The sequence below is a fragment of the Piscibacillus salipiscarius genome (assembly GCF_042685285.1).
GTDB lineage: Bacteria > Bacillota > Bacilli > Bacillales > Alkalibacillaceae > Piscibacillus > Piscibacillus salipiscarius.
The window spans coordinates 1-48,691 of record NZ_JBHUMZ010000003.1; the positions used below are offsets into that span (position 1 = coordinate 1).

48 protein-coding genes are annotated in these 48,691 nt (G+C 35.2%); 25 read left to right on the plus strand and 23 right to left on the minus strand.

The genetic code is table 11. From position 1 onward, the window contains the following. Nucleotides 1-231: 231 nt before the first annotated feature. Entirely contained in the window at nucleotides 232-1,419 is a 1,188-nt protein-coding gene (locus ACFSW4_RS00090) for a M14 family zinc carboxypeptidase (RefSeq protein WP_377326649.1), read from the minus strand. A 161-nt stretch (nucleotides 1,420-1,580) separates the two neighbouring features. Between ACFSW4_RS00090 and ACFSW4_RS00095 the strand changes: the two genes are divergently transcribed. The 4 genes from ACFSW4_RS00095 to ACFSW4_RS00110 all read left to right on the plus strand — a co-directional run bounded on the left by ACFSW4_RS00095 (nucleotide 1,581) and on the right by ACFSW4_RS00110 (nucleotide 8,624). Further along, the gene (locus ACFSW4_RS00095; RefSeq protein WP_054754620.1) at nucleotides 1,581-1,817 is read left to right on the plus strand and encodes an indolepyruvate ferredoxin oxidoreductase subunit alpha; all 237 of its coding nucleotides are present in this window, start codon (nucleotides 1,581-1,583) and stop codon (nucleotides 1,815-1,817) included. Nucleotides 1,818-1,956: 139 nt separating this feature from the next. Next, on the plus strand, nucleotides 1,957-3,024 hold the full coding sequence (locus ACFSW4_RS00100) for a GGDEF domain-containing protein (protein WP_377326651.1): 1,068 nt from the start codon (nucleotides 1,957-1,959) through the stop codon (nucleotides 3,022-3,024). Beyond that, nucleotides 3,024-6,572: a dynamin family protein gene (locus tag ACFSW4_RS00105; protein ID WP_377326653.1), complete on the plus strand. Its 3,549-nt coding sequence runs from the start codon at nucleotides 3,024-3,026 to the stop codon at nucleotides 6,570-6,572. Before ACFSW4_RS00100 ends, ACFSW4_RS00105 begins: the two co-directional genes overlap by 1 nt. 72 nt (nucleotides 6,573-6,644) lie before the next feature. Next, nucleotides 6,645-8,624, plus strand: coding sequence for a S9 family peptidase (locus ACFSW4_RS00110; RefSeq protein ID WP_377326655.1), 1,980 nt, complete (start codon nucleotides 6,645-6,647; stop codon nucleotides 8,622-8,624). A 208-nt stretch (nucleotides 8,625-8,832) separates the two neighbouring features. Here ACFSW4_RS00110 and msrA read toward each other — a convergent pair whose 3' ends face one another. Both msrA and ACFSW4_RS00120 read right to left on the minus strand, forming a co-directional pair. Beyond that, a complete protein-coding gene (gene msrA / locus ACFSW4_RS00115; RefSeq protein ID WP_377326657.1) occupies nucleotides 8,833-9,360 on the minus strand; it encodes a peptide-methionine (S)-S-oxide reductase MsrA in 528 nt (175 codons plus the stop codon). A gap of 91 nt (nucleotides 9,361-9,451) precedes the next feature. Then, nucleotides 9,452-9,598: a lmo0937 family membrane protein gene (locus ACFSW4_RS00120; protein WP_279401871.1), complete on the minus strand. Its 147-nt coding sequence runs from the start codon at nucleotides 9,596-9,598 to the stop codon at nucleotides 9,452-9,454. A gap of 105 nt (nucleotides 9,599-9,703) precedes the next feature. Between ACFSW4_RS00120 and ACFSW4_RS00125 the strand changes: the two genes are divergently transcribed. Both ACFSW4_RS00125 and ACFSW4_RS00130 read left to right on the plus strand, forming a co-directional pair. Next, complete coding sequence (locus tag ACFSW4_RS00125) at nucleotides 9,704-10,030, plus strand: SCP2 sterol-binding domain-containing protein (protein ID WP_054754613.1); 327 nt, start codon at nucleotides 9,704-9,706, stop codon at nucleotides 10,028-10,030. A 34-nt stretch (nucleotides 10,031-10,064) separates the two neighbouring features. Continuing rightward, entirely contained in the window at nucleotides 10,065-12,104 is a 2,040-nt protein-coding gene (locus ACFSW4_RS00130) for a penicillin-binding transpeptidase domain-containing protein (protein ID WP_377326659.1), read from the plus strand. Nucleotides 12,105-12,212: 108 nt separating this feature from the next. Here the strand turns inward: ACFSW4_RS00130 and ACFSW4_RS00135 are convergent, their stop codons facing one another. From ACFSW4_RS00135 to ACFSW4_RS00150, 4 genes are all read right to left on the minus strand, one after another. Next, on the minus strand, nucleotides 12,213-13,148 hold the full coding sequence (locus ACFSW4_RS00135) for a glycerophosphodiester phosphodiesterase (RefSeq protein WP_279401870.1): 936 nt from the start codon (nucleotides 13,146-13,148) through the stop codon (nucleotides 12,213-12,215). 96 nt (nucleotides 13,149-13,244) lie between these two features. After that, nucleotides 13,245-14,150 carry a superoxide dismutase gene (locus ACFSW4_RS00140; RefSeq protein ID WP_377326661.1) on the minus strand — a complete coding sequence of 302 codons (906 nt, stop codon included), beginning with the start codon at nucleotides 14,148-14,150 and terminating at the stop codon, nucleotides 13,245-13,247. A gap of 59 nt (nucleotides 14,151-14,209) precedes the next feature. Next, complete coding sequence (locus ACFSW4_RS00145; protein ID WP_377326663.1) at nucleotides 14,210-14,587, minus strand: carboxymuconolactone decarboxylase family protein; 378 nt, start codon at nucleotides 14,585-14,587, stop codon at nucleotides 14,210-14,212. A gap of 106 nt (nucleotides 14,588-14,693) precedes the next feature. Next, a complete protein-coding gene (locus ACFSW4_RS00150) occupies nucleotides 14,694-15,734 on the minus strand; it encodes a potassium channel family protein (RefSeq protein ID WP_377326665.1) in 1,041 nt (346 codons plus the stop codon). 168 nt (nucleotides 15,735-15,902) lie between these two features. Between ACFSW4_RS00150 and ACFSW4_RS00155 the strand changes: the two genes are divergently transcribed. The 3 genes from ACFSW4_RS00155 (at nucleotide 15,903) to ACFSW4_RS00165 (ending at nucleotide 17,915) form a co-directional block, all read left to right on the plus strand. Beyond that, complete coding sequence (locus ACFSW4_RS00155) at nucleotides 15,903-16,109, plus strand: CDGSH iron-sulfur domain-containing protein (RefSeq protein WP_377326667.1); 207 nt, start codon at nucleotides 15,903-15,905, stop codon at nucleotides 16,107-16,109. A gap of 137 nt (nucleotides 16,110-16,246) precedes the next feature. Then, nucleotides 16,247-17,416, plus strand: coding sequence for a D-alanyl-D-alanine carboxypeptidase family protein (locus ACFSW4_RS00160; protein WP_377326669.1), 1,170 nt, complete (start codon nucleotides 16,247-16,249; stop codon nucleotides 17,414-17,416). A gap of 130 nt (nucleotides 17,417-17,546) precedes the next feature. Beyond that, a complete protein-coding gene (locus tag ACFSW4_RS00165) occupies nucleotides 17,547-17,915 on the plus strand; it encodes a DUF1360 domain-containing protein (RefSeq protein ID WP_054754605.1) in 369 nt (122 codons plus the stop codon). A gap of 27 nt (nucleotides 17,916-17,942) precedes the next feature. Here the strand turns inward: ACFSW4_RS00165 and ACFSW4_RS00170 are convergent, their stop codons facing one another. Next, nucleotides 17,943-18,437 carry a YndM family protein gene (locus tag ACFSW4_RS00170; RefSeq protein ID WP_377326671.1) on the minus strand — a complete coding sequence of 165 codons (495 nt, stop codon included), beginning with the start codon at nucleotides 18,435-18,437 and terminating at the stop codon, nucleotides 17,943-17,945. 249 nt (nucleotides 18,438-18,686) lie between these two features. On the opposite strand from ACFSW4_RS00170, the gene ACFSW4_RS00175 reads away from it, so the two are divergent. Both ACFSW4_RS00175 and ACFSW4_RS00180 read left to right on the plus strand, forming a co-directional pair. Next, nucleotides 18,687-19,310 (plus strand): hypothetical protein, encoded by a 624-nt coding sequence (locus tag ACFSW4_RS00175; protein ID WP_377326673.1) that lies wholly within the window; start codon nucleotides 18,687-18,689, stop codon nucleotides 19,308-19,310. 12 nt (nucleotides 19,311-19,322) lie between these two features. Further along, complete coding sequence (locus tag ACFSW4_RS00180) at nucleotides 19,323-20,153, plus strand: DUF3307 domain-containing protein (protein WP_054754603.1); 831 nt, start codon at nucleotides 19,323-19,325, stop codon at nucleotides 20,151-20,153. A 24-nt stretch (nucleotides 20,154-20,177) separates the two neighbouring features. Here ACFSW4_RS00180 and ACFSW4_RS00185 read toward each other — a convergent pair whose 3' ends face one another. After that, nucleotides 20,178-20,627, minus strand: coding sequence for a hypothetical protein (locus ACFSW4_RS00185; RefSeq protein WP_054754602.1), 450 nt, complete (start codon nucleotides 20,625-20,627; stop codon nucleotides 20,178-20,180). A gap of 16 nt (nucleotides 20,628-20,643) precedes the next feature. Continuing rightward, entirely contained in the window at nucleotides 20,644-20,904 is a 261-nt protein-coding gene (locus ACFSW4_RS00190; protein ID WP_279401868.1) for a DUF1292 domain-containing protein, read from the minus strand. 149 nt (nucleotides 20,905-21,053) lie between these two features. Between ACFSW4_RS00190 and ACFSW4_RS00195 the strand changes: the two genes are divergently transcribed. The 10 genes from ACFSW4_RS00195 (at nucleotide 21,054) to ACFSW4_RS00240 (ending at nucleotide 29,695) form a co-directional block, all read left to right on the plus strand. Continuing rightward, nucleotides 21,054-21,500: an NUDIX hydrolase gene (locus ACFSW4_RS00195; protein ID WP_054754601.1), complete on the plus strand. Its 447-nt coding sequence runs from the start codon at nucleotides 21,054-21,056 to the stop codon at nucleotides 21,498-21,500. Beyond that, the gene (locus ACFSW4_RS00200; RefSeq protein WP_377326676.1) at nucleotides 21,497-22,492 is read left to right on the plus strand and encodes an LLM class flavin-dependent oxidoreductase; all 996 of its coding nucleotides are present in this window, start codon (nucleotides 21,497-21,499) and stop codon (nucleotides 22,490-22,492) included. The genes ACFSW4_RS00195 and ACFSW4_RS00200 overlap by 4 nt, the downstream gene beginning before the upstream one ends. A gap of 137 nt (nucleotides 22,493-22,629) precedes the next feature. Further along, a complete protein-coding gene (locus ACFSW4_RS00205) occupies nucleotides 22,630-22,974 on the plus strand; it encodes a hypothetical protein (RefSeq protein WP_054754600.1) in 345 nt (114 codons plus the stop codon). A 137-nt stretch (nucleotides 22,975-23,111) separates the two neighbouring features. Continuing rightward, nucleotides 23,112-24,155, plus strand: coding sequence for a DUF3231 family protein (locus ACFSW4_RS00210; protein ID WP_377326678.1), 1,044 nt, complete (start codon nucleotides 23,112-23,114; stop codon nucleotides 24,153-24,155). 8 nt (nucleotides 24,156-24,163) lie between these two features. Further along, a complete protein-coding gene (locus ACFSW4_RS00215) occupies nucleotides 24,164-24,649 on the plus strand; it encodes a hypothetical protein (RefSeq protein ID WP_377326680.1) in 486 nt (161 codons plus the stop codon). Between the two features lie 108 nt (nucleotides 24,650-24,757). Beyond that, entirely contained in the window at nucleotides 24,758-25,090 is a 333-nt protein-coding gene (locus tag ACFSW4_RS00220) for a thioredoxin family protein (protein WP_054754599.1), read from the plus strand. A 455-nt stretch (nucleotides 25,091-25,545) separates the two neighbouring features. Next, nucleotides 25,546-26,364 carry a multinuclear nonheme iron-dependent oxidase gene (locus ACFSW4_RS00225; RefSeq protein ID WP_054754598.1) on the plus strand — a complete coding sequence of 273 codons (819 nt, stop codon included), beginning with the start codon at nucleotides 25,546-25,548 and terminating at the stop codon, nucleotides 26,362-26,364. Between the two features lie 371 nt (nucleotides 26,365-26,735). Continuing rightward, on the plus strand, nucleotides 26,736-26,900 hold the full coding sequence (locus tag ACFSW4_RS00230) for a hypothetical protein (RefSeq protein WP_279401863.1): 165 nt from the start codon (nucleotides 26,736-26,738) through the stop codon (nucleotides 26,898-26,900). A 157-nt stretch (nucleotides 26,901-27,057) separates the two neighbouring features. Beyond that, nucleotides 27,058-27,522, plus strand: a complete 465-nt coding sequence (locus ACFSW4_RS00235) for an LAGLIDADG family homing endonuclease (protein WP_377326682.1) — start codon at nucleotides 27,058-27,060, stop codon at nucleotides 27,520-27,522. Between the two features lie 226 nt (nucleotides 27,523-27,748). Next, nucleotides 27,749-29,695, plus strand: coding sequence for an AMP-binding protein (locus ACFSW4_RS00240; RefSeq protein ID WP_377326684.1), 1,947 nt, complete (start codon nucleotides 27,749-27,751; stop codon nucleotides 29,693-29,695). Between the two features lie 83 nt (nucleotides 29,696-29,778). Here the strand turns inward: ACFSW4_RS00240 and ACFSW4_RS00245 are convergent, their stop codons facing one another. From ACFSW4_RS00245 to ACFSW4_RS00305, 13 genes are all read right to left on the minus strand, one after another. Further along, on the minus strand, nucleotides 29,779-29,988 hold the full coding sequence (locus tag ACFSW4_RS00245; RefSeq protein WP_377326686.1) for a hypothetical protein: 210 nt from the start codon (nucleotides 29,986-29,988) through the stop codon (nucleotides 29,779-29,781). 153 nt (nucleotides 29,989-30,141) lie between these two features. Beyond that, on the minus strand, nucleotides 30,142-31,791 hold the full coding sequence (locus ACFSW4_RS00250; RefSeq protein ID WP_377326688.1) for an FAD-binding dehydrogenase: 1,650 nt from the start codon (nucleotides 31,789-31,791) through the stop codon (nucleotides 30,142-30,144). A gap of 60 nt (nucleotides 31,792-31,851) precedes the next feature. After that, nucleotides 31,852-33,381, minus strand: a complete 1,530-nt coding sequence (locus ACFSW4_RS00255; RefSeq protein WP_377326690.1) for an acyl-CoA carboxylase subunit beta — start codon at nucleotides 33,379-33,381, stop codon at nucleotides 31,852-31,854. A gap of 19 nt (nucleotides 33,382-33,400) precedes the next feature. Continuing rightward, complete coding sequence (locus ACFSW4_RS00260; protein ID WP_377326692.1) at nucleotides 33,401-34,180, minus strand: enoyl-CoA hydratase-related protein; 780 nt, start codon at nucleotides 34,178-34,180, stop codon at nucleotides 33,401-33,403. Nucleotides 34,181-34,192: 12 nt separating this feature from the next. Further along, a complete protein-coding gene (locus ACFSW4_RS00265) occupies nucleotides 34,193-35,101 on the minus strand; it encodes a hydroxymethylglutaryl-CoA lyase (RefSeq protein ID WP_377326694.1) in 909 nt (302 codons plus the stop codon). A 24-nt stretch (nucleotides 35,102-35,125) separates the two neighbouring features. After that, nucleotides 35,126-35,338 (minus strand): acetyl-CoA carboxylase biotin carboxyl carrier protein subunit, encoded by a 213-nt coding sequence (locus tag ACFSW4_RS00270; RefSeq protein WP_054754596.1) that lies wholly within the window; start codon nucleotides 35,336-35,338, stop codon nucleotides 35,126-35,128. A 12-nt stretch (nucleotides 35,339-35,350) separates the two neighbouring features. Beyond that, entirely contained in the window at nucleotides 35,351-36,697 is a 1,347-nt protein-coding gene (locus ACFSW4_RS00275) for an acetyl-CoA carboxylase biotin carboxylase subunit (protein ID WP_377326696.1), read from the minus strand. A gap of 10 nt (nucleotides 36,698-36,707) precedes the next feature. Next, nucleotides 36,708-38,351 carry an AMP-binding protein gene (locus tag ACFSW4_RS00280; protein ID WP_377326698.1) on the minus strand — a complete coding sequence of 548 codons (1,644 nt, stop codon included), beginning with the start codon at nucleotides 38,349-38,351 and terminating at the stop codon, nucleotides 36,708-36,710. Between the two features lie 21 nt (nucleotides 38,352-38,372). Beyond that, nucleotides 38,373-39,515 carry an acyl-CoA dehydrogenase gene (locus tag ACFSW4_RS00285; RefSeq protein WP_377326700.1) on the minus strand — a complete coding sequence of 381 codons (1,143 nt, stop codon included), beginning with the start codon at nucleotides 39,513-39,515 and terminating at the stop codon, nucleotides 38,373-38,375. An 87-nt stretch (nucleotides 39,516-39,602) separates the two neighbouring features. Beyond that, on the minus strand, nucleotides 39,603-40,226 hold the full coding sequence (locus tag ACFSW4_RS00290) for a TetR/AcrR family transcriptional regulator (RefSeq protein WP_054754595.1): 624 nt from the start codon (nucleotides 40,224-40,226) through the stop codon (nucleotides 39,603-39,605). 134 nt (nucleotides 40,227-40,360) lie between these two features. Continuing rightward, nucleotides 40,361-42,814, minus strand: a complete 2,454-nt coding sequence (parC, locus tag ACFSW4_RS00295; RefSeq protein ID WP_377326702.1) for a DNA topoisomerase IV subunit A — start codon at nucleotides 42,812-42,814, stop codon at nucleotides 40,361-40,363. An 11-nt stretch (nucleotides 42,815-42,825) separates the two neighbouring features. After that, the gene (gene parE / locus ACFSW4_RS00300) at nucleotides 42,826-44,778 is read right to left on the minus strand and encodes a DNA topoisomerase IV subunit B (RefSeq protein WP_377326704.1); all 1,953 of its coding nucleotides are present in this window, start codon (nucleotides 44,776-44,778) and stop codon (nucleotides 42,826-42,828) included. 107 nt (nucleotides 44,779-44,885) lie between these two features. Then, nucleotides 44,886-45,299 carry a CoA-binding protein gene (locus ACFSW4_RS00305; RefSeq protein WP_054754594.1) on the minus strand — a complete coding sequence of 138 codons (414 nt, stop codon included), beginning with the start codon at nucleotides 45,297-45,299 and terminating at the stop codon, nucleotides 44,886-44,888. A 167-nt stretch (nucleotides 45,300-45,466) separates the two neighbouring features. Between ACFSW4_RS00305 and plsY the strand changes: the two genes are divergently transcribed. The 4 genes from plsY to yidD all read left to right on the plus strand — a co-directional run bounded on the left by plsY (nucleotide 45,467) and on the right by yidD (nucleotide 48,523). Further along, complete coding sequence (plsY, locus tag ACFSW4_RS00310) at nucleotides 45,467-46,048, plus strand: glycerol-3-phosphate 1-O-acyltransferase PlsY (RefSeq protein ID WP_054754593.1); 582 nt, start codon at nucleotides 45,467-45,469, stop codon at nucleotides 46,046-46,048. Nucleotides 46,049-46,112: 64 nt separating this feature from the next. Next, nucleotides 46,113-47,285, plus strand: a complete 1,173-nt coding sequence (locus tag ACFSW4_RS00315) for a CapA family protein (protein ID WP_054754592.1) — start codon at nucleotides 46,113-46,115, stop codon at nucleotides 47,283-47,285. Nucleotides 47,286-47,372: 87 nt separating this feature from the next. Further along, nucleotides 47,373-48,296 (plus strand): GTP cyclohydrolase FolE2, encoded by a 924-nt coding sequence (gene folE2 / locus ACFSW4_RS00320; protein WP_377326706.1) that lies wholly within the window; start codon nucleotides 47,373-47,375, stop codon nucleotides 48,294-48,296. Between the two features lie 5 nt (nucleotides 48,297-48,301). Further along, nucleotides 48,302-48,523 (plus strand): membrane protein insertion efficiency factor YidD, encoded by a 222-nt coding sequence (gene yidD, locus ACFSW4_RS00325; RefSeq protein WP_377326708.1) that lies wholly within the window; start codon nucleotides 48,302-48,304, stop codon nucleotides 48,521-48,523. Nucleotides 48,524-48,691 lie beyond the last annotated feature (168 nt).

The window sequence follows — 48,691 nt, forward strand, 5'->3', positions numbered from 1 at the left end:
TTAATTAATTACAATTAACAGTAGCGAAGCGTGCGCTTGTGTTCCTTATAATTACAGAAATGTCATTTAATCTTTATGGAAGTTAACTATAGTTTTTTAAAAAAATTTATAAGCTTACTATTGGCTGGTATGACAACATTTCCCGAGGGAGTCTACGCATTTTGACTAGGCAAATAACACTCAATATTCGGTTTTTATTTAACTATTTTTATTCTGTCCCAGCCTCTTTTTTCAAAAAAATAAATTTACAAGAAAAATTCCAAGTGTTTCTTCATATATTTCATCGAACTGGCTAAACGGTAAAGGGTTGGTCCCACGTCCAAGTTCAACTGTATATCCTGGCCGTCTATATTCTTGAATGTACCAGTCTTTAAATCCAGCATGACTATCTACATAACGAATAGGGATATAGCCACTAACCCTTCCATATTCATTTACAATTGTTTGAGCCTCACGTGGTTCTAAACCCTCATAACCCCAATAAATGACCTCACCTTGAGTGTGTAAGGCAAGAACGCGATCAAATCCTTTTTCTTCAACTAAGTTAGCCATTGTTTTAGCCTCAGGTTCTGATAACGGATAAGGACCAGGATAATTTCTTGGTGAAGGCTGCTGCCGTTTTCGATTGCTTTCAATTTCCCAATTAGCAGGATATTGATTATTTAAGTCTACTCCTCTGATATTAGCTTTCCAATTATTAAAATTTGTACTTTGATTATTAATGGATAGTACTAAATCGCGGATCGCTTCATCATCTGGTAATCCTTGGTTAATTAAATCAACACCATCTGGATTGACCATTGGAACAAGTGATAATGTGATTTGATCATAAAAAGCATTCATATTTACATCGCGAATAGGTTCACCTGATGAAAGAGATAATAAGTAATCATGTAGAAAACGCATGATAACTGATGTTGTAATGGATTCATTAGCATGGAAAGATCCATTAATATGAACATGTTTGTCGCCTTCACCAATTGAAACTTCATATATAGGTTTATTTTGAACAGATCGACCGATTTCTCTAAGCGATATAAATGGGTACTGATTTACCAACGTAAATAAATCATCTTCTAGACGTTCGGAAGTATAAAGTTGATCAAAGTTAAGAATGTCATTGTTAATTCTGACTGGTAAAGTGATGGTATCCCCAACCCTTAGTTGATAAGGGTCAATAGGGTTTGTTGCCAGAATCTGATCTAAAGGTATTTGATTATTTTGGCTAACACTCCAGAGCGTATCTCCACTTTGGATTTTGTAACTGTGGGTTTGATAATAAGGAACTTTGATCACCTGACCAATCCTTAGCATACTTGGGTTTGTGTATGGATTAGCGTTCAATAATTGCTGAAGAGGAACATTGAATATGCTTGATATTCTATAGTAGGTCATTCCAGGTTGAATGACTAAATCCATTTGAAATCCTCCTTAAGTATTTAAGATGGAACACTATTATAAGTATATTTGCACATTCACAAAAAAGTGCTTATAATTTTATTAGAATACATTGCACAGACGTGGTTTCTTATATACAATGTGTTAAGATAGTTTTAGAGAAAAATAAAGGAGTGGTTACTTTGGCATTTATTATTACATCACCTTGTAAGGATGAAAAAGCTGCAGAATGTGTTGAAGTCTGCCCGGTAGATTGTATCGAGGAAGGCAAGGACATGTTCTATATAGATCCAGATATTTGCATTGATTGTGGTGCATGTGAAGCGGTATGTCCAGTAGAAGCTATTTATCATGAAGATGAGCTTCCTGAGGAAGAACGCGAATATATCGAAATTAACCGTAAATTCTTCCAAGAATAACATAAGGTATTAAAAAGGCTGGATATAGTTATTCAGCCTTTTTTCTCTTTGAACACGTGTTTTTAAAATGTTCCTAATTTAACGTGACTCGCCAAAAGGCGGGTTTTATTAATGAAATAATTTCTAAGGGGTCTACAATATGAAACGATTATATCTAACTGATACACAAACGGAGCAATTCTTCTCATTATTAAGATGGCTGTTTTTAATCGTTTGTTCTGGCTTATTTTACTATGAACCAATTAGACAACAGCTTCAGCTGACTTTCGAGACATTTGACTATTTATTTATCACAGCATTTTCATATATGTTAATTACTCAAATTGCCTTATTTTTTACTTCTAAAAGAGAACGATTGCAACAATTTGTCTTAAAACTTGGAATTGTGATGGACTTTATTGTTATTTTTTGGCTGATCGCATTATCAGGTGGTATGAATAGTTGGTTTATCCCTGTCATTTATCTATTTCTTATGCATGCCACAATCTACTGGAGAACAAAAGGGTTGTTATGGTCTTTAATTTTTTCTGTTTTAGCCTACACAATGATTGGATTCTATCAAGCTAGTAATATAACGACTGATGTTATTTGGACTTACCTTTTTAATGTATCATTCTTTATTATTATTGGCTTATTTGCTGGAATATTAGCATTAAGGGAACGAAAACATTTAAAAGAAAAGGTTTCTTTTCACGACCAATCAATTAAAGATTATGTAACAGGCCTATATAATCACCGCTCATTCCAAAACACGTTGTCAAAACTAACTCAAAGTGAAAAACCAATTACATTAATTATGGCAGACATTGATAATTTTAAACAAATTAATGACCGATATGGACATACTATTGGCGATCAAGTATTATCAGCGTTTGGAAATACTTTAATCCATGAGTTAGATCCTATGGAGAGCTACTCTTTTCGCTATGGTGGAGAAGAGTTTGCGATTATTTTATTTGATCGACATAAAAGATCTATAGAACAACAAATTAATGAATGGAATAAATTATTTCAGCACGGGATTCAGCTCATTCCGGAATTAAAAGGTGAAAACATTACCATTAGTTATGGAGTCGCTTTTTCCGCAGAAGATGACGAAAAGGATGCATTATTAAAACGAGCTGATGACTATATGTATTTAGCTAAATCAAATGGGAAAAACCAAGTGATGTTTCAGGAATCATATGAACGTATAGGAGAATCATGATGATCACAACTGACAAAATAAAAACTTCATATAATTTTGATGTCTTATGGAACATATTCGAAAGAGAGCCGTATCAAAATATTAATCAAAAGTTATTAAAACTGTATAAGAAATGGCAAAAGAGGCAATTAACGATTGGGTTTACAGGGCATTTTTCTGCAGGAAAATCAACGTTAATTAATGCATTGTTAGAAGATGATATTCTCCCATCTAGTCCAATTCCAACTAGTGCGAACATTGTCGAAATACAATACGGAAATGCGGAATCAACCACCTATCATCTTCCTAACAATCTCCAGGCAAAAGAGGAAACGATTAATTTAGATCATGTTAAACAACTTGCACGTAACGGTGAGACGGTTGAATCGATCACCATCCAAAAACCTATCAATGTGTTGAAAAATGACATTAACTTAATGGATACACCTGGTATCGATTCCTCTGATGATGAAGAGTTCAAGAGAACGTTATCTAACACGTATCTAATTGATTTTTTTGTTTATGTAATGGATTATAATCACGTTCAATCAGAAGTGAATTTTAAATTTCTTAGAGAACTTGAAGATAACAGAGTACCATACGTAATGGTCGTTAATCAGGTCGATAAGCACAATGATGAAGAGCTACAATTCGACTCATTTAAACAGTCATTAAAGGAGAGTTGTCGTTCTTGGGGACTTAAGCCAAAACACATATTCTATACGTCTTTAATTAATGAGGGACATGAGCTTAATCAATTCGAAAACCTTCAACAATTTTTACAACAATTAATTGAAGATCAAGAGCGATTAATCGTTGATAAATTATCGTTTGAGTTAGAAAACTTAATGGAAGAATGGGCTAATCATAAACTTGATTTAAACCAAAATGAATACGATTCTGTAAATGAAAAACGAAATTCAATCAAACGTTTGTTTGAAGAAAAGAAATTAATCATTGAAGAAAAGGATCAGTTTCGTTCGAAGCTGAACCAAAAAATGAACGATTTGTTTCAAAACGCTTATATTATGACTTTTGAAACTCGTGAATCAGCAAAATTGTATTTAGAGTCCCTTCAGCCAAAGTTTAAAGTTGGAAGAATATTTTCTAGGAAAAAAACAGAAGAAGAAAAACAGAGAAGACAAAGTGAATTTTTGAAAGCTATTCAAGAGCGAGTCAAAACTGAAATGATTTGGCATATTCGCAGACTGCTATTGGACATAATGAGCGAAGAACAATTAGAAGACCAAGCACTAACAGAAAACATTCAAAACTTTAGTTTAAAGATTACTGAAGAAGATTTAAATAAGTCAGTCAATCCTTCAGCAGAAATCAATGCTAATTCTGTTTTAATTTATACTGATCAGCTTCATAAAGATTTATCTAAGAAAGTTAAACAAGAAGCGGCATCAATCACAACAGATCTTGAAGGGATTATGAAACAACATCAAGATAGAAAAATTGAAAAAATTAATGAAAATATAAAGCAAATTGAATCAGAACTAGAAGATTTTCAAGATCTTGACGCATTAGAAGAACAAAAAGGGCAATTAGTTACTCAGCTCAAAGACCAAGTTTTTAATGAAGATACATCTAATGATAAAATCGAACTCGCTGCGAAGGAATTCTTCTACACTCAAAGTGTCGATATTAATGAGCTATTAAGACGTGACATAACTGAAGAAGAAACTGAGCATGAAACTAAAGCAGTGAATAAGGATGAACGTTTAAATGCTGAAGCTATTAAGAAAAGAAGTCAAGTTGCACTTAGTTATATAAAAGACTTATCACCATTAGAGCCTTTTAATAAATCAATTACAGAACAATTTAATCAGTTAGAGAACACACAAATGACCATTGCTTTATTTGGAGCCTTTAGTGCTGGGAAATCGTCATTTGCAAATGCTTGGTTAGGTGAAGCAGTTTTACCCGCCTCTCCAAATCCTACAACAGCGGCTATTAATAAAATCGCTCCTGTTTCTGAGAAACATGAACATGGTGATGTGTTAGTTCAATATAAAACTGATGACCAATTATTAAATCAATTATATAAAATTATTGAGCCATATACGAGCGAGACCTTTAATGCTTTATCTGATTTAGTAAAGTATTTATCAAAAAACATCAAAACGTTATTGAAACATTTGCATCAAACCGAAGCATCTTTTATCCAAGCATTTCTTGAAGGTTATCAACAAAAACGTACAGAATTAGGAAAAGAGCGTGCCATCACGATTAGTGAGTTTCCTAAATATGTCACCATTGAATCGATTTCATGTTTCATTGAAGAAATGACCATTTTTTATGATTGTGATTTAACCAGAAAAGGCATCACATTAGTGGATACTCCAGGTGCTGATTCCATTCACTCAAGGCATACAAACACATCATTACATTATGTGAAGCATTCAGATGCGATTATTTACGTTAACTATTATAATCATGCATTTTCAAGGGCTGATAGAGAATTTTTAATTCAATTAGGCCGAGTTAAGGATACGTTTGCATTAGATAAAATGTTCTTTATTTTAAATGCGGCCGATTTAGCTAAAGACCAACAAGAACTGAAACTTGTAGAGAATTATTTAGTTGATCAACTACAACAATATGGAATTAATCAACCTTCTGTCTATTCACTTTCAAGTAAAGCATTAATGGACGGGGAAGAAAAGGTAGATGATCAACCGTTTTTCCATCGTTTTGATCAATTTATCGAGCAAGATGCTAAAGAAATAATGGCTAATCAGTTAGATTTAGAACTTAAGCGATTAAACGAATATCTTTCATCAACCATTAAGGAAGCTGAATCAAATAAGGAAGAACAAGAACAAAAGCTAATTGAATTACAAAAACAACTGAAAGAAGTCTTAAAATGGACAGAAGAAGAATCTGATGCATTGTACATTAACCATTTGGAACAAGAAATTAATGAATTGACTCACTATTTACACCAACGACTTATGATTCAATTAACGGACTTAATGAAAGATTCAATCAATCCAGTCACTATTGATGCAAATGGAAAACAAGGCAGACAGCAGATCAAGATTGCACTAAAGAGATTACAAAGCTATCTTGCTGAACAATGGTCAAAAGAGTTTAATACTACACTAATCATACTTGAAAGAAAGATGTCGTTAACGTTAGATGAATGGGTAAAACAAGTGAACCAATATATTGAGAACAACACCGAGCTTACTAAGTTACTATTTAAAGAAAAATCTTTTTCTGAACCTAATTTACTCCAAATGACAGAGCTTTTAACAGAACAAAACGCTGATGATTTATCTGCTATTTATAAAAATAAAAAAGAGTTCTTTGAACAACAAGAGGTCCAAGAATTATTCGAACAGCTCAATACCAAACTGGATAATGCAGTGAAATCCAATGTAGAAACTCTTAATTCTGAGCTAAAATCACACTTTGAATCTCAATTTAAGAAATCAAAAGATCAAGTAATTCAAAATTATAAAGAACAGCAACAAGAATTAATTAGTCAAAAGCAAGCAATTTATCAAAATGCAGATTATCTACAAACATTCCGTCAACTTTATCAGGAGATTCAATAGTAAGAAAATTCGACAAATACAGTTTCTTTCGCTATAATTTGTTTAATTGCATTAAACAATGAGGGGGATTTGATGACAACTAAAAGAGTATTAAAAGCAGAAGATTTATTCCGAATTGATTCAGTTGCAGACCCGAGAGTCTCACCTACAAAAAAAGAAGCTGTATTTGTCAAAACAACATTAGATCAAGATGAGAATAAATATGTATCAAATTTATATCATTTAGATTTAAAAACCAATGACGCTACTCAGTGGACATATGGCAAACAAAGCGTGTCACACCCTAGATGGTCAAATGATGGACAAAATATTCTATTTCTATCCAATCGTGACGATAAGAATCAAGTCTACATTCTTTCCACAAAAGGTGGAGAAGCTAAAAAAGTTACAGATGAAAAAGAAGGCGTAACAAGTGCTGAGTTCTCCCCAGATTCTAAGCGAATTATCTATCAGACAGGTTATAGCTTAGAAGGAGATGACAGTTCAGATGATAAGGATAAAGACGAACAAGAGCTCCCTAAGCCTAAAGTGATTCATCGTATGAAGTATAAAGCTGATGGGGCAGGTTTGCTCAAAGAGAAGTACCAACAACTAAAATTACTAGATTTGTCTTCAGAGGATGTCAAAACTGTTAAAAAAGGAAAACAAAATTTTATTTTTCAATCCTGGATTAACAACTCAACATTTGTATATTCAACTGATGAAGATGTGAACCAAGATTTTAACTTCAATCATAACGTTTATATTCATCATTTAGATCGAAACGAAGATCAGGAAATTCCAACAGAAGATGGCTATGTCTCAAGCTTTACCGTCTCTCCAAACGGTCAACAACTTTTATTTATACATATGGGCCGTAAATATTATAATGCTACACACACTGAAATCTATCATTATGAACTAGACTCTGGAGTCGTCACACCATTAACAACTGAACTAGATGCGCCAATTGGTGATTTTGTTGTGGCAGATACTCAGCAACAAACTTATTTACATGGTGTTGAATGGGCATCGGATCGTGATTTCTACTTTCCTGTATCAGATCAAGGTAATGTAAATCTCTATTATGGAAACATTGATGGTGAGCTCTATCCAGCACTAAAAGATAATTTACACGTATTTGGATTTGACTTATATAAAGACGAACAGAAAGCCTTACTCACGATAAGCACTCCAATAAATCCTAGTGAATTGTATGAACTAGATATAACTTCAGGAGAATTAAAAAAATTAACGTCTATTAATCAAGACTTCCTAGACGAAGTAGAAGTTGTCGAACCTGAAGCTATTTCTTATACGAGTAAGGATGACTGGACTGTTCATGGTTGGTTTATGAAACCATCACAGTTTAAAGAGGATAAATCCTATCCGATGGTCGTTAATATTCACGGAGGACCACATGCTTTTTACGCAAATACGTTCTTCCATGAAATGCAGTACTTAGCGGCTAAAGGTTATGCTGTTCTGTACGTGAACCCTAGAGGAAGTCATAGTTACAGTCAAGAATTTGTGGATGCGGTTCGCGGAGACTATGGTAACGGGGATTACCAAGACATTATGAATGGAGTAGACTATATTTTATCTAAATATAATTGGATTGATGAGAGCCGTTTAGGGGTTACTGGCGGAAGCTATGGTGGATTTATGACGAACTGGATTGTTGGACACACTGATCGCTTTAAAGCGGCGGTGACTCAAAGAAGTATTTCAAACTGGATTAGCTTCAGAGGTGTAAGTGATATAGGGTATTACTTTAATGAGTGGCAAATTAAAGCTGATTTAGGGGAAGTCGAAAAGCTTTGGAAGCATTCGCCAATTGCTTATGTAGAAAAGGTGAGAACACCTCTTAAAATCATCCATAATGAACTAGATTTCCGTTGTCCAATGGAGCAAGCTGAACAATTATTTATAGCTCTTAAGCATCAAGGAAACGAAACTGAATTTGTTCGCTTCCCGGATTCAGATCATAATTTATCTCGTACAGGTAAACCGAACCTCAGAATTGAACGTTTAGAGCATATTGCAGGTTGGTTTGATTATTACTTAAAATAAAGGACGCGGGGCGCCCGTTTAACCACTCAGTGAGCCGACTAAACGGGCCACATCATCCTCCTGCGATTGCTCAGCGCAAAACTTAAGCAGAAGTAATGCAAGAAGCATTTGCGAACACGTCGGCACTAGAACGTCCTGTTCCTTGCTTTTAAATTTAAAAATGCCAACTTCTCACGCGATGAATTCGCAAGGGAAGATTGGCATTTTCTTATTTCCAATATTGTTCTATAAATTGATCTCGTCCTGATTTTTTACGGTCTTCCTGATATTCTTCAGGATTCTTTTTATAAAAATCTTGATGTTCACCCTCAGCAGGGTAAAAAATACTAGCTTCAAGTATCTCAGTGACAATTGGTTTAGAGAATTTACCGCTTTGTTCTAACTCTTGTTTAGACTGTTCAGCTAAGCGTTTTTGTTCAGGTGAGTGGTAAAATATTGCAGTACGATACTGAGAACCGCGGTCATGAAACTGTCCGCCAGCGTCAGTTGGATCAATTTGTGGCCAATACAGATCTAATATTGTTTGATAATCAATTTTATCTGGGTTATATGTAATTTGAACCGCTTCATAATGGCCAGTATCTCCAAGTTTAACTTGTTCATAACTTGGGTTTTTAACATTACCACCTGTATAGCCGGATACAACTGAAATAACACCATCCCACTGATCAAATGGTTTAACCATGCACCAAAAACAACCACCTGCAAACGTCGCTTTTTCAACGTGATTACTCATTAGTTTCACCTCTCTATGACATACATTATATCAATCTGATATTGAATGAAAAAGTAAAAGAGCTTTAGAGTGCTAAACACTCCAAAGCTCTTCACAATTTTCGTTTGCCAGTTACTAATTGATAAATAAAAATGATTCCAGCAATAATGAGGAGAATATGAATTAATCCTCCAGCGAAATCTAATAATAAGCCAATTAACCAAATCCCTAAAATAATCCAAATAATAGTCCAGAGCATGTCCTCACTCCTTAAGTATTCTTAATTTTAATTATTCCCCAAAGACATATTTAGTAAACTAAACCTTCAAATTTTGGTATAATTAAAGAAAAAGGGGGAGAGTGCGTGTCTTTAGAAGCTAAATTAACTCAATTGAAAAACAAAATGAATGATGAGCCAAAGTATTACGATGGCATGACATCATCATTTGTATTTAAGATTACTGATTTAGAAGAAATATGGAGTGTAGATTTTAATGGGAATCATGTAGAGTTGTTTAATCACAAGCTGGAGTCACCTACATGTATATTGAAAATGGACTCAAATCATTTTAACAAATTGTTAGAAGGAAACTTGAATGCGACGACTGCCTTCATGATGGGGAAAATCAAAGCTGAAGGGGATTTATCTAAAGCTTTAAAACTACAGAAGATTTTAACGAACTATCAGTGAATAAATGAGTAATACATAAAAGGGGTGTGAAGGTTTGAAAAAATTCATATTTTTACTGGGGCTTTTATTAGTTATATCAGCCTGTTCTGAGAAAGAACCAGAATACACCAATCCGTATGATGCAGCCAGTGATTATCTAAATTTATGGCAAGAAAATAACTTTCAAAAGATGTACGATGAGTTACTATTACAACGTACAACTGCTGAGTTTAGTGAGGAAGACTATGTTGAACGTTACCAACATTTATATGAGACACTAGAGGTTAAAAACCTTTCTTTAGAAATTATAGAACAACAAGAACTAGCTCAAGAAGATCTAAAATCTTTACAAAGCTTTGACATACCTATAAAAATTTCCTTCGAAACAATAGCGGGAACGATTGATTACCAGAAAGACCTTCATGTTGAAAAAGTGGTATCTGAAGAATATGCAGGTGAAAGTAATCAAAAACTTGATCCAGAAAGCCCTTGGCATGTTGAATGGGACCCTTCTTTCATACTTCCTAACCTTGAAAAAGGGGATGAGGTACGCCTATCGACTACACCAGCTAAAAGAGGTGACATTGTCGACCGTAACGGAAATTTTTTAGCAACTCAAGGTGAGGTCTATGAAATTGGAATTGTACCTGAGAATTTTAACGATTCTAATATACCTAAACTAGCCCAAATTTTAGATATATCAAAAGAATCCATCGAAGAGAAACTCAATCAAAGTTGGGTGCAGCCTCACTTGTTGGTTCCGATTAAGAAACTGAGCCTTGATGATGAAGATTTAATGACTCGTGCTATTGCCATAGACGGAGTAGGTTCTGATTACACTATGGATCGTGTTTATAATTATGGTAAAGCAGTATCTCATTTAACAGGATATATCGGTTCTATTACAGCTGAAGAATTAGAAGAGTTTAAAGACCAAGGTTACACAGCTCAAGATGTGATCGGAAAACGTGGTTTAGAACAACTGTATGAAGAGAAACTTAGGGGGAAAGACGGGGTAGAATTAAAGATCCTTAAACCGAATTCATCAACACAAACTATCGCTAAAAAAGATCCGGTAAACGGTGAAACGGTCAAGCTGACAATTGATGTTAAACTCCAGAAACAACTTTATAATACTTTAAAAGATGAAGCAGGTACCGCCGCGACGATTAACCCTAAAACGGGTGAAGTGACAAGTCTTGTCAGTTTCCCAGCGTTTGACCCAAATGACTATGTCCTTGGTTTTAAACAATCCGATTATGAAGCTTTATCTAATAATAAGTTGAATCCAACGTTAAATCGTTTTGCTGCATCATTTTCTCCGGGTTCAGTTATGAAGCCAATAAGTGCAGCTGTTGGGTTAGAACATGGAAAACTTAACCCAAATGAAACAAAAACGATTACCGGGAAGAGTTGGCGTAAAGATGACTCTTGGGGGAACTATTCTGTTACACGTGTTTATGAACAATATGAAAAAGTTGATTTAGAAACAGCCATGGTTCATTCTGATAACATTTATTTTGCGATGATGGCAACTGAGATGGGTGCAGAGACGTTCACAGAAGGTCTAACTCGACTTGGCTTTGGTCAAGAGTTTCCATTTGAATATCCTGTAGCAGATTCACAAATTTCAAATAGTGGTGACCTAAATCGTGAGGTTCTATTAGCTGACAGCGCATATGGCCAAGGCGAAGTACTTATGAATATTGTGCATCTAGCTTCTTTATATGGCGGAATTGTCAATGATGGAACTGTGATGAAGCCATTACTTAGAGCTAATGAAGAACAAGAAGCATGGATAGATCAAATGGTCAGTCAAGAGAATGCTAAATTATTACAAAACCTTTTAAGAAAAGTCGTTACAGAAGGTACAGCAAAGAGCATAAACATTTCAGGCAATAAAATCGCTGGTAAGACGGGGACAGCTGAATTAAAAACAAGCCGAGATGAAGAAGGGGCCGAGAACGGATTCTTCGTATCTTATGATCAATCAAACCCTGAAATGGTATTAGCCATTATGGTTGAAGGTGTTCATAACCATGGCGGTAGTGGTTATGTAGTCGATTTAGCTAAACAATTTTATAAAAAAAGATAACCATATTAAAAACAGCGCTGTATGTGAACAGCGCTGTTTTTATCTTTTGGTGGTAGAAGACTCCTTCCTTAAGTAGCATTTGAGTTTAGGTAGGAGTAGTTCAATGAATTAATATCCTAATTCTTTTAACACTTTAATTAATAAATCAGGTCTGTCTGTTACAATCCCATCTGCACCGCGCTTTATTAATGTTTTCATCACTTCTGGTTCATTAATTGTCCAGTAGTGAATCTGTAAACCCATTGACTCCGCGCTTTCTAAAATATCGGGTGTCGTTAGATCATAACCGCTTGCTTGCACAGGTAATTGCATAGAATCAACAGAAGGGAAGTATAGGTTTTTTGCAAAGAATTTATGAGTCAAGACAAATTCTCTAACTTCTTGTTCTCCAGCAGATAATGCTATATCATCATCTGCAACGTCTTGAAATGTTTCAACGATATCGTGGTCAAAAGAAGCTATCGTCACTTGATCCTCTAAGCCATTTTCTGTAATTAAGTGATTGAGCCTTTTTGAAATTTCTTCTATACGATTATAAGGATTTGTATCTTTAATTTCTATTAAAAATCGCTGATTCGGAAAGGCATTAAATAATTCTTCAACAGTTATTAATGATACACCCTGACCTCTGTAAGGAAAATTGCCATCTTGATCACTCCAATAATAGCCTGCATCTAACTTTTTAAGTTCATTTAATTGAAGGTCTTTCACATATCCTGTTCCATTAGTAGTTCGGTCAACTGTTGGATCGTGAATCGCAATTAAATAACCATCTTTTGAAATATGAATGTCAGTCTCAAGCACATCCGCACCAAATTTATTTGCTTTCTTAAAAGCAGGCATCGTGCTTGATGGTGCTAAGTGTTCGCCGCCTTGGTGGGCTATAACAAGAGGTTTGTCTTGTTTATAAAACGGTTTAACGTCAATGGTATGAAGAGGTATTAGGTTTAAAATAACATATAAACCACCAAGTATACCTAGTGTCATAGAAGCTCGTTTAATTAATTGATCTTTTGTCAGCTTTGATCTCTCTCTTTTAAACAAAATATAATCCCCCTAGTTTTTCTATCTATTATTATATCAAATGAAAGATAAAGAGGGAGTAAAACAAAATAATTAACCATAATTTTGTTATGTTAACTAATAAGCTTCCCATTTAAGTTTTTTAGCTGCTTGATAACGTTTTGTAACTTCATCCCAGTTTACGATGTTCCACCACTCATCAACATATTTTGCTCGATTATTCTCATACTGCAAATAATAAGCGTGTTCCCATACGTCTAATACTAATAGCGGGATGGCATCCCATTGACTTAAATTTTGATGTTTTTCTGCTTGCAGAATCTCTAATCTATGAGATCTAGGAGAATAAACGAGAATAGACCACCCGACACCTTCGACACTTTTGGCAGCTTCAGAAAACTGCTTTTTAAACTGTTCATAATTTCCGAATGATTGATTAATCGCTTTAAGTAAATTGCTCTTGGGCTTCCCACCACCATCTGGGCTCATAATATTCCAAAAGATAGTATGCAAATAATGTCCAGCTCCATTAAATGCTAGCTCTCTTTCCCAGTGTTTTATTAAATCAAAGTTATTAGTCTTACGAGCTCTTTCTAACTCACGTTCTGCCGTATTGAGTCCATTTACATAGCTTAAATGGTGTTTGTCGTGATGAAGCCTCATGATTTTTTCATCAATAAATGGTTCGAGTGCATCGTATGAATAGGGGAGTGGAGGAAGTTGATGTTGACCGATTCCAATTGCTTCATTTTTTGATTGACGCTTGTCATATTTCTGTATTTGGTTCCATTCATGAGCTAAAGTTTCAGCATCCTGCTTAATTTCAAGCGCCTTATCAGATGTGAATTCATCTTGATGACCTAAATAGAAGGATACACGTTTAATTAGTAGATTGAGCTTACTTTCAATTTCAGTAACATCAGTTCGGTTATTTACAGAATTAACTGAACGATGCAACTGTTCTTTATAATTCATCAGCCACCAATGCATCTCATTAAGAAAAGTACCTAAAGAAGTTGCCATAAAAAAACCTCCTGTAACATTCGTCATCATTATTGTATGAATGTCACAGGAAAGTGGGATTAATGCTCAGTATTTGAATAGTGGTGATAAGAATCCATAGTTAATGTCACGCCTTGAGCCATTGCAGCACCACCACCTAAAGCAGCACTAACAGCAACCGTTTCCATTATTTCCTTTTCGGACGCATTGTGTTCAGTTGCACCTTTTGTATGATAAATAATGCAGTACTCATCCTGAGCATAAATGCTGATGGCTAATGCTATTAACTGCTTCGTCTTTTCATCTATTGCACCAGCTTCAAAACAAGATTCAGTAAAATCAAAATAACCTTGAGTCATCCTAGGTAATTGATCCTTTAAATGATTTAACCCTTCTTTGTAATCTAAAATGGATTGATCAAAGAAATTGTTAGGTGTCTCACTATGTTCTTGCATCATTGACTTCACTCCGTTTCATATTTTTGACTACAATAATAGGTTTTAAAATAAAGGCGAGACTATACAAGGAAATAAAATGAAAAAAGACAAGAGTGAACCCTTGTCTTTATCCTGGTATATTATTAGAAATTTCCTCATAGGTTTCCTGATCGCATATAATCATTAGTTCAGTATTGTCAGGAATTCTTTCATCTGCTTTTTTAGCAATTCCTAACCGTTCACCTTCAGCTAATAACGTGGCTCCGTAATCTAATAAAGCGTTGTATGCATCACGATAGGTTTTCCATTTAGGATCCTTTTTAATTGTATATAGGTCATGACCGTAATTAGTTGACGTTAGTTGCCTAAACATCTCACTAGCACCTTTAAACGTGGCACTTTTAGCAATGAGGTGAGCACTCGTTTGATTAGGAGTAATAAATTCATCTACTTTTGAATGTTTAAATGCTGAAATATGATGATCGTACAAGATTTCAGCAATAGTATAAACTTCAAATTCTTCATGATTCCCAAGACCCTCAATAGTTGTTGTAATTAATAGCGTCTGTCCGTCAGCTAATGAATAATTTTTCACATCATCTGATGCAAAAATCAAAACAGCATGACTTTCTTTAATGTTGGCTTGGTGTAATGTATTGACATACGCCGGATTACCCGAAATAAAATGAACTCTATCATGTCTAAACGGGGTTTTCTCTAAGCTTTCATCAATCAATACAACATCACGTTTTTCTTGCATATTTAATAATTCATTAATGGTTTCTTTTGATCGTTTTGTATAATTAATAATAATATAATGACCTTTTTCTTTATAATCCAACTTACCTTCCTCCTTTTTACGACGATACTCCTGTATCCCATCAACAATGTATCCAATCACAACACCCATTAATCCAATTCCAACTATGTACACAACTGTCATGGCATATAATTGACCAGCCAATGTGACTGGAGATAAATCCCCATAACCAACCGTTGTGACCGTCGTCATAATCCACCACAATGCGGTGAAATAAGATGTAAATGTTTCTGGTTCTAAATAGTGAATAATATAGGAAGATACAAAGATAAAAGCAATTAACAGTATGACATATAAAAGTTTATTATCAATCTTTTGGATACGTTTCTTTATAAGTGCGAAAAACATCTACAACATCCTTTATGGTATTTATAGAACAATTATACATCTAACCTAGCATAGTGAACACCTCATATAGAACAAAACCTGATTAGCTTGAACTTATAATCGCTTCTAGAATTCCATCTCACATCATGGTAAGATAAACATAAAAAAAGAATAGAGGGGGAGTTAAATATGAGCGATCGACCAATTATTCAAGTGCGTGATAATGGTTCAATCCTAGTTAAAGGTGATGTTGAATTATTAGATGCAGAAGGAAATAAGTACGAGACAAAGCCCACTTTTTCATTATGCCGTTGTGGGGCTTCCAAAAACAAGCCTTTTTGCGATGGGTCACACAAGGAAATTGGATTTGAATCCGTCACAAGAACAAATGACTAAGAGCCCATTCGGAAAGGGCTCTTTTTATTTGGTTAAATTACCCTGTTTAAAATTTTGTTACAACTTTCATGATTTATTGCACCTTGTACATATATTAGATTATACTGAACCTTATAAAATAGCTGAGGGGTAATTTCATGTTTCTAACTAGAGTACTTATTCCCATACTAATCATCATACTCTTAACACCTTTTCAGATATTTGGAGAGGAACATAAAAATATTAATATAAACAGCGAAGCTGCTATATTAGTAGATGCAAATTCTGGGGAAGTTTTATATAGCCAATCTGCTGAAAAGTCAATGTACCCTGCTAGCATTACCAAGATTGTAACGGCTATTATTGCAATAGAGCAAGGTAACCTAGGTGATACAGTTACGGTTAGTGAAAATGCCAGGAATGTTATCGGTACTAGAGTTTATTTAGAGCCCGGTGAACAAGTAAAAATGGAAAAGCTAGTAAAGGGGCTACTTCTTAATTCGGGTAACGATGCAGGTGTCGCTATTGCAGAGCATATGGATGGAAGTGTTGAAGATTTTTCCGATCGAATGAACCGTTTTGTTAAGGAAGAAATAGGTGTCACTAATTCAAATTTTGAAAACCCACATGGTCTTTATGATCCCAAACATGTGACGACTGCTAGTGATATGGCTAAGATTACTCAATATGCGATGCAAAATGAAACGTTCAGAGAAATTGTCGGAACCAAACAAATGGAGTGGGACGGTGAAGGATGGGATACCACCCTTTATAACCACCATAGATTAGTTCGACAGCGTGATGATGTAACAGGTGTTAAAAATGGTTTTGTGAGTCAATCTGGATTTACTTTGGTCTCCTCCGCAAGCCAAGAGCATCTTGATTTAATTGTTGTCACATTAAATTCAACGACCGCTGATGCAGCCTATCAAGATACTAATGAACTGCTCGATTATGGTTTTGAAAATTTTAAAACTTTCACTGTAGAAGCTACATCTCAAAATTATCAGATTGGGAACCGAGAATATATTTTTGAAGATGATTTTGTTTTTACAGCTGATCGAAATTTAGTATGGACACACGAAGTTAATCAGCAAGGTCAACTCATTATAAAAAATGATCAAGGCATGACCATAGATGCGTATGATCTTCAAGAGGTATTGCCAGCTTCTACAAATAACAATACTCCAGAAGCTATTGATCACACTAAGACAGAATTGAATCAATTTAGTTCATGGGGAATTGTTTCAAGTACCATTGTCATTATAGCTGGGTTACTAATTGTCAAGATAGTCCGTAAACGCCGAAAAAACCGTATGTTCTATTAATGGGACCTTTTAATAAGGTTCCATTTTTTTCATTTTTAAAGAAATTTTCATAAATAACTTAAAAACATGTATGAACCACATTTTAAAACAAAAGTTAAATAATAATATGGATTTAATAAGGGGCGTTTTCATGTTTGAAGAGTTAAACTGGCTTACATATTTGATGATTATATTAGCAAGTTATCGCTTCACACACTTAATTGTATTTGATAAAATTACGGAATTTATACGAAAACCGTTTTTAAAAAAACAAACAATAAAAGATCAAGAAGGACATCTTGAAAGGAAAGACGTTCCAAAGTCTAAGTTCGGTTATTTATTAAATTGTTACTGGTGTGCTGGAGTTTGGAGTGCGATATTCTTAGCCTTAGGGTTTATGTTTATTCCGAACATAGCTTTACCGATTATCTTTATCTTATCTATTGCAGGAGCTCAGGCTATATTAGAAACATTTGTAGGTGTCGGAGTGAAATTAGTTGATTATTTAAAAACTAAATAAGACGGCTATAAATCAGCCGCCTTACTTTTATAGGTCTCTTCGTGGACCTAGATTATTTTTTGAATTAACATCTAAATCCTCATCTAGGTCTTCATCCATATCTAATTCATCAGGTTCAAGTTCTTCTGAAAATTCCGTTTGTAACTGGTATTGATCAGCTCCATGATGTTCCTCACGATCCGCTTCATCGTATTCATTTTGTACATACTTATGAAAGAAGTACTCAAAAATAGTTAATCCAGCTGCTGAAATAAGAGAAGCCGTAAAAAGATCACCACCGATTGTCAACATGTCTAACATGAAATAAATCACGACGTAAGCTAAGATAAAGTCAGTTATAGTTGCAACAGTATTGTTGGTTCTAGGCAAAATAAATGCATCACCTAGGTAAGAGACAAGAGTTAATACAACACTAATCATCAATACATTTCCAAAAGAAACATCATATCCAAACCCTAAAATTAGATATAATAGTACAAAACAAGATGCCAATTTAATCGCTAATAATTTCATATGGTTCATTCATTAGACCTCCTTTCTTTATATATTGTTGTAAAATTTTTTCATTCTATACGTAGATTGGACTTTTATAAAGTAAAAGTATATAATTAGTACATGCATAAGTAGTGTATTTCTATTTGTACATGATTATTATATGTACTTTCCGCTGTACACTAATTGGAGGTGTATAAATAATTGAAGCATTATGCTTGTCTCTCATTAGATGTCGTAAAATCGCAATCACATAATTTACAGCTAGTGGAGTCTCAATTGGTCAAACTAAAAAACCATCTGAATGATCAATTCAAAAATCAATTAACAATTAAATTTGATATCCGTAAAGGCGATGAATTAATTGGGGTTTTCGATTCTTTTAGTGATTTATACAGAGCAATTAGAGACATTGAAGATTATATTGAAGAAAATGGTCAAAAAATCACATTTTATATCGGATGTGGTTTTGGTAAGATTGATACGAAGAATAAAAGTAGTATACATGTCGCAAACGGCAGTGCAATCATCAACGCTTTATACGCCCGAGACCAAATAGTTAAAGCAAATGAAAGGGAAGCGAAAGTTTGGGATTTAACACCTCATAATAAGGTATTTTACTATTCTGAAGACTTCCCGTATTCTTCTGTCAATGCTTTGTTTTATTTTATTAGCGAATTAATCTACAAACGTAGTGAAAAGCAAAGAGAGATCGTTAAAGCAGTTAAAAACAACCCTGATGATACCTATGAAGCAATAGGGAAGAGATTTGGTTATAAGTCCCCTAAAACGAGTGTCAGCAATCATCTATATGCTGCTAATCATGAACTCGTATCGGAATCAGAAAAAAGCCTTATTCAATTATTAGATTTTCACCAAAAACAGCTTGAACAAGATAAGTGAGGATGTCAAAATATGGTCTATTTAGCTTTATTAATATTAGCACATTTTATAGCAGATTTTTCTTTCCAAAGTGACGATTTAATAAAAGGACGAAAAGACCCTAATTTTAAAGTTAGGAATAGATCGCTACTAAAACATGTGATGATTCATTTCGTTACAGCAGTCAGTTTGGCTTTAATTGGTATTCTAATAACTCAATCTATTAATCTATCAATTTTCTTAATGTTAATAATTATCATTACCCTAATGACTGTAACTCATTATGCGATTGATGCAGCTAAATATCATTTAGATCAACAGCTGACATCGCAAAAATGGAAGGCTTTACTATTTTTATTAGATCAACTATTACATTTAATCATCATCACTATTCCATTTATCTATTTAATGCAGTCATTTCATATAGTCAATAATGGGTTTGATTATTGGATTATTATTTTGATTCTGATCTATCTTAATACCGTAGTCGCATCACATTTCCTTCAAATTGTTTTGGAAAAAATAACACCACCAAACACGATGGAACAAATTGTAGAAGAAGAAGTTGATCGACAAGAGAAAGATGAAGATCCTCAAGTGCATACAGTCATCACAAGAAGTAAGACATCGTATCCAGACAGTAATCATAAAATTGGCCGATATATTGGGATGCTCGAACGAACATTAATTATGATGTTTGTATTTTCAAACCAAGTTATGGGAATTACCATAATCCTTGCTATTAAGTCAATTACACGATTTAAGCAATTTGAGGACAAACGTTTTGCTGAATATTATCTTATTGGTACATTATTAAGTATGATTATTGGAATTATGTTTGGTTATTTAGCAGGACTTATTTAACCGCTCAATAATAACTGAGCGGTTTTATCTCATTAAGGTAATAGTAGGGGAGACAGAGCTACTCGGATAATCTAACTGATTTAACAGTTCATCAATAGGTGCATTAAATAAGAAAACTCTTGGCCTGTTTTCCTCATCAAACGTTAATAGGTATGGTTTTTCATCTAGAGGTTGAATAATAATAACAGTATCAACTTCTGCGGTAAGCCACTCATTATCAATTGTTACCTTAGGTTCTAAGGGAATCTTAATCATGAAGCCACGATCAGGAATTGGATTAATCCCCTTAAAAATATCATATATGTTACTAATAATTTTCTCAGATTCTTCTTGTATTGAATCTGATTTAGTAATCGTTTTTACAACTTTTTCAGTTTCAATATCAAATATTTCAACTTGAAGTTCTTCATTAGTTGCTGTTACTGGTGATACAAAAAGTGAAATAGATAAGAAAAGTGTTTGAATAAATCCCATGCAAATCCCTCAATTCTTAGAAATCTTCGTTATCACCAGGAGTTGCTTCTAAAGCAATTTCATAAGCATCAATGATGGAATCTCTAACTTTTGGATCTTCAATAGGAACTAAATATTGTTCGGACCCTTCCTGCTCAATTTTCATAAGTATAGTATCATAATCATCTTTTAATAATGCATAGGAGTCATCCTCCATATCAAATAGAGCCTCAACAATTAATTCTCGTTCCTCACCTTGTTCATCTCGAATCATAATCCGATCGCGATTTTCAGTCACCTTATATACCTCCAATTAATTTTAGAAATGTAACTATAGTCTTTGTCACAATTAAAGATATTATGACTTAAAATAATTCAAACAAACGTTTGTTTGAAAAAAGGGAATTAGAAATATTTATGGAATCTATAAAGGAAGGGGGGATTAAAATGACTAATCAATCGGTTGTTGTCCTAGCAAGAATGAATAATAACTTTATTTTAATTAACCAATATCGGAAACCAATTGATGGTTACACCATTCAGTTGCCAGGAGGAGGGGTCAATCAAGATGAACCCCTTGAAGATGCAGTAAGAAGAGAGTTTATAGAAGAAACTGGATATCGTTGTGGCCAAGTAACTTTCTTAGGAAAGTTAAGACCCGCTTCATGGATATCAAATGAGGTTACATACGTTTACTATACTGATGATGTTATAGAGTATATTGGACAAGCTTTAGAAAGCCATGAGAATATAGAAGTATTAAATATGAGTACGAATGATTTATTAAAGAATATCGAAACAGGAAAAATTGTTGATTCCGAATTAACATACGCCTGTTTACAATGTCTTCTTAAAGGAATCATTAACATAAATATGAAAGGGTTAACATCATGAAATTGAGCGTATTAGATCAATCTCCCATTTCCAAAGGGCAGACAGCAGAAGAGGCATTACAAAATTCTTTACAACTAGCAAAAGAAACTGATCAATTAGGTTACCACCGTTATTGGGTAGCAGAACATCATAGTACAAACGGACTTGCTTGTACGTCCCCAGAAATATTGATAGGGCAAATAGCAGCTCAAACCAATCAAATTAAAGTCGGCTCAGGCGGTGTTTTACTACCTCAGTATAGTCCTTTAAAAGTTGCCGAAAATTTTAACATGTTATCAGCTTTTCACCCAGACAGAATTGATTTAGGGGTTGGCAGGTCTCCTGGGGGACCACAGAAGGTTAGGCAAGCGTTAACGGACGGACATAACAAAAACTTAAGCGCATTTTCAAGACAAGTTAAAGAGCTCCAATCGTTTATTCACCATTCATTTCCTATTGATCATGAATACCGAGGGATTAAAGCTGGTCCTAAAGTGCAAAGTAAACCAGATATCTGGGTGTTAGGTGTATCGGAACGAGGTGCTAAACACGCTGCAGTAAATGGGGTAGGGTTTACATATGGTCATTTTATAAACCCGAATAATGGAAAAGAAGCCATTCATTTGTATAAGAAGCGGTTTAAACCTTCTTTTAGTTTAAGTGAACCTAAAGCGAACGTCTGTATTTTTGTCGTTTGTGCTGAAACACAAGAAGAAGCTGAAGAATTAGCGCTTAGCCAAGATTTATGGCTTTTGAATGTAGGAAGAGGGAAGAGCACGGTGGTTCCACCTATTGACCTGGCTAAAAAACGAACCTATAACCAAGAAGAGATGGAAGAAATAAAACAAAACCGTAAACGCACATTAATTGGAACTCCTCGATCAATCAAAAAACAACTTGAGTCATTACAAGATTTGTATGATACTGACGAATTTTTAATCATTACCAACATATATGATTTTAATGCCAAACTAAAGTCTTACAAGCTATTAGCTGAAGAAATTCTTTCTTAAGCGTTCTGATAGTGAAGGAAACCTTATAATATTCTGCGAAGAAAGATAGATAATCTTTATACCAACATTTTTCTGTAAAGTAAGTTATAATATAGAAAGAGGCCTTTATAAGGTACGTCAAAATGTTGGAGGCAAAGATGAATAAATTAAATGTTCAGCACTACACAAATGAGTATAATGATCGTGTTACTCAAATGACTGAAACGATTGATAAACAAACGGTGGTAGCAAAAACGACTCATATCGTAAATCAAGATGCGGAGCACATTGGCTTTGTTAAATTAAAACGTGGACGTGAATACAGTTTAGAGTTCTTTGTAGATCAACCAGAGGATATTGATGCTAAAATTAATGACCTTAACGACATCACTTGGATAGAAGAACAAATGAAATTAGAGTTAACAAGACTCATCCGAGAAATGGGTGGAGAAGAACAAGTTGCCCAAACACACCCGACCTTATTTCGTACGAAAATCAATTAATTAATCCCGTTGGCAATAATGCCAGCGGGATTTTTATATTATATGAATAACTTATACAAACTGATGAAAACTATTGTATATATTTAACATTACTTAATTAAACATCTAAAAACCACTCCAAGCTAGGAGGCTCAACTATGAATGAACATAAAGAAAACTTAAAGGAACACCAACAAAATAGGAAATTATCTGCATCAGAATTAGGGGATTTATTTACGAATTACGTCGGAGATACCCTTTATTGCTGTATGTTTGATCATCAGTTAACGGTTATTAAAGATAAGCAAATTAAGGAATTATTAAACAAGGGTTTGGAAATATCCCAAAACCATATTACCAAATTAGAAAATTTATTTAACCAAGAAAGTATTCCGGTTCCCGTTGGCTTTGGAGAGCAAGACTTAAGGAGCGATGCACCAAGATTATTTAGTGATATCTTCATCTTATTTTATTTTAACCAACTCACCAGGGCTAATATGACTACTTTTTCTGATGCAATTGGTACATCTACTCGTGAAGACATCATTGAATATTTTGAAGCCTGTTTAGATGAAAACGTTCAGCTTTATGAAAAGTCCCTTTATATGCTGCTAGAAAAAGGCGTTGATACTTCGCCGCCAACCATTCCATATCCTAAGAAAGTTGATTTTATTGAAAAAGAAGGCTTTACTTCTTTTATAAAAGGAAAGAGAAGGCCTTTAACTGCACTTGAAATTAAACAACTTCAAATTAATATTAATACGAACACTTTAGGGAAGTCACTCATGCTTGCATTTAGTCAAGTAGCCTCTTCTGAAGCATTACGTCAATATTTTTATGAAGGAGTTCAATTAGCAGACAAACAGATCTCCCATTTAGGTCAGATGTTAATGAAAGAAAACTTACCAACGCCCAAAATAATGGATACCCATATTTCAGATTCAACCATAGCACCATTCTCAGATAAACTGATGCTTTATCACACGTTTTTAGCAAATGGTATCGGAATACAAAATTATGGCCTCGCCATATCTAAAGTATTACGACACGATATTCACTCCCAATTTGTCACATTGTCTGCAGGAATCGCAAAATACTCAAATAAAGGTCTCAACATTATGATTGAAAATGGATGGTTAGAGGAGCCTCCGACATGCGCAGATCGAGAAAAACTATCTAAAGACACTAAAGGAACTAAGTAGGATATGTTATGGACCAAAAACCAAATAAGATTGAAGCCATTATTTGGAGTATCTTGTTACCTGGATTTGGACAATTATTAAATGGACAGATTGTAAAAGGGTTAGTATTATTAACGTTAATCATTTTAGTCAATTACAAAGCAAAATTAAATATTGTCATGATTGCCTCTTTTAATGGAGATATACAGAGAAGTATAGAAGTGACGGATTATCAATGGCTAATGTTTTACCCTTGTCTTTATATGTTTGCGATATGGGATGCTTATAAAGATGCAAAAGGTGAAAACGGATTCTTAGCTTACTATCCATTTGTAGTAGCTGCTTACTTTATTACAGTTGGATTGATCTTTTCTTCAACATTAGATTTTTTTGGTTTGAAGCTAGGACCTGTCTTTTTGCCGGTTATTTTTGCAGGAATTGGAGTGTGGATTGGTTTCTGGCTGAGAAAAGTCGCTATTAAAATGGTTAGAAAATCACAGAATAAATCTCAATAATAAACAGATCAGGTATTTGAAATTATATAAATAAATGGGTAAAATCAGGTTGTAGACTAAGGAATTTGTACATAAAGTCCAAATACAACCGACAAGGAGAGGAAATAGATGAAAACCATTGAAACACAAGAGCAATATAAAAATCTAATCCAAAGTGAAGAACCAGTGGTCATTAAATTCGTAGCTGACTGGTGCCCAGATTGCAAACGAATGGACTTTTTCATCGGCAGTGTCTTAGAACAATTTGATGAGTTTCCATTTTACGAAATTGACCGTGATCAATTCCCAGAAATTGCAGAAGAACAACAAGTAATGGGAATTCCAAGTTTATTAATATTTAAAAATGGTGAGAAGATCGGTCACTTACACAGCGCAAATGCTAAAACTCCTGACGAAGTCACTGATTTCTTTAAAGATTACTTTGAAAAGGTAACAAGCTAATACAAAACACACCCCAGTTTGAACAAAAACAAGTGTTCACAACTGGGGTTTTTATTTAACGATTAATTGTGTTATTAAAACATATAAAATAAAAAGCTAGATAGAAACACTATTATACTTGCAATAAACGTGGGACTGATTTCAAAGATTTTCTTTTTTACGGGTGTCATATCACTTCCGTAACTAAGAGAGGCAGTGGCGTCATAGTAATTAGATATTCCGTTACTATTTAATGTGAAAAAGGCTACAATGACACCGAGAACAAACGCAGTGTACTCGATTTTAATACCTCCAAAAAATGATATAGCCAAGATAATGGCATATAATATCATAAACCTAATCAAAACTTTAATTACATAATCCTTCATAGCATCACCTTATGTATATAGTCTATTTTTACTATATCATAATTATTGACTTAATTGTAAGAATATTGTGTAAAGAGGGGTGTGAAAATGCAATTCGCGGTGAATTACTCTAGAGAAGCAGAGTATTTAGTTGAAAATTCACTAATTGATGTGGACTTATTTAAATGTCCGGATTTTAGTGAATCACTCATTCAAAAGGCTCAAGAAATTAAACCATGTTACATTCATTTTGGGTTAAATGCTGGAAGCAGGCAATTAAATCATATTGATTGGGATCAACTTTTTAAGTTAAAGCAAATGACTCAAACACCCTATGTTAACGTTCACGCAGTAGCATTTTGTGAACAGTATCCTGGTATGGATGTTCTTACTGAGGAACCTTCTCATATTGAACGTATTATAGATGCTGTTGTAAATGATATAAATAAACTTGGGGAAGCGGTTGGAATTGAGAATGTCATCATGGAGAATGTGATCTGTAGAGGACCAGGAGAAAACATGTTTAAAGCAATAATTGAGCCGAACGTATTAACTGAGATTGTAAATAGAACAGGCTGCAGTTTCCTGCTTGATATTGCTCATGCTCAACTATCTGCATTATCACTTGGATTTAACGTTAAAGATTATATATCGAGGATGCCAATTACAAACTTAAAAGAATTACATATAACCGGTATTCAAAAAGATAAAAATGGTCGACTTCGAGATAGCATGCCTATGACCGAAAATGATTGGGATTTGGCCAACTGGACTCTTAACAATATTAAAACTATTGAGTGGCCGGAACCATGGGTCGTTGCTCTTGAATACGGCGGGGTAGGGCAGGCATTTGAGTGGCGTTCCGATCAGAAAGTATTAATAGAACAAGTACCTAAACTTTATGAAATGGTGAAAACAAGTCAATAAGAAAAAGAATTGAAATTTATTCTTCTACAATTGTAATGCGTGATATGGGGGGAGAAACATCCTCAATAGAGACTCAGTATTTCATCCATATGCTACTATATTATTTAAAATTAGAAAGTTGGGTGATTGTATGATCAACTTTTCAAAAATGAATTTAGCTGATACATTATTTCAATTATTTAGTATAGCTTTAGTTATACTTTTTATTGTTTTAGTTATTTCGCTGATTAGATTTTTACTTAAATCATCAGACACAATGAATAAAAGGAAAAATGATAATAGCTAAATAATCAAGGATGCCTGAACTAGTTAACGGCTTCAAAATAAGATTTGTGCGCATGGATATACTATTTCTAAAAGGAGGTATATGCATGTCAGAAGAGAACAAAAATAGGAACAAAGACAAAGGTAGACAGAAAAATGTACTTAAGTATAATACAGAACCCAAGAAAGATCGTGCAGATGATACTGAATTTGCTGAAGACAGTGAGTTCTTAAATATTAATGGGAAAAGAAACAAAAGGAAGAAAAAATAAAATAACAAACTAAACAAAAAGCACTTCAGTTTTTGACGGCACAAGCGTTTAATAACTGAGGTGTTTTTTGTATGGAGAGTAAAACATTTAACATACAGAACAAACATTCGTATAATAAATATTAAATGAAGATTTCTTTAAAACGTGGACACCTGAAATGGCTTATATTCTCGGATTTTTTTATGCAGATGGCTATATAGCAAAAAACAATCATTTAGTAGCTTTTTCACAGAAAGATGTAAAAATATTGGAGGACATTAGAAAAGAATTAGATTCTAACCACCCGATAAGAATAAATAACAAAACCGGAGTTTACAATTTAATTATTAATAGTAAATTATTAAAAAATGAGCTAATGATTTATCATAAAGTTACTCATAACAAATCAATTGACGCCGTTTTTCCAGATGTGCCAAAAGGATATTTAAGTCATTTTATAAGAGGATATTTTGATGGTGATGGGCATATTTACAAATCTGGTTATTTAATTTGCTTTGTAGGCGGATCTAAAGAATTTATGACTTCATTAAGAGATATCCTTGCGAAAGAATCTTTTAATACTAGAATAATTATTGAGAAGCCAATAAAAGGCTTCTCAACTTATTTAAAAATATTTAGGTAGACATAATATATATTATAGGAAGTTAGATAAAGAAGTTATTAGTTTATAACTACATTAAGATCATTTAGCATAATCTATATTTGCTATTAATTTGAGTTATATGTAGATTAATACATCGTTCCATATAAACCTTCTAGATTACGACAATATTCCTTTTACTATTTAATCATCTCTAGATCTGTAGTAATATAAAATTAAGAATATTCTTTTCAGGAGGTTTTGTGTTTTGACTAAAGCAGTTTGGAATCCAAGTAACGATTACATTAAAAATACTCGTCTATACGAGCTTATGCAGCAATCCGGTTATTCTAATTATGATGATTATTACAAACACACTATTAAAGATATTTCATCCTTCTGGGATCAAGCTGTTAAAGCTTTAGATATTCAGTGGTATCAGGATTATGACGAAGTGGTTAATTTAGACAAAGGTATTATGTACCCTGAATGGTTTGTAAATGGAAAAATGAATGTGGCTCATAATGCGTTAGATAAATGGGCATCTGATTCTTCTATAAAAAATGAAAACGCTTTAATTTGGGAGTCTGATGATGGATCTGTCGTTAAATATACATTTAAAGAGCTTCAGGATGAAGTGAATCGCATTGCAAATGGTTTAGTTAATCTAGGCGTGCAAGAAAATGATATTGTAACCATTTATATGCCAATGCTACCTGAAACAGTTATTGGTATGCTTGCTATTTCTAAAATCGGCGCCATCTTCTCTCCTGCTTTCTCTGGTTATAAATCTGAAGCTGTAGCAAAAAGAATTAACGCTGCTGAAGCAAAATTTTTATTAACGGCTGACGGTTTTTATCGCCGAGGAAAAGTTGTTAATCTAAAAAATGAAGCTGATCAAGCAGTTGCCTCCTCTCCTTCTATTGAGAATGTCATCGTTGTTAGACGTAGTCATGAAGAGGTTAATTGGACGGATCAAGATGTATCTTGGGATGAGATTAGAACGAAAGAGACTTCTTTTGAAACGAAACAAACAAATGGTAACGACCCATTCATGATTATTTATACATCTGGTACTACTGGCAAGCCTAAAGGTGCTTTACACACCCATAATGGATTTCCATTAAAATCAGCTTTTGATGCTGGGATTTGTATGGATGTTTGCAAGAGAGATACCCTTTTTTGGTACACTGACATGGGCTGGATGATGGGGCCATTCTTAGTCTACGGTGGCCTAATAAATGGTGCTTCCATTTTAATGTTTGAAGGTACGCCCGATTACCCGACCCCTAGCCGCATTTGGGAGATTGTAGATCGTCATAAAGTTACTCACTTAGGTATTTCACCTACTTTAATTCGTTCCATTATGAATTTAGATGAGAGTTATGTGACCAAAAACGATTTATCCTCATTAAAAATGATTGGTTCTACTGGTGAACCCTGGAATGAAGAACCTTGGTTATGGTTGTTTGATAAAGTATGTAAGAGAAAAGTTCCGATTTTCAACTATTCAGGTGGAACAGAAATATCTGGAGGAATTTTTGGTAATGTTTTAGTAAAGCCAATTGCTCCAGTCTCATTTAACGCAGCTCTACCAGGTATGGACGTTGATGTTTACGATGACGAAGGACAATCTGTCAAAAATGAAGTCGGTGAACTCGTTTTAAAACAGCCTTGGGTAGGTATGACGAACGGATTTTATAAAGAAAATGAGCGCTATGAAAATACGTATTGGAATCGATATAAAGAAACTTGGGTTCACGGTGACTGGGTAGTTTTAGATGACGAAGGTTTTTACACAATCACTGGACGTTCAGATGATACATTAAATGTTGCTGGTAAACGCTTAGGACCTGCTGAACTTGAATCGATTTTTGTAGAGCACGATGATGTTGTAGAAGCTGGTGTCATAGGTGTACCAGACGAAGTAAAAGGTGAAAAGCCAATTGCTTTTGTTGTTGTAAAAGATCAACCATTGGATGAAGAAGAATTAACTCAAGTATTAGTGGATCATGCTATCCAAAGACTAGGTAAAGCAATTGCTCCAAGAACCGTTCATATTGTAGAAGATTTACCAAAGACGCGTAATGCTAAGGTGATGCGTCGTGCAATTAAATCCGCCTATCTAGATAAAGACGCTGGTGATCTATCGGCATTAGAAAATCCTGATGTTGTTGAACAAATTAGACAGTTAGGTAAAGGTGTAAAAAATTAAACCACATAGAAACTGAGCACTCTGTGTATTCAGAGTGCTCTTTCATTGTGTTAATCTAAAAGTACATAACGAATCAACTTTTACTAACCTTTATCTTTAATTAGTTTTTCAATACGTTCAATTATAAATATTGTGCAGCCTACAATTAATGCACTTAAGAAAATAATCCCCGTATATACTGGACCAAAATGACCTGTAATAGAGTTAATCCCTGGGAATAAAAAACCAAGGTTAATACCAATAATATATACAAATACATAACTAAAAATAATTGTTGCAAGTATAGCTTTCAACTTTTTACCTCCTTTCAATTTGTATAAACATTTATTTTGCAACGATCTCCCCTCAATTTTCCAAAGTTTGATAGATATATTCTGAGTGTAACGTTCTCCATTTTTATATTATGAACCTAAATTTTACATTGAGTTTACATAATATTTTTATAATCAACTAGTTCTAATATTCTCTCCAACTATTTTTCCAGTGAATAAACATCCTCCTAAAAATGACCCTTCAAGTGCTCGATAACCGTGGACTCCTCCGCCTCCAAAACCTGCTGTTTCACCTGCTGCATAAAGCCCCTTAATAACACATCCATCAGAATTTAACACTTGGCCAGACAAATTAGTTTGAAGCCCGCCTAAAGTCTTTCTACTTATAATGTTAAGCTTTACAGCAATAAGGGGGCCATTTTTAGGATCTAATATTTTATGTGGTTTAGCGGTACGGATCAGTCTGTCACCTCGGTAAAATCTTGATCCTCTCAAAGCTGTAACTTGGAGATCTTTAGTAAAGAGATTATCTAACTCCCTGTCTCTAGCTTCTATTTGTTTTTTAATTTCATCTTTATTTAATAGAGAGTTATCTACTAATTCATTCATTTTATTGACTAGATCATCAAGATTATTAGCCACTACAAAATCTTCACCTTGATCCATAAATGCTTGAACAGGACCGGGCGCTCCACTTTTTAATCGTTCTAATAACCTTTTATAACTTTTTCCGGTTAGATCTGGATTTTGTTCAGAACCTGACAGAGCAAACTCTTTTTCTATTATTTTCTGTGTCAAGATAAACCATGAGTAGTCATAACCTGTCTTCATAATGGTCTCTAATGTACCTAAAGTATCAAATCCCGGGAAGTTTGGTGCTTGAAATCTATTACCTTCAGCATCAAACCATAAAGAAGATGGCCCAGGTAGAATTCGGATACCATGTTCTGTCCATACAGGAGAATGGTTCTTAATCCCTTCTGTATAATGCCACATGCGATCTCGGTTAACGATTCTCGCTCCAGTTTTTTCGCTAATCTCTAACATCCTGCCGTCCACATGATCAGGAACACCCGAAATCATATTCTGTGGTGATGATCCGAGTCTTTCAGGCCAATTTTTACGTATAAGATCAAAGTTGGCACCAATTCCACCACTTGAAATCACTATTGTAGGAGATTTGTATGTAAAATCATCAATCACTGTCCTTGAACTTTTTTCACCACGTTTAGCGTTACTTGGTTCAAGAATCGAGCCCTTAACGCCAACAGCTGCTCCATTTTCAATTAAGAGTTGATCAACTCGGTGACGAGGGAGATAAGTTACAAGACCTTGATCTATTTGTGTTCGGATTCGTTTTTCAAATGCTTCAACAATCGCAGGTCCCGTTCCCCAGACGATATGAAACCTCGGAACTGAGTTGCCATGTCCATCAGCAAGATATCCTCCACGTTCAGCCCAACCGACGACTGGAAAGAATTTAATCCCAAGCGATCTTAGCCAATCTCGTTTTTCGTCAGCCGCAAAATCAAGGTAAGCTTCTGCCCATTGTTTAGCCCAGTAATCTTCATCGTACAATCGATCAAACCCTGCAGAGCCCATCCAGTCTTGATAGGCTAACTCTTTAGAATCTTTAATACCCATTTTTCGTTGTTCAGGTGAATCTATTAAAAATAACCCACCAAATGACCACCAAGCTTGGCCACCTATTGACGTTTCAGGCTCTTGATCTAATAAAAGCACTTTTTTACCGCCGTCTGCAATTTCTGCTGTTGCTGTCAATCCAGCCAAACCTGCACCTACAACTATTACATCGAATCCCAATATAATTCCCCCTTATAAGGTAAAAGACCCCGCCATAGTCAGCGAGGTCTCGTTGTTGTATTAAACTGGATAAACTCCATGTTTGCGCTCTGTAAATGTTAATTTTTTGGATTGATAAGCTTCTAATCGTTTGCTTAAGTGATCACGCAAATCATTAGGCTGAACAATATCATCAATGACCATTTCTGAAGCTAAACGATAAATATCGATATTTTCTTTATATTCTTCCTGCTTCTCTTTTATGAATGCAGGGCGTTCTTCCTCAGGTAATTCAGCAATTTTATTCGCATATACGGCATTTACGGCCGCTTCTGGTCCCATGACAGCGATTTGAGCTGTAGGTAGTGCAATCGTTACATCTGGTTCAAAGGCAGGGCCTGCCATAGCATATAATCCCGCACCGTAAGCTTTACGGACAACAACTGAGATTTTAGGTACCGAAGCTTCACTCATTGCCGAGATCATTTTTGCACCATGACGGATAATACCAGCACGTTCTACTTTAGTCCCAATCATGAAACCTGGAATATCCGCAAGGAACACAAGCGGAATATTAAATGCGTCGCATAATTGGATAAACTTAGCTGCTTTATCTGCTGAGTCGTGGAATAATACGCCGCCTTTCATTCTTGGTTGGTTCGCTATAATTCCTATGGTTTGACCATTAATACGACCTAAACCAGTAATTAACTCCTTGGCAAATTCGCGTTTAATCTCACAAAAACTATCTTCATCAATTAATCGTTTAATTAAATCGTACATATCAAATGGAGCGTTTTGGTTTTCTGGTATCAATTCTCTAATAGACTTTTCAAATTTTTCTGGTTTAATCGCTTCTTTTACTGGTGGTTTACTTCTAAAGTTCTCTGGGAAGTAAGTAAGGTATTTCTGAGCGTACTCAATAGCTTCCTGTTCGTTATATACAAGAACGTCACCTACACCAGATACTGAACAGTGCATACGTGCTCCGCCCATTTCTTCTAGGGTAACCTTCTCACCAATAACCTTCTCAGCCATACGAGGTGAACCAAGGTACATAGATGCATTTCCATCAACCATGACTACAATATCACAGAAGGCTGGGATATAAGCGCCACCAGCTGCGGACGGCCCGAATAATAGACAAATTTGTGGCACTCTTCCTGACATTTTGACCTGATTATAAAAGATACGTCCTGCACCGCGGCGATTAGGGAACATCTCAATTTGGTCTGTAATACGTGCACCAGCTGAATCTACTAAATAAAGCATCGGGACTTCTAACTTCATAGCTGTCTCTTGTATTCTAATAATTTTCTCAACTGTTCTTTTACCCCAAGAACCAGCTTTAACGGTAGAATCATTCGCCATCACACAGACCGTTTGGCCATTGATTTTACCTAAGCCTGTTACGACACCATCTGCCGGAAGGCTATCATCCATGCAATTTGCGAAAAAGGCATCTTCAACGTCGATTCCTTCATCAAAAAGCATTTTTAAACGATCACGAACAAACATTTTTCCTTTTTCGGCGTTCTTTTCGTGGTACTTTTCTGCTCCACCTTTTTCAATACGTTCTTTTAGTTCTTCATGTAAGTCGGTTTTGATCAAGTTACTCACCCTTCCTGTGTTATTTACCGGTAAAGCTCGGCTTTCTTTTTTCTCTAAATGCCGATAAAGCTTCAATACGGTCTTCAGTTGGAATGGTATTCATGTAGCAATTTCTTTCAATCTTAAGACCTGTTTTTAAATCATGGTCAAAGCCTTGATCAATTGCTTTTTTAGCCATTTTCACTCCAACTGGTCCATTAGATGCGATTTGTTTTGCAACTTCTAAAGCTTTATCCTCGAGCCCGTCTAATGGGGCAACTTCTTCTATTAAGCCAATTTCTTTTCCTTCTAGGCTATCAAAGCGTTTGGCCGTTAATATGTAATACTTCGCTTTCGCTAGTCCTATTAATCTAGCTAAGCGCTGCGTACCCCCAGCACCTGGTATAATCGCCAGTGATGTTTCAGTAAGCCCCATTTTGGCATTACCACTCGCAATTCTAATGTCACAGGCTAAAGCTAACTCAAGGCCACCTCCAAAGGCAGCACCATTAATGGCAGCAATCGTTGGTACTTCAAGTGCTTCCACTCGAGTGATTACTTTACCGATTTCACCAACAGTCTCAACGACCTCATCTTGCGTCATCGTTGCGCGCTCTTTTAAATCAGCACCTGCACAGAAGGCTTTTTCACCTTCCGAGGTAATAATCACTGCTCGCAGATTATTATTTGATTCTACGTCTTTCAAAACGTCATTTAAATCTGATAAAAGCTGCCTAGAAAACGCATTCGCCGCTTCTGGCCTGTTTAGTTTTAAAACACCGACATGTTCATCAGTAATCGAGAATGTGACCGTGCTCATGAAACTCCCCTCCTAACTCAATGCTTTTTGTGTGCAAATATTCATTTGTTTACTAGGTAAAGGCTTATTAATCTTATTTTGAATAAATTGACCTGCTTTAAGTAATTGGTCGTGATCAATACCCGTTTGAATGCCCATTTCATGTAACATGTGAACTAAATCATCCGTTGCAACATTACCTGAAGCTCCTTTTGCATAAGGGCATCCTCCTAAGCCGCCTAACGCACCGTCAAATATAAAAAATCCTTGTTCTAATGAAACTAAAGTATTAGCTAATGCCATCCCCCTTGTATCATGAAAGTGCAAAGCAATTTGATCTTTAGGAAACTCAGTTGATATTAGGTTTAAAAACTGTCTTACTTGAATAGGATTTGCCACTCCAATGGTATCGCCTAAAGATAATTCATCAATTCCCATATCAAATAAATTTTTACATACATTGATTACTTGCTGCTCATCAACTTTACCTTCATATGGGCAACCAAAAACAGTTGACACATAACCTCTAACTGACTTCCCAGCTTTTTTAGCTTCATCTACCACTTCGCCTAATACTGGATATGTTTCATCGATCGATTTATTAATATTTTTCTTATTATGCGCTTCACTTGCAGACATAAAGATCGACACTTCATCGACGTCAGCTTCAATAGCCCCTTCTAGACCTTTCATATTAGGTACTAAAGCAGAATAGGTAATACCTTCTTTACGTTTAACGCTTTTCGCAACTTCTAAAGCATCTTTTAATTGCGGGATCCACTTAGGATGGACAAATGACGTCATTTCTATATAGGATAAACCAGTCTCTGATAACTGGTTTATCCATTCTATTTTATCTTCAGTCTTAATCTCTTCTTTTTCGTTTTGTAGACCATCACGAGGGCCCACTTCTTTAATGATGACTTCTTTTGGAAGACTCATAGTGATTCTCCTTTGTTATCGTAATTACTCAATAACGGCAATAACGTCTCCTTCGTTAACGAAATCCCCTTCGTTTACCTTTAACTCTTTAATTGTACCTGATGCTTCAGCAGCAATCGGAATTTCCATTTTCATAGATTCTAGGATGACAATATCCTGACCGTTTTCAACTTGATCTCCTGCTTTAACCACTACTTTCCATACGTTACCTGCCATGTTTGCTGTTACTTGATTCATGATTGATTCCTCCTATTGATTAATTAAAATATGTTCTTGAATAAAAGATGTACGTGTTTGGCCATCTTTAAATGCTTGCAGTTCAACAATATCCCTTAATAATGGAATGTTAGTTTTAATTCCATCTACTTCATAACCTGATAACGCTTTTTTCAAATTCTCAACGGCTTCTTCCCTGGTATTACCACTAACAATTAACTTTGCAATCATAGGGTCATAATAGGGGGTTACTTGGTATCCATCGTCAACAGCTATATCATGTCTAATATAAGATGCTTCAGGTAAAGTAAGTTTTGTAATTTTACCTGGCGACGGGAAGAATGTTTTAGGGTCTTCTGCATAAATCCTAGCTTCAAGTGAATGCCCTTGAATGGTTAAGTCTTCTTGTTTTAACGTTAATTCTTCTCCATTTGCAACTTTTAATTGCTGTTCGACTAGATCAACACCTGTAATTAATTCCGTTACAGGGTGTTCGACTTGCAAACGAGTATTCATTTCTAAGAAATAAAAGTTTTGATCTTCATCTACTAGAAATTCAATCGTACCAGCATTTTTGTAATCAATCGCTTTAGCAGCTTTTATAGCTGCATCAGCCATTTTTTGTCTCGTTTCTTCAGTTAATAGTGGTGAAGGAGCTTCTTCAATAACCTTTTGGTGTCTACGCTGAATGGAGCATTCACGATCAAATAAATGCAGTACATTTCCATGATGATCAGCCAGTAATTGAATTTCCACATGGTGCGCATCTTCAATCACTTTTTCGATAAACATCGTTCCATTACCGAAAAATTGTTCAGCTCTTCTTGCATTACTTTCAAATGCTTTTTCGAGTTCAGCATCGTCATGAACAATTTGCATGCCGATTCCGCCACCACCGTGAGATGCTTTTAACATAACTGGGTATCCGGTTTTGTTTGCAAATGTTTTAGCTTCGTCTGTATTGGCAATAGGGTCGTTTGTACCAGGGATAATAGGGACACCGGCTTCTTCCATAGTAGCTCTTGCTGTTAGTTTACTACCCATCTTTTCGATTGCAAAAGCATCAGGTCCGACAAAGGCAATCCCTTCATCTTGAATTCGCTTTGCAAAGTCTGTATTCTCACTGAGTAAGCCGTAACCAGGATGAATGGCATCTGTACCTGTCTCTTTAGCCACCTCTATAATTCGATCTACATTTAAATAGCTTTCGTTAACACGAGCAGGACCAATTAAATGTGCTTCATCTGCTTCTCTAACATGTAATGATTCTTCATCTGCCTCAGAATAGACAGCGATTGTACGAATGTTTAGTCGTTTACAAGTTTTAATGATTCGTCTTGCAATTTCACCACGATTTGCAATTAAAACTGTTTTAAACATAACATCTCTCCTATTTATTGTTTTGCATAATCAGTTCTTTTGCTTGTTCTCTAAGTTTAAACTTTTGAATTTTACCACTTGCTGTCATTGGGTATTCATCCGTAAATTCAATGTATCTAGGAATTTTATAACGCGAAATTTTACCATCACAGAATTCGCGAACCTCATCAGCTGTTAGTTCTTTACCCTCTTTCGTAATAATCCAAGCCATTAATTCTTCCCCGTATTTAGGGTCCGGAACGCCGATCACTTGAACATCGACTATATCAGAATGAGTGTATAAAAATTCTTCAATTTCACGAGGATAAATATTTTCACCGCCGCGAATCACCATGTCTTTTATGCGACCTGTAATCTCTACATAACCTTCTTCATCCATCACACCTATATCTCCAGTGTGAAGCCAGCCTTCAGAATCAATGGCTGCTTGAGTAGCTTCTTCATTCTTATAATAACCTTCCATGACAAGATAGCCTCGAGTACATAATTCTCCTGGTGTGTTTGGCGGCACTTCATCATCTGTACCTGGGTGTACGATTTTTACTTCAACATTAGGGTGAGCTTGACCTACAGTACTTACTTTACGCTCGATCGAATCATTTGTACGAGTTTGAGTGATGACTGGTGATGACTCCGTTTGGCCATAAGCAATGGTAATATCAGATACGCCCATTTTGTTCATAACATCTTTCATCACTTCCATTGGGCAGTTAGACCCCGCCATGATTCCTGTGCGTAATGAAGACAGATTATATTTCTCAAAGTCAGGATGATTTAATTCTGCAATAAACATGGTTGGCACACCATGGACTGCTGTACACTTCTCTTGATCCAGCGCTTTTAATACCGCTTCAGGCTCGAATTGTTCGATTACAACCATAGTCGCACCTTGTGACACAGTCGCTAAAGTTCCCATAACGCATCCAAAACAATGGAAGAATGGTACAGGAATACATAAGCGGCTTTCCTTTGATAATTCAATACATTCAGCAACTTGTTTACCATTATTAACGATATTGTAATGAGAAAGCATAACCCCTTTCGGGAAACCAGTTGTGCCAGATGTATATTGCATATTAATAACATCTCTGTAGTGTAATTGTCTTTGGCGCTTTTCAAGTTCACGATCTGTCACTCGCTCACCTAACTGAATTAAGTCTTGCCAGTTATAGCAGCCAGGACAGTCCTCATCACTTAGTAAGATGACATTTTTTAATTTTGGTAGTTTACTAGATTGAATGTTTCCTTTTTCACTATTTTTTAATTCTGGTAATATTTCATTTAATATGTCGAGATACGAGGTTCCTTTGAACGTTTCCGTTAAAATCAAGGTTGTTGTGTCAGATTGTTGTAGGAGATATTCCAATTCTTGAGCACGATAACTTGTGTTAACCGTAACAAGAACTGCACCTATTTTTCCTGAGGCAAACTGTGTTGTGACCCACTCTGGTTTATTATCCGCCCAAATGGCGACATGTTCGCCTTTTTCAACACCGAGAGCCATAAGCCCTTTAGCAGCTTCATTTACCTTTTGATCAAATTCTTGATACGTCCAGCGAATATCTCTTTCAGGATATACGACTGCCTCATGGTCTGGATGCTCCTTTACTTTCCTATCTAATAGCTCACCAATCGTTAGTTCGAGTAATGACATACAACCATACCTCCTTAAAAATTAACAACCTAATTGTCTAGCAATGACTAAACGCTGTACTTCAGATGTTCCTTCACCAATTTCGAGTAGTTTAGCATCTCTTAAATAACGCTCAACTTCATATTCTCTCATGTAACCGTAACCGCCATGAATTTGAATCGCTTGGTTGGCTGATCGAGTAGCTGTTTCTGATGCAAATAACTTGGCATAAGCAGCTTCTTTAGTAAATTTTTTGCCTTGATCTTTTAACCAAGCAGCTTTTAAGACCATCGTGCGTGCTAATTCAACCTCCATCGCCATATCGGCTAATTTAAATTGAATAGCTTGGAAATTAGAAATGGACTGACCGAACTGTTTACGTTCTTTCGCATACTCAAGGGCCTTATCTAATGAGGCTTGAGCAATACCTACACCTAAGGCAGCTATTGAAATACGTCCACCATCTAACGTGTATAAGAATTGTTTAAACCCTTTATCTGGATCTCCAAGTAAGTTTTCTTTTGGTACACGCACATCTTCAAGAACAATCTCTGCTGTGTTCGACCCACGTACTCCCATTTTGTCGTAGTTGTCTGTAATCGTTACACCTTTTGTATCAGTCGGTACGATGATAGCCGATATGATATTTTTGCCACGGTCATCTTTTCCTGTGACAGCCGTTACGATGATTTGTTGAGCGTAAGATGCATTCGTGATGAAACATTTTTCACCATTAATCACATACTCATTACCTTCTAACTTCGCCGTTGTTTTCGTTCCTCCTGCATCAGATCCGGCATTTGGTTCAGTTAATCCAAAAGAACCTAATGCTTTACCACTTGCAAGCGGTTTCAAAAACTTCTCTTTTTGTTCTTCAGTTCCAAAATAATAGACTGGACTTGATCCAAGTGAAATCGCAGCAGCATAGCTTAATCCTGTGCTTCCGCATACGCGTGCAATTTCTTCAGCTGCTAATGCGTATGATACAGTATCTCCACCAGAACCTCCGTATTCTTCTGGAAATGGAATACCGAGTAAACCTAACTCTCCCATTTCTTTAAAAATATCTTCTGGAAATTCTGCATTGACATCAATATCTATGGCTCTCGGTGCAATCTTTTCCTGTGCAAAGTCACGAACCATCTTTCTAATCATCTCTTGCTCTTTTGTCAGTTCAAAATTCATCTTTCATCCCCCTTATAGAATAAGACCGACTAGTTGGTCTGTATTAATGTTAATGAAAACGCTTACTATAAGCGCTTATTAAAAAGTCTAAAATTCCAATTCCTTTGAAAGCTTAGACGTCTGATATTGATTGAATGCATCTTCTGTTAATAATCCTGTGAAAATGATGTCTATGTATGTTGATGCAATTTGATCGATTGTTTTAGGTCCATCTTTTTTATACCACTGGTAGGTCCAGTTGACCATACCAAGTATAGACATGGTTGTAACAGTCGTAGGTAGTTCTTCCCTAATGTATCCTAATCGTTGCCCTTCTTTAATCACCCCTTTTAAGATTTCCTCATATTCATCTCTTTTGCTTTTAATAAGCTGGTAGTAATCATCTTTAAGATAATTATACTCCTGATTAAAAACAATGATGTGGTCATTATAAAGATCATAGACTCGAACTAAAGATTTCAACATTTCATGTAGCTGTTCAACTGGGTGTTGGTACCTTCTTTTTGCTCGGTTGGCTTCATTTAACACATAGGATACAAACGTATCATGAATGACATAAAGCAATTCATCTTTTGATTTGAAATGGTGATAAAAGCCACCTTTAGAAGTTTGACAATGTTCGACTATGTCTTTAACTGATACACCATGGAAACCTTGTTCAGAGAATAACTGGAGTGATGATTGAATTATTTTTTCGCGTAATTCCGACATAACCCCCTCCTTACTTAATGTATATATTATCATAATTTTTATAAATATCAAAATTCAAATAATAGGAATATTGTATTATTTTTGAGTTAAATAAAGAAAAAGGCTAACAAAACTGCTAGCCTTTTTACTATCATTTATTCTTCATGATCATCTTCAAATACCTTTTCGTATTCGGGTTTGATTTGTGTGTAAACGACTGGTCCATGTTGGTCAGTATCTAAAACAAAGGATCCATTACTATAACGATCGCTCTCTCTGAACTCAAGTGGCCTAACTTCTTTCGTTTCCCCTTTTTCAGTTTCAATGGTGATGTGTGTATCATCATTGACTAGATAGAACCCTGTGATGCGGTGTGGATTCCGCTTTAATTCTCTTAGCATAATTAATCCGCGTTTTGCTCTAGAGCTCATTTCAAATTCCGAAATGCTCATTCGCTTGCAAGCACCTCTTTGTGTGATAACAAATAGTGATGGTAATTGTAGGTCATCAAACACTTCTCCGTTCACTACATATTCACCGTCTTTTAATGTCATAGATTTCACACCAGCTGTTTTAACCCCTACAGATTTAAGTTCACTTTCATGGTACCAAAGACCATAACCAGTATTAGAAGCTAAGAATAGATCTTGATGTCCGTTGGTTAAATGAACATTAACTAACTCATCATCACCTTTTAACTTCATTGCGGTAATTGGCTTTGAATAACGTTGAACTTTATGAGCAGCTAAATCAGATTTTTTAATCATGCCATTTTTAGAGACCGTCAAGATATATTGCTGTTCATTAAAGTCCCTTATTGGAATAGCTTTAATAATCGACTCTTCACGGTCTATTGGGATAATATTAGCTATATGTTGGCCCATATCTTTCCACTTAATATCAGGTAATTCATGAACAGGAATATATAAATAGTGACCTTTATTTGTAAATAACAGAAGTGTATCTGTTGTATTAATCTCTAGAACGTGGATAATTTGATCATTATCCTTCATTTGTAAATCTTCCATATTGGAAGCTGCATAAGAACGTATGCTTGTTCGTTTAATGTAACCTTCTTTAGTAATTGATACCACAACCTCTTCTGATGGTACCATGACTTCAAGGTTGATCTTAATATCTTCAATTTCTGATTCAATTTTCGTTCTTCGTTCCGTCTTATAATTCTTTTTAACAGTTTTTAAATCCTTTTTAATAACTTGGAAGAGTTTTTTCTCATCTTCTAAGATAGCCGTTAATTCAGAAATTTTCTTTTTAAGCTCGTCTGCTTCTTTCTCTAGATCTGTTATGTCCGTATTGGTTAAACGATAGAGTTGAAGCATGACAATGGCTTCTGCTTGCTCTTCACTAAATTGATATTGTTCTTTAAGTCGTTCTTTAGCATTTTTCTTGTTTTCTGATGAGCGAATTGTTGCGATAACGTCATCTAGAATTGAGATAGCGTACATAAGACCTTCTAAAATATGAGCTCTTTCTTTAGCTTTTTTTAGATCATACTTTGTTTGTCTTTCAACCACTTCACGTTGGTGGTTAATATAGGCATCAAGAAGCTGAGTGAGATTCATAATTTTTGGTGTTTTATTGGCAATTGCTACCATGTTGAAATTATAAGAGACTTGAAGATCTGTATTCTTATATAGATAATTTAAAACACCTTGACTGTCAGCATCTTTTTTAAGCTCAATAACCACTCTTAGCCCAGTTCGGTCAGTTTCATCACGTACTTCAGAAATGCCTTCTACTTTACGTTCAATTCTAAGTTCGTCCATCTTCTTAACCATATTTGCTTTATTAACTTCATATGGTAATTCGGTGATGACGATTTGTTCTTTACCACCTCTTAAAGGCTCAATCTCAGCTAAACCTCGGACAACTATTTTACCTCTGCCAGATTCGTAGGCTTTTTTAATACCATCTGCACCCTGAATGATTCCACCAGTTGGAAAATCAGGTCCTGGCAAAACGTCCATTAAATCATCAACCGTTGAGTTAGGTTTTTCGATACGTTTAATGACTGCATCAATTACTTCAGCTAAGTTATGGGGTGGAATATCTGTTGCATAACCAGATGAAATACCTGTTGAACCATTGACTAAAAGGTTTGGAAATTTAGCAGGTAGCACAACTGGTTCGTAGTCGGTATCATCAAAGTTTGGTATGAAATCAACTGTATCTTTCTCAATATCTCTTAATAGTTCTGAGGCTATTCCTGATAATCTTGCTTCTGTATAACGCATTGCAGCTGGAGGGTCGCCATCAATACTCCCGTTATTACCATGCATCTCAACTAATTCTTGACGCACCTTCCACGTTTGACTAAGTCTAACAAGTGCATCATACACAGATGTATCACCATGTGGGTGATAATTACCAATGACGGTACCAACTGTTTTAGCTGACTTACGAAAAGCTTTATCATGTGTATTTCTCTCTTGATGCATGGCATATAAAATACGTCTTTGAACTGGCTTTAAACCATCACGGGCATCAGGCAAGGCGCGATCTTGAATAATATATTTACTATAGCGACCAAACCTGTCGCCAATGACTTCTTCTAATGGTAAATCTAAATACTTCGCTTGTTCTGCCAACGTTCTTCCTCCTAGCTATGCAATCTCTCGTTATCTAATATCGTGTCATCATCTTCCATTCCAAATGCAACATTCGTTTCAATCCACTTACGTCGTGGTTCAACTTTATCTCCCATTAATGTTGCAACGCGTCTTTCTGCTCTAGCAATATCTTCAATCGTAACCCTAATTAACGTACGTGTCTCAGGGTCCATCGTTGTTTCCCATAGCTGATCAGCGTTCATTTCACCAAGACCTTTATAACGCTGAATCGTGTAGCCATTTTTATATTCTTTTAATAATTTTTGCATGGCATCTTCATCCCAAGCGTAATCCTCTTTATAATTTTTCCTTTTTCCTTTTGAAATCTTAAAAAGAGGTGGTAATGCAATATACACTTTTCCTTGTTCAATTAGTGGTCTCATATAACGATAAAAGAATGTTAATAGCAACACTTGAATATGAGCTCCATCTGTGTCTGCATCTGTCATGATAATAACTTTATCGTACTGCGAATCTTCAATATTAAAATCTGCCCCTACACCCGCATTAATCGTGTGAACAATGGTTGCAATTTCTTCATTTTTAAAAATATCATCAATCTTAGCTTTTTCAGTGTTAATAACCTTACCACGAAGCGGTAATACTGCTTGAAATCTACGGTCTCTCCCCTGCTTAGCAGATCCCCCTGCAGAATCACCCTCTACTAAAAATAACTCGTTTTTCTTCGGGTTTTTTGACTGGGCAGGTGTTAGCTTCCCGCTTAATAAAGAATCTTTTCTTTTACGCTTTTTCCCATTACGTGCATCTTCTCTCGCTTTTCTTGCAGCTTCTCTAGCGTCTCTTGCCTTGATTGCTTTTTTAATAAGCATTTTAGAAGTTTCAGGGTTTTCTTCTAAGAAATAAGCTAATTGTTCCGATACAATACTTTCCGTTACGCTACGAGCTTCCGGAGTACCGAGTTTACTTTTCGTTTGGCCTTCAAATTGAAGAAGCTGCTCCGGTATTCTTGAAGAAATAATCGCTGTAAAGCCTTCGCGGATATCGTTACCATCTAGATTTTTATCTTTATCTTTTAACAGCTGCATTTTCCTTGCGTAATCGTTAAAAGCTCTTGTAATCGCTGTTCGTGCACCTGATTCGTGTGTCCCCCCGTCTCTAGTTCTTACATTATTTACGAATGATAAAATATTCTCTGAGTATCCATCATTGTATTGAAAAGCGAAATCAATCTCGATATCTTTCTGTTCACCTTCAAATGAAATGACAGGATGTAATCCATCTTTTTCTTCATTTAGGTAAGCAACAAACGATTCTAAACCATCTGGATACTTGTAAGACTCTTCAACGTCATTGCGTTCGTCTTTAAGTATGATTTCAATACCTTTTAATAAGAATGCCGCTTCACGTAATCGTTCAGAAAGAATATCAAATTGATAGTGAACTTGAGAGAAAATCTCTGGATCTGGCTTGAATCGGATGGTCGTCCCGCTTTTATTCGTGTTACCTTTCACTTCAAGACCAGTTACAGGCTTACCACCTTGTTCAAACCTCTGAGAATGCTTAGTTCCATCTCGGCAGATTGTCACTTCTAACCATTCTGATAACGCATTTACAACTGAAGCCCCAACACCGTGAAGGCCACCGCTTGTCTTATAACCACCTTGACCAAATTTCCCGCCAGCATGTAGCACTGTGAAAATAACTTCAGGAGTAGGCTTTCCTGTCTTATGTAATCCTGTCGGCATACCTCGCCCTTCATCCTTAACAGTTATTGACTCATCCTTATGAATGGTTACATGAATTTTCTCTCCGTAACCAGCTAACGCTTCATCGACTGCGTTATCGACAATTTCATAAACTAAATGATGCAACCCACGATGGTCTGTACTTCCTATATACATACCAGGTCGTTTTCTTACTGCATCTAATCCTTCTAGTACTTGTATTGAATCATCATTATATGCTTGGTTTGATTGAGACAATCGTACGACCCCTTTCTGATTCTATCAGATTATTTCTTTATTAATCTTTCGGTAAAAGTTAAGAAAATCCCTGTTAGTCAACAGAGATTTTTCCCGAGTTAAACGCTTTATTGCCCGATTAACCTAGAATGAACGACCTTAATACATAAATCCATTATGACGGTAAAGTCATGTTCTTTCAATAGATTATAGGCTTTTTCATTGGAAAGACCAAGCTGAGCCCAGAAAACCTTACAGTTCGTATTAAGGGCCTCTTCAGCTACATCAACCAAGTGTTCAGAACGTCTAAACACATTAATGATATCAATTGGCTGATCAATTTCTTCTAAAGAGTTATACGCTTTTTCCCCTAACACTTCATCAACATTAGGGTTAACTGGAATAATATTATATCCTTGATTTTGCATAATTTTAGATACTTGATAACTAGTGCGATTTGGTTTTTCTGATAAACCGACAACAGCGATTGTCTTGGAGTTTTCTAGAATGCTTTTTAATTCTTCATTCGATGGATTTTTCATACTTGACATCCCTTCCGAGAACTTCCTTTGTCATTAGCATAGCTTTTTTTTAACCTTTTCTCAAATAATAATTGTAAGATAAACTTAATAAAATTTAAAATTCACTTCTTTATTTAGGTTAGATTTGATAGAATATAATAAGCTAAAGCTCAAGTGGAGGAACCATTATGGATTACATTATTTTTGCTATTACAGCTTACTTATTAGGATCAATTCCTTCAGCTTTAATTATTGGTAAACTATTCTATCAAATAGATATTCGTGAACATGGAAGCGGAAATTTAGGCGGTACAAACACTTTCCGTGTTCTAGGCGTTAAGGCTGGACTTATTGTTTCACTTATGGACATACTAAAAGGAACAGTTGCAACTGTTTTAGCCATTTTCTTAGCACCTTCAACTGAACCATTAATTATAGGTGCATTTGCAGTGCTTGGACATACATATCCATTGTTTGCTCGTTTTAAAGGTGGAAAAGCTGTTGCAACTTCCGGGGGCGTACTATTAGGGGTCAGTCCGTTATTGTTTTTAATTCTTGTATTGTCTTTCTTTACTTTCTTAAAGTTATTTAAATATGTCTCATTAGCATCCATGTTAACTGGTGTTATAGCTTTTATTACATCCATTATTATGAAGGATATTGGACTCATAATTGTAACACTACTTTTAGCAATTTTCGTTATTTATAGACATAGAGAAAATATCAAGCGAATTAAAAATAAAACGGAACCCAAAATTTCGTGGATGTAAACATCAGCCCTCCATTAGTGGTGGGCTTTTTTACTTTAAATATCAATGAAGAAAGGTGCTTTTCATGAGAAATAAAATTATAATTGGCTCTGCTCTTTTTCTCATTACTTTAATGATTGTCATATTTACTAATTCTGATTACCAAAATAGTTCAGCTACAAAACAAGCAAACGGTCATCCTGTAATTGCAGAAAATCACTTTCAAAACCAAAAGTATTTCGAATCATCTATAACTTTAAACGCAATTGGCGACTTACTTATACATAGCACTGTTTATAAAGATGCACGTACGAGTTCTGGTTACGACTTTAATCCAATGTTTAAAGATATTAAATATTACTTGCAGAATGCAGACATCACTTTTGCCAATCAAGAAACTGTACTTGGTGGCAGTCAAATTGGCTTATCAACCTATCCTCAATTTAATACACCACAAGAATTGGGTGATACATTAAAAGACGTTGGGGTTGATATCGTATCAATGGCAAATAACCATACATTAGATCGAGGAGAACAAGCAATTCTAAACGCAACTAACTACCTTGATCAACTTGGTATTAAATATGTTGGTGCTTATCAGAACGAGAAAGATCAACAAACCCAAAGAATTATTCATAGAAAAGGTATTGCAGTAGGGTTCTTGGCCTATACATACGGAACAAACGGCATTCCAATTCCTGATGGTAAAAATCATTTAGTAAATTATATTGATGAGGATAAAATACTAAATGATATCCAAGATCTTAAACCTAAAACTGATTTTATTGTTGTAAGTATGCATTTTGGTAACCAATATCAGCCACTTCCAAATGACGAGCAGGTACACTTATCTGAACTGCTGACAAATAACGGAGCAGATGTAATTATAGGCCATCATCCACATGTCATACAGCCGGTTGATTGGATCTCGACTGATGAAGGTGAAGATAAATTTGTCGCATACTCACTTGGTAATTTCTTATCTGGTCAAAAAGGGACTGATCGTTTAATTGGAGCTATCATGCAGATTAAATTAACTAAAACCATTAACTCTAATTTGACTACCGAATATAAAGTTTCAGACGCTAAAATGATGCCGACTTACAACCAATATGAAAACTTCCAGAACTATAAAGTCGTTCCACTGGTAGAAGCTAATCAGTATAGTTTATCCAATGCTAAGCAATGGTTTGAAGATAAAAAAGAACTTATACAAACATTTACAAATCGAGTTGAAGTGGTTCCTTATTTAGAATAAGTTTAATAAATTGATATACGAATTATCATTAATTATACTTAAATTATATTGCCTATGGATTTGCTCTAATTGAAAGGAGTCCTAGATATGAACGAGATTAAGACGAAGAAACAATTACCTACTAAGGTAGAACGTCATAAATTATTTGGATCTGTAGAACCTGGGCCACGAACCAAACCAGAAGAAAAAAATAAAATGCCAGACCTACAAAATACCAAAAAAGATTTTCTGTTCGAACTAGATGCAGTTGGTATCCAAAATGTGAAACACCCTATTACGGTCCCTAGCTCAATCAAACCAAAAGAACAAACAACTATTGGGAACTTTTATTTTGCATCAACGATTTCTCAAGACTCAAAAGGAACAAACATGAGCCGCTTTACCGAACAACTTAATAACTATTACGAAAATGGTTTTAAAGTTGATATTCATACAATGAAACAGTTCGCTAAAGAGCTGCAAGGTCGGTTGAAACAAAAGGATGCTGAATTATCGGTTGAGTTTCCTTGGTTTTTTGAAAGGGAAGCACCTTACACTGGGAAACCAGGTATGAATCACGCAGATGCGTGGATTCGAGTAAAGTATCACCGTGAGAATGGTTATGATATAAAAGTAGGATTAAAAGGTAAAATCACTACGTTATGTCCTTGTTCTAAAGAAATTAGTGAATACAGTGCGCATAACCAACGCGGAAATGTAATTATTGAAGTGACATTAGATTCCGAGTTTGATGAACAACATGTAGACTGGAAGACAGTGTTACTTGAAGCTGCTGAGTCAAATGCTAGCGCAAGAATTCACCCTGTTTTAAAAAGACCTGATGAAAAAATGGTTACAGAACAAGCTTACGAAAACCCACGCTTCGTTGAAGATATGGTAAGACTTGTATCAAGTGATTTATACGAACATGATTTTATCAAGCAGTTCCATGTTAAATGTGTCAATGAAGAATCTATTCATCTACATGACGCCATTGCATCAATTACGTACGACAAACGTAAGGAAAAGTGATGTTAATGAAATATATATTTATTTACATGATTCGTTTTTATCAAAAATTCATCTCTCCTTTAAAAGGACCATCTTGCAGGTTTTACCCAACGTGTTCACAGTATGGCATTGAGTCGTTTAAAAGATTTGGGTTTTTAAAAGGGTTTTATTTAACAGTAAAACGAATCTTAAAGTGTCACCCCTTTCACCCTGGTGGATTTGATCCTGTTCCAGAAAAAAAGAGATAAATTATAAAATGAGGGTATGACAAAAGAAAAATAGCTTTACTATAAACGAATATTGAGTGTAACTAGCGTAGTCAAAATGCAAGACTCCCTCGGGAAATGTTGTCATACCAGCCAATAGTAAGCTTATAAATTTTTTTTAAAAAACTATAGTTAACTTCCATAAAGATT

What these genes read in the sequence shown, in the direction of transcription:
- ACFSW4_RS00090 (WP_377326649.1), bottom strand. Translation starts at nt 1,419, where the DNA reads ATGGATTTAGTCATTCAACCTGGAATGACCTACTATAGAATATCAAGC.
- ACFSW4_RS00100 (WP_377326651.1), top strand. Translation starts at nt 1,957, where the DNA reads ATGAAACGATTATATCTAACTGATACACAAACGGAGCAATTCTTCTCA.
- ACFSW4_RS00105 (WP_377326653.1), top strand. Translation starts at nt 3,024, where the DNA reads ATGATCACAACTGACAAAATAAAAACTTCATATAATTTTGATGTCTTA.
- ACFSW4_RS00110 (WP_377326655.1), top strand. Translation starts at nt 6,645, where the DNA reads ATGACAACTAAAAGAGTATTAAAAGCAGAAGATTTATTCCGAATTGAT.
- msrA (WP_377326657.1), bottom strand. Translation starts at nt 9,360, where the DNA reads ATGAGTAATCACGTTGAAAAAGCGACGTTTGCAGGTGGTTGTTTTTGG.
- ACFSW4_RS00120 (WP_279401871.1), bottom strand. Translation starts at nt 9,598, where the DNA reads ATGCTCTGGACTATTATTTGGATTATTTTAGGGATTTGGTTAATTGGC.
- ACFSW4_RS00140 (WP_377326661.1), bottom strand. Translation starts at nt 14,150, where the DNA reads ATGGCAACTTCTTTAGGTACTTTTCTTAATGAGATGCATTGGTGGCTG.
- ACFSW4_RS00145 (WP_377326663.1), bottom strand. Translation starts at nt 14,587, where the DNA reads ATGATGCAAGAACATAGTGAGACACCTAACAATTTCTTTGATCAATCC.
- ACFSW4_RS00150 (WP_377326665.1), bottom strand. Translation starts at nt 15,734, where the DNA reads ATGTTTTTCGCACTTATAAAGAAACGTATCCAAAAGATTGATAATAAA.
- ACFSW4_RS00155 (WP_377326667.1), top strand. Translation starts at nt 15,903, where the DNA reads ATGAGCGATCGACCAATTATTCAAGTGCGTGATAATGGTTCAATCCTA.
- ACFSW4_RS00160 (WP_377326669.1), top strand. Translation starts at nt 16,247, where the DNA reads ATGTTTCTAACTAGAGTACTTATTCCCATACTAATCATCATACTCTTA.
- ACFSW4_RS00165 (WP_054754605.1), top strand. Translation starts at nt 17,547, where the DNA reads ATGTTTGAAGAGTTAAACTGGCTTACATATTTGATGATTATATTAGCA.
- ACFSW4_RS00170 (WP_377326671.1), bottom strand. Translation starts at nt 18,437, where the DNA reads ATGAACCATATGAAATTATTAGCGATTAAATTGGCATCTTGTTTTGTA.
- ACFSW4_RS00180 (WP_054754603.1), top strand. Translation starts at nt 19,323, where the DNA reads ATGGTCTATTTAGCTTTATTAATATTAGCACATTTTATAGCAGATTTT.
- ACFSW4_RS00185 (WP_054754602.1), bottom strand. Translation starts at nt 20,627, where the DNA reads ATGGGATTTATTCAAACACTTTTCTTATCTATTTCACTTTTTGTATCA.
- ACFSW4_RS00195 (WP_054754601.1), top strand. Translation starts at nt 21,054, where the DNA reads ATGACTAATCAATCGGTTGTTGTCCTAGCAAGAATGAATAATAACTTT.
- ACFSW4_RS00200 (WP_377326676.1), top strand. Translation starts at nt 21,497, where the DNA reads ATGAAATTGAGCGTATTAGATCAATCTCCCATTTCCAAAGGGCAGACA.
- ACFSW4_RS00205 (WP_054754600.1), top strand. Translation starts at nt 22,630, where the DNA reads ATGAATAAATTAAATGTTCAGCACTACACAAATGAGTATAATGATCGT.
- ACFSW4_RS00210 (WP_377326678.1), top strand. Translation starts at nt 23,112, where the DNA reads ATGAATGAACATAAAGAAAACTTAAAGGAACACCAACAAAATAGGAAA.
- ACFSW4_RS00215 (WP_377326680.1), top strand. Translation starts at nt 24,164, where the DNA reads ATGGACCAAAAACCAAATAAGATTGAAGCCATTATTTGGAGTATCTTG.
- ACFSW4_RS00220 (WP_054754599.1), top strand. Translation starts at nt 24,758, where the DNA reads ATGAAAACCATTGAAACACAAGAGCAATATAAAAATCTAATCCAAAGT.
- ACFSW4_RS00225 (WP_054754598.1), top strand. Translation starts at nt 25,546, where the DNA reads ATGCAATTCGCGGTGAATTACTCTAGAGAAGCAGAGTATTTAGTTGAA.
- ACFSW4_RS00230 (WP_279401863.1), top strand. Translation starts at nt 26,736, where the DNA reads ATGTCAGAAGAGAACAAAAATAGGAACAAAGACAAAGGTAGACAGAAA.
- ACFSW4_RS00235 (WP_377326682.1), top strand. Translation starts at nt 27,058, where the DNA reads ATGGCTTATATTCTCGGATTTTTTTATGCAGATGGCTATATAGCAAAA.
- ACFSW4_RS00260 (WP_377326692.1), bottom strand. Translation starts at nt 34,180, where the DNA reads ATGAGCACGGTCACATTCTCGATTACTGATGAACATGTCGGTGTTTTA.
- ACFSW4_RS00265 (WP_377326694.1), bottom strand. Translation starts at nt 35,101, where the DNA reads ATGAGTCTTCCAAAAGAAGTCATCATTAAAGAAGTGGGCCCTCGTGAT.
- ACFSW4_RS00270 (WP_054754596.1), bottom strand. Translation starts at nt 35,338, where the DNA reads ATGAATCAAGTAACAGCAAACATGGCAGGTAACGTATGGAAAGTAGTG.
- ACFSW4_RS00275 (WP_377326696.1), bottom strand. Translation starts at nt 36,697, where the DNA reads ATGTTTAAAACAGTTTTAATTGCAAATCGTGGTGAAATTGCAAGACGA.
- ACFSW4_RS00280 (WP_377326698.1), bottom strand. Translation starts at nt 38,351, where the DNA reads ATGTCATTACTCGAACTAACGATTGGTGAGCTATTAGATAGGAAAGTA.
- ACFSW4_RS00285 (WP_377326700.1), bottom strand. Translation starts at nt 39,515, where the DNA reads ATGAATTTTGAACTGACAAAAGAGCAAGAGATGATTAGAAAGATGGTT.
- ACFSW4_RS00290 (WP_054754595.1), bottom strand. Translation starts at nt 40,226, where the DNA reads ATGTCGGAATTACGCGAAAAAATAATTCAATCATCACTCCAGTTATTC.
- ACFSW4_RS00305 (WP_054754594.1), bottom strand. Translation starts at nt 45,299, where the DNA reads ATGAAAAATCCATCGAATGAAGAATTAAAAAGCATTCTAGAAAACTCC.
- plsY (WP_054754593.1), top strand. Translation starts at nt 45,467, where the DNA reads ATGGATTACATTATTTTTGCTATTACAGCTTACTTATTAGGATCAATT.
- ACFSW4_RS00315 (WP_054754592.1), top strand. Translation starts at nt 46,113, where the DNA reads ATGAGAAATAAAATTATAATTGGCTCTGCTCTTTTTCTCATTACTTTA.
- folE2 (WP_377326706.1), top strand. Translation starts at nt 47,373, where the DNA reads ATGAACGAGATTAAGACGAAGAAACAATTACCTACTAAGGTAGAACGT.
- yidD (WP_377326708.1), top strand. Translation starts at nt 48,302, where the DNA reads ATGAAATATATATTTATTTACATGATTCGTTTTTATCAAAAATTCATC.